Origin of the sequence: Rhodanobacter sp. Root561, from assembly GCF_001427365.1 — a bacterium.
GTDB lineage: Bacteria > Pseudomonadota > Gammaproteobacteria > Xanthomonadales > Rhodanobacteraceae > Rhodanobacter.
On record NZ_LMGH01000002.1, the window covers coordinates 1 to 44,316 of the forward strand.

The 44,316-nt window shown below is 67.5% G+C and carries 34 protein-coding genes; 15 read left to right on the top strand and 19 right to left on the bottom strand.

Annotation, left to right across the window (positions count from 1 at the left end; genetic code table 11):
- Positions 1-14 precede the first annotated feature (14 nt).
- From ASD55_RS06095 to ASD55_RS18315, 3 genes are all read right to left on the bottom strand, one after another.
- On the bottom strand, positions 15-434 hold the full coding sequence (locus tag ASD55_RS06095; RefSeq protein ID WP_157598843.1) for a hypothetical protein: 420 nt from the start codon (positions 432-434) through the stop codon (positions 15-17).
- Positions 435-490: 56 nt separating this feature from the next.
- The gene (locus tag ASD55_RS18310) at positions 491-871 is read right to left on the bottom strand and encodes a hypothetical protein (protein ID WP_157598845.1); all 381 of its coding nucleotides are present in this window, start codon (positions 869-871) and stop codon (positions 491-493) included.
- Between the two features lie 69 nt (positions 872-940).
- Positions 941-1,111, bottom strand: a complete 171-nt coding sequence (locus ASD55_RS18315) for a hypothetical protein (protein ID WP_157598847.1) — start codon at positions 1,109-1,111, stop codon at positions 941-943.
- 901 nt (positions 1,112-2,012) lie between these two features.
- Here ASD55_RS18315 and ASD55_RS18795 point away from each other — a divergent pair.
- Both ASD55_RS18795 and ASD55_RS06105 read left to right on the top strand, forming a co-directional pair.
- Positions 2,013-2,333, top strand: a complete 321-nt coding sequence (locus ASD55_RS18795; RefSeq protein ID WP_235577736.1) for a hypothetical protein — start codon at positions 2,013-2,015, stop codon at positions 2,331-2,333.
- A gap of 198 nt (positions 2,334-2,531) precedes the next feature.
- Positions 2,532-3,503 (top strand): integron integrase, encoded by a 972-nt coding sequence (locus ASD55_RS06105; RefSeq protein WP_056764521.1) that lies wholly within the window; start codon positions 2,532-2,534, stop codon positions 3,501-3,503.
- Between the two features lie 29 nt (positions 3,504-3,532).
- On the opposite strand, the gene ASD55_RS06110 is transcribed toward ASD55_RS06105, so the two are convergent.
- Entirely contained in the window at positions 3,533-12,169 is an 8,637-nt protein-coding gene (locus ASD55_RS06110; RefSeq protein ID WP_056764549.1) for a glucoamylase family protein, read from the bottom strand.
- A gap of 182 nt (positions 12,170-12,351) precedes the next feature.
- Between ASD55_RS06110 and ASD55_RS06115 the strand changes: the two genes are divergently transcribed.
- Positions 12,352-12,813, top strand: coding sequence for a GNAT family N-acetyltransferase (locus tag ASD55_RS06115; protein WP_056764522.1), 462 nt, complete (start codon positions 12,352-12,354; stop codon positions 12,811-12,813).
- A gap of 15 nt (positions 12,814-12,828) precedes the next feature.
- Here ASD55_RS06115 and ASD55_RS06120 read toward each other — a convergent pair whose 3' ends face one another.
- Both ASD55_RS06120 and ASD55_RS06125 read right to left on the bottom strand, forming a co-directional pair.
- Positions 12,829-15,312, bottom strand: coding sequence for a GGDEF and EAL domain-containing protein (locus tag ASD55_RS06120; RefSeq protein ID WP_056764524.1), 2,484 nt, complete (start codon positions 15,310-15,312; stop codon positions 12,829-12,831).
- A gap of 93 nt (positions 15,313-15,405) precedes the next feature.
- Entirely contained in the window at positions 15,406-16,539 is a 1,134-nt protein-coding gene (locus ASD55_RS06125; protein ID WP_056764526.1) for a hypothetical protein, read from the bottom strand.
- Between the two features lie 114 nt (positions 16,540-16,653).
- Here ASD55_RS06125 and ASD55_RS06130 point away from each other — a divergent pair, with 114 nt between their 5' ends.
- Both ASD55_RS06130 and ASD55_RS06135 read left to right on the top strand, forming a co-directional pair.
- Positions 16,654-17,937, top strand: a complete 1,284-nt coding sequence (locus ASD55_RS06130) for an acetyl-CoA C-acetyltransferase (protein WP_056764528.1) — start codon at positions 16,654-16,656, stop codon at positions 17,935-17,937.
- A gap of 52 nt (positions 17,938-17,989) precedes the next feature.
- A complete protein-coding gene (locus ASD55_RS06135) occupies positions 17,990-18,544 on the top strand; it encodes an energy transducer TonB (protein WP_056715838.1) in 555 nt (184 codons plus the stop codon).
- A 41-nt stretch (positions 18,545-18,585) separates the two neighbouring features.
- Here the strand turns inward: ASD55_RS06135 and ASD55_RS06140 are convergent, their stop codons facing one another.
- The 4 genes from ASD55_RS06140 to ASD55_RS06155 form a co-directional block, all read right to left on the bottom strand.
- Entirely contained in the window at positions 18,586-20,460 is a 1,875-nt protein-coding gene (locus ASD55_RS06140) for a phospholipase D family protein (protein ID WP_056715835.1), read from the bottom strand.
- A 107-nt stretch (positions 20,461-20,567) separates the two neighbouring features.
- Positions 20,568-21,041, bottom strand: a complete 474-nt coding sequence (locus ASD55_RS06145; RefSeq protein ID WP_056715867.1) for a histidine phosphatase family protein — start codon at positions 21,039-21,041, stop codon at positions 20,568-20,570.
- A 56-nt stretch (positions 21,042-21,097) separates the two neighbouring features.
- On the bottom strand, positions 21,098-21,730 hold the full coding sequence (locus tag ASD55_RS06150; RefSeq protein WP_056715832.1) for a ParA family protein: 633 nt from the start codon (positions 21,728-21,730) through the stop codon (positions 21,098-21,100).
- 134 nt (positions 21,731-21,864) lie between these two features.
- Entirely contained in the window at positions 21,865-22,905 is a 1,041-nt protein-coding gene (locus ASD55_RS06155) for a hypothetical protein (RefSeq protein ID WP_056715829.1), read from the bottom strand.
- A 160-nt stretch (positions 22,906-23,065) separates the two neighbouring features.
- Here ASD55_RS06155 and ASD55_RS06160 point away from each other — a divergent pair, with 160 nt between their 5' ends.
- A complete protein-coding gene (locus tag ASD55_RS06160; protein ID WP_056715824.1) occupies positions 23,066-23,260 on the top strand; it encodes a hypothetical protein in 195 nt (64 codons plus the stop codon).
- Positions 23,261-23,362: 102 nt separating this feature from the next.
- Here ASD55_RS06160 and speE read toward each other — a convergent pair whose 3' ends face one another.
- Positions 23,363-24,232 (bottom strand): polyamine aminopropyltransferase, encoded by an 870-nt coding sequence (gene speE / locus ASD55_RS06165; protein WP_056764530.1) that lies wholly within the window; start codon positions 24,230-24,232, stop codon positions 23,363-23,365.
- 286 nt (positions 24,233-24,518) lie between these two features.
- Between speE and speA the strand changes: the two genes are divergently transcribed.
- Together speA and ASD55_RS06175 are read left to right on the top strand one after the other, a co-directional pair.
- Positions 24,519-26,408, top strand: a complete 1,890-nt coding sequence (speA, locus tag ASD55_RS06170; RefSeq protein WP_056764532.1) for an arginine decarboxylase — start codon at positions 24,519-24,521, stop codon at positions 26,406-26,408.
- 103 nt (positions 26,409-26,511) lie between these two features.
- Positions 26,512-27,312 carry a 3-hydroxybutyrate dehydrogenase gene (locus tag ASD55_RS06175; protein WP_056764534.1) on the top strand — a complete coding sequence of 267 codons (801 nt, stop codon included), beginning with the start codon at positions 26,512-26,514 and terminating at the stop codon, positions 27,310-27,312.
- A gap of 110 nt (positions 27,313-27,422) precedes the next feature.
- On the opposite strand, the gene ASD55_RS06180 is transcribed toward ASD55_RS06175, so the two are convergent.
- The 4 genes from ASD55_RS06180 to radC form a co-directional block, all read right to left on the bottom strand.
- The gene (locus tag ASD55_RS06180; protein WP_056764537.1) at positions 27,423-28,178 is read right to left on the bottom strand and encodes an SDR family NAD(P)-dependent oxidoreductase; all 756 of its coding nucleotides are present in this window, start codon (positions 28,176-28,178) and stop codon (positions 27,423-27,425) included.
- A 22-nt stretch (positions 28,179-28,200) separates the two neighbouring features.
- A complete protein-coding gene (locus ASD55_RS06185; protein WP_056764539.1) occupies positions 28,201-28,899 on the bottom strand; it encodes an SPOR domain-containing protein in 699 nt (232 codons plus the stop codon).
- Entirely contained in the window at positions 28,899-30,587 is a 1,689-nt protein-coding gene (gene argS, locus ASD55_RS06190; protein ID WP_056764541.1) for an arginine--tRNA ligase, read from the bottom strand. Before argS ends, ASD55_RS06185 begins: the two co-directional genes overlap by 1 nt.
- A gap of 511 nt (positions 30,588-31,098) precedes the next feature.
- Positions 31,099-31,770, bottom strand: a complete 672-nt coding sequence (radC, locus tag ASD55_RS06195; protein ID WP_056764543.1) for a DNA repair protein RadC — start codon at positions 31,768-31,770, stop codon at positions 31,099-31,101.
- A 98-nt stretch (positions 31,771-31,868) separates the two neighbouring features.
- On the opposite strand from radC, the gene coaBC reads away from it, so the two are divergent.
- From coaBC to ASD55_RS18800, 3 genes are read left to right on the top strand one after another with little or no spacing between them, the layout of a single operon-like run.
- A complete protein-coding gene (gene coaBC, locus ASD55_RS06200; protein WP_056715800.1) occupies positions 31,869-33,074 on the top strand; it encodes a bifunctional phosphopantothenoylcysteine decarboxylase/phosphopantothenate--cysteine ligase CoaBC in 1,206 nt (401 codons plus the stop codon).
- Positions 33,071-33,529 (top strand): dUTP diphosphatase, encoded by a 459-nt coding sequence (dut, locus tag ASD55_RS06205; RefSeq protein WP_056715797.1) that lies wholly within the window; start codon positions 33,071-33,073, stop codon positions 33,527-33,529. The genes coaBC and dut overlap by 4 nt, the downstream gene beginning before the upstream one ends.
- A 60-nt stretch (positions 33,530-33,589) precedes the next feature.
- The gene (locus ASD55_RS18800; RefSeq protein ID WP_056764545.1) at positions 33,590-35,932 is read left to right on the top strand and encodes a phosphomannomutase/phosphoglucomutase; all 2,343 of its coding nucleotides are present in this window, start codon (positions 33,590-33,592) and stop codon (positions 35,930-35,932) included.
- A gap of 48 nt (positions 35,933-35,980) precedes the next feature.
- On the opposite strand, the gene ASD55_RS06215 is transcribed toward ASD55_RS18800, so the two are convergent.
- On the bottom strand, positions 35,981-36,625 hold the full coding sequence (locus ASD55_RS06215; RefSeq protein WP_056715790.1) for a DUF4124 domain-containing protein: 645 nt from the start codon (positions 36,623-36,625) through the stop codon (positions 35,981-35,983).
- Positions 36,626-36,751: 126 nt separating this feature from the next.
- Positions 36,752-37,399 carry an orotate phosphoribosyltransferase gene (pyrE, locus tag ASD55_RS06220; RefSeq protein ID WP_056715864.1) on the bottom strand — a complete coding sequence of 216 codons (648 nt, stop codon included), beginning with the start codon at positions 37,397-37,399 and terminating at the stop codon, positions 36,752-36,754.
- A 152-nt stretch (positions 37,400-37,551) separates the two neighbouring features.
- On the opposite strand from pyrE, the gene ASD55_RS06225 reads away from it, so the two are divergent.
- The 3 genes from ASD55_RS06225 to ASD55_RS06235 all read left to right on the top strand — a co-directional run bounded on the left by ASD55_RS06225 (position 37,552) and on the right by ASD55_RS06235 (position 40,088).
- Positions 37,552-38,322, top strand: coding sequence for an exodeoxyribonuclease III (locus ASD55_RS06225; RefSeq protein ID WP_056715787.1), 771 nt, complete (start codon positions 37,552-37,554; stop codon positions 38,320-38,322).
- A 67-nt stretch (positions 38,323-38,389) separates the two neighbouring features.
- Positions 38,390-39,628, top strand: a complete 1,239-nt coding sequence (locus ASD55_RS06230) for an MFS transporter (RefSeq protein WP_056764552.1) — start codon at positions 38,390-38,392, stop codon at positions 39,626-39,628.
- A gap of 157 nt (positions 39,629-39,785) precedes the next feature.
- A complete protein-coding gene (locus tag ASD55_RS06235) occupies positions 39,786-40,088 on the top strand; it encodes a hypothetical protein (protein WP_235577737.1) in 303 nt (100 codons plus the stop codon).
- Here ASD55_RS06235 and ASD55_RS06240 read toward each other — a convergent pair.
- Both ASD55_RS06240 and ASD55_RS06245 read right to left on the bottom strand, forming a co-directional pair.
- Positions 40,058-41,191 carry an anhydro-N-acetylmuramic acid kinase gene (locus ASD55_RS06240; RefSeq protein WP_056764547.1) on the bottom strand — a complete coding sequence of 378 codons (1,134 nt, stop codon included), beginning with the start codon at positions 41,189-41,191 and terminating at the stop codon, positions 40,058-40,060. The two genes, ASD55_RS06235 and ASD55_RS06240, sit on opposite strands and share 31 nt — an antisense overlap.
- Before the next feature lie 12 nt (positions 41,192-41,203).
- Positions 41,204-42,649, bottom strand: coding sequence for a peptidoglycan DD-metalloendopeptidase family protein (locus ASD55_RS06245; RefSeq protein ID WP_056715780.1), 1,446 nt, complete (start codon positions 42,647-42,649; stop codon positions 41,204-41,206).
- Positions 42,650-42,830: 181 nt separating this feature from the next.
- Here ASD55_RS06245 and tyrS point away from each other — a divergent pair, with 181 nt between their 5' ends.
- A complete protein-coding gene (gene tyrS / locus ASD55_RS06250; protein WP_056715777.1) occupies positions 42,831-44,042 on the top strand; it encodes a tyrosine--tRNA ligase in 1,212 nt (403 codons plus the stop codon).
- Positions 44,043-44,316: the final 274 nt, after the last annotated feature.

Here is a 44,316-nt window from a genome sequence, read left to right on the forward strand (position 1 = left end):
GCCTAACGCTGGAGTTAAGCGGCGCGCAGCTTTTCGCGCGTCCGCTTGGACGACGGGTTAGAGCCCGATGCGCAGATTGCATGAGTCGCCAGCGCCACAGCGATACCGCAAGCCAGCGCCCAAAGCCCCAGTGAAATTGCGAAGAAGAGGAAAACTACTCCTGGGACAGCACCGATGGCAAAGGCGGCTGACCAGGATGCTCGGCCCCGGTAGAGCAAACCCGCATATAGCGGAGCCCCAAAGACAACGACCGGGATGCAGCCGATGGCTAGCGTGTAGAGAAAGACAACTCTCACGGAGTCAATGATGTTGAAGAAGGGGCCGGGGTGCAGTGACGTTTGAATTGCAGCGAAGCTGGCCAAGGCTACGGCAGCCACGACCAGCGAGGCAAGGGCCACCAATTCAACTTTTGCTAGCTGCCGCGAAAATTTCATGAGGGCTCTAACGCTGGAGTTAAGCGGCGGCGGAGCCGTCCGCCTTGAACGAGTTGTTAGACCGCTGCCCCGGACGCTGGGGCCGAGCGTGCTTGAAGAAAGGCAAGCAGAAATGGCGTACCAAAAATTACTGCCGCTACAACCGTGAAGGTTAGCGCAAATACAAAAAGTCCTGAAACTAGCCAGACCGCGGCGGGAATTTGGATAAGAGTAAGACCAAGGACTTGCCGCCGGGTAATAGCATAGGCCCCTGCAGCGGTGGCAAGCCACATGATGCAAGTGCCAACGATGGAAAATGTGGTGATTGGTAGATGAGCCATGCGCGCGTGAACAGGTCCGATGACCGGCCAGGCAATGGCGCCGAACAGGAAGATCGCCACTAGCAGCCAAGCGCACAAGTCAGCGAAGACAAATGAAATCTTTACGAGCCTCTGCATGATCTTCCTGCGGTCTAACGCTGGAGTTAAGCGGCGCGCGGCTTTTCGCGCGTCCGCTTGGACGACTGGTTAGAGGGCGGCACCGGGATGCAATTGTTGGCCGTCGACTGAAAGAGTAGCTGAGTTGCCGGGTGTGTAGAGGTCAAGGATTTGAGGTTGCTGAGCTGCTGTTAGTTGAGAGAAAACATTGATGCCCTTGATGAACGCCTTGAACTCTTTAGCCTTCATATCAATGTGCACGGTTTCATTGCAGACAGTGCAGGTTAGAGATGCTTGACGATCGTTGTGCGATATTCGTGTGGCTGTCCATAGGCGACAGTGATGACAGTTGCAAGGAAATACACCCGCCGCTGGAATGGTCATAGGGCCCTCTAACGCCTGAATTAAGCCGCACCGCGGAGCGGTGTCGGCTTGAATGAATTGTTAGGGCGCCAAGCGATAGAGCACATGCCTTAGCTCCCACTGCTCGTAACCTGGTGATTCTATTGATCCGTCGGGTGCCAATGTAGACAGATTGAAACCCTCTTCGACGTCTTCGTAGTACACCACAACATCACCTTGTTGAGCGACCACAAAGATGCTCTCGACTTGACCGAAACGAGGGATAGGAACCGCACGAAGCGGAATCCTGATGCGAGAGAAAAACTCTCGTTGCTCAGGTGTGCACTTGGCCAACTCCCGAACAATGAGGGCCTCCAATTCTTTTGCGGATGTTGGCTCCCAAGTGTCCATCGCGGCCTAACGCTGGAGTTAAGCGGCGGCGAAGCCGTCCGCCTTGAACGAGATGTTAGACGCTACCTGCGACAGGCGGAGTCCCCGAATTACCAACCCAACCACTTTCGACGACCTCAGCAGCGGCAAGAATACGCTTTGCAAATGCGCGTGCTTGCGCGGTGTCGAACTCGACCGCACCCTCGAATGGCATTGCAACAACCTTGATGAAGATGACGCCCTCATCTTGCCGTGCCTCACACGACACCGTTTCCTCGTAGGGCTTCGCAGAGTTCTCGGACATGTTTGTTGTGGCGTCTAACGCTTGAGTTAAGCGGCGCGCGGCTCTTCGCGCGTCCGCTTGGACGAAGGGTTAGGTTGCGGGCTACTGACCACTGGGGGCGCCAGTACACTGGTAGGCAATGGTAACTTGGCGATCACCGCAATTGCCGAAGCCGCGACGCGAAAGGCAGTTACTCTCCTCGGAGCCAAGTGCCTCAGCCCCGCTGTAACCCCAAGCCATGCACTTTTGTGCAGCAAGTTCCTGAGCCTTCTCGGGGTCATAGGAAACTCGCTGAAATTCATTTCGCTCGTAGGAAAGCTTGACGATGCCATCAGCGCGGCTTGCGCCAGTGACCAGCAGCTCCTTCTGGGTTGCGCACCCGGCGACGGTAAGAACAATGGACGAAACAACGAGCAGTGTAATGAAGCGCATATTTCCCCCTTCGACAAAATTGAACGAGCCACCTAACGCTTATTAGACCCCATATCGGGGCATATGCAATGGATGTTCAGCTTTGATCCGGGGCGCGTCAAGTAGGCAAATCCTACGGCGTGGCGGGGGTTTGCCGCCTGCCGCCTGTGATCTGGCTGGGTCAGGATGGGCTTTGCATATCTCGCAAAGTGAAGTGCTATGTCTTATGACCCCGCAAACGCAGGAATAAACCGTATGGTCAGCGGCCCTTCGGCGCCGCGTTTGATGGATGAGGTGCGGCGCGTGTTGCGGCTGAAGCACTACAGCATTCGCACCGAGGAGGTGTATGTCGGATGGATTCGCCGCTTCATACTGGCCAATGGCAAGCGGCATCCGCGTGAAATGGGCGAAGCCGAGGTAGAAGCGTTTCTGTCGGCGTTGGCGGTGCAGGGCAAGGTCGCTGCGGCCACCCAGAATCAGGCACTGGCGGCGTTGCTGTTTTTGTACAAGCAGGTGCTGAATATCGAGCTGCCATGGATGGAGGGTGTCGTGCGTGCGAAGCGGCCACAGCGTGTGCCGGTCGTACTTTCTCGTGATGAGGTCACCCGCGTGCTGGCAAGGATGGATGGACGTCCCTGGCTGTTGGCCAGCCTGTTGTACGGTACGGGCATGCGCCTGATGGAAGTGTTGCGGCTGCGGATCAAGGACGTGGATTTTGCCCGTAATGAAATCGCCGTGCGTGATGGCAAGGGCGGCAAGGATCGGCACACCATGTTGCCGCGGTCACTGGCTGAGCCCTTGCTGCGTGAAATGGAACGCGCCCGCCTGTTGCATGAAGCCGATTTGGCGTCGGGGTTCGGCGCGGTGTGGTTGCCGCAGGCGCTGGCCCGGAAGTATCCGGGCGCACCGCGCGAAATCGGCTGGCAGTATGTATTCCCGGCGGCGGAGCGCTCGATTGATCCGATGGACGGCATCGAGCGCCGACATCATTTCGGTGATGCGGTGCTGTCGCGCGCATTGAAGGCAGCGTGTCGCGCTGTGGGCATTGCCAAACCGGTGAGTGCCCATACGCTGCGTCATTCGTTCGCCACGCATCTGCTGGAATCCGGCTACGACATTCGCACGGTGCAGGAACTGCTCGGCCACAAGGACGTGGCGACGACGCAGATCTATACGCATGTGCTCAATAGGGGCGGGCATGGCGTGCTGAGTCCGCTGGATCGTTGATCACCTGCAGGGAGCGCTTCGGCGCGCGATCAGCCTGCCCTGGGCCAGTTGAGTTCCACTTCGTGCTGCACGCCGTCGTCGACCAGCGTGATTTGTCCGTCGGGCTGCGGTTCGCCATCCAGCCACAGTGCGGGCATGGTGCCGGGTTCGCTTTGCCGCAGGTCGATCCGGTACAGCGTGTCGTGGTGGCGGTAGTCCAGGCGGAAGCCGTCCCACTGCGCCGGCAGCACGGGCGCGAAGCGCAGCCTGCCGGCTTCCAGGCGCAGGCCGAGCAGGGATTCGACGATCAGCCGGTACATCCAGCCGGCCGAACCGGTGTACCAGCTCCAGCCGCCGCGGCCGACGTGCGGGGCCACGGCGTAGACGTCGGCGCTGACCACGTAGGGTTCGACCTTGTAGACGTCCATTTGATTCGCGTCGCTGCCGTGGCTGACCGGGTTGATCATGCGCAGCAGTTCCCATGCGCGCTCGTGGTCGCCCAGCTCGGCGAAGGCCATCGTGGCCCAGATCGCCGCGTGCGTGTACTGGCCGCCGTTCTCGCGCACGCCGGGCACGTAGCCCTTGATGTAGCCGGGGTCCAGCGGCGACTGGTCGAATGGCGGATCGAGCAGCTGGATCAGGCCGGCGTCGCGTCGCACCAGGTGCCGGTTCAGCGACTCCATCGCCTGCTGCTGCCGCTGGGCGGGCGCCATGCCGGACAGCACCGACCAGCTTTGTGCGATCGAGTCGATGCGGCATTCGTCGTTCCCGGCCGAGCCCAGCGGCGTGCCGTCGTCGAAGTAGGCGCGGCGATACCAGGCGCCGTCCCAGCCGTGTTGTTCCAGCGCCAGGTGCAGGCGCGTGACCTCGCTTTCGCAGCGCTGCGCGAAGGCTTCGTCGCCATGCAGCCGCGCCACTTCGGCGAAGCGGGTCAGCACCTCGCCGGAGAAGAAGCCCAGCCACACGCTTTCGCCGCGGCCGGCTTCGCCGACGCGGTTCATGCCGTCGTTCCAGTCGCCGCCGCCGATCAGCGGCAGGCCGTGCACGCCGCGCTGGCCCAGGCCGTGCTCGATCGCGCGCACGCAGTGCCGGTACAGCGTTTCGCGCAGGCCGGCGGGTTGCGGCAGGTCGTAGTACGACTCCTCGCCCGGATGCAGCGGGCGGCCGTCGAGGTAGCCGGCGGTCTCGTCGAGGACGCCGCGATCGCCGCTGGCCAGCACGTAGCGCGCGGTGGCCAGCGGCAGCCACAGGTAGTCGTCCGAACAGGTGGTGCGCACGCCGCGGTCCAGCGGCGGATGCCACCAGTGCTGCACGTCACCCTCGACGAACTGATGCGCGGCGCACAGCAGCAGCTGCGCCCGCGCGATCGCGGGGGCCGCGTGCAGGGTGGCCATCGAATCCTGCAGCTGGTCGCGGAAGCCGAACGCGCCGCCGGACTGGTAGTAGCCGCTGCGCGCCCAGATCCGGCAGGCGATGGTCTGGTACAGCAGCCAGCCGTTGGCGAGCACGTCCAGTGCGGGCTCGGGCGTGCGCACCTGCACCGCGCCCAGCGTGCGCGCCCAGTGCGCCCGCACCTTGTCCAGCGCGTCGGCGGCGCTGCCGTTGCCGCGGAAGCGCTGCACCAGCGCGGCGGCGTCCGCGCCGTTGCGACCCAGGCCGAGCCGGAAGATCAGCTGGCGTTCGGCGCCGTCGTCGAGCGTGAGTTGCGACTGCAGCGCGGCGCAGGGGTCCAGCCCCGCGCCCACTCGTCCGGACAGGTGGGCGCGGGTCAGGGCGGCCGGCGCGTGCATGCTGCCGTTGCGGCCCAGGAATTCGCTGCGGTCGCCATCGATGCCGCGGGCCGGGTCGTCCACGTCGAGGAAGGCCACCCGATCGGGGAACTCGGTGTTGTACGCGTTGCGGGCGAACAGTGCGCCGCTGGCCGGGTCGGATTCGGTCACCACGTGCATCGCGGTCTTCGCGCGCAGGTCGCCGAGCAGCCACTCGACGTAGGCGGTGACGCTGATTCGGCGCGTGCGGCCCGAGCTGTTGCGCAGCTTCAGCACCGAGAACTTCACCGAGGCATCCAGTGCCACGTAGATCCACAGCTCGGAGCGGATGCCGTCCTCCACGTGCTCGAACACGCTGTAGCCGAAGCCGTGGCGGGTGGTGTAGCTGCCGCGGCCGCGACGCGGCAGCGGGGTCGGTGACCACACCTGGCCGGTGTCCTCGTCGCGCAGGTACAGCGCCTCGCCGCCGCCGTCGCTGACCGGGTCGTTGTGCCAGGGCGTGAGGCGGAATTCGTGGGCGTTCTCGGCCCAGGTGTAGGCGCTGCCGCAGTCGGAGATCACCGTGCCGAAGTGCGGATTGGCCAGCACGTTGCACCACGGCGCCGGCGTGCCCTGCCCGCCCTGCTGCACGATGACGTACTCGCGGCCATCGGCGCTGAAGCCGCCGTGCGGGTTGGCCAGTTGCAGCGATGCCGGTGCCGGGACTTCCGCCGCGCCCGGGTCGCCGTCGCTGCGCAGCGGACGGCTGGGCTCGAAGCGCGGTGCATGCACGGCCGGTTGCCGTCGTCCGATCTGTTCGGCCAGGCTGCCCCGCGCATCGCCGAGGATCAGTCGCGCGCTGGCCAGCATCACCACGCGATCCTCGCCGGACAACTGCTGCGACGGGCGCACGAAGATGCCGCCGGGCCGGTCGAGCAGGCTCGCCTCGCTGCCCGAGGCGATCAGGCCCATGATCTGGTCCTGCAGTTCCTGCCGGTAGCCGGCGCGGTCCTCGTTCCAGATCACCAGGTCCACCGCCAGGCCCTTCAGGCGCCAGTACGCGTGCGCCTGCACCAGCTGGCGCACCAGCTCGATCCGCGCGGGGCTGGTGATCGTCAGCAGCACGATCGGCAGGTCGCCGGAAATGGATTGTCCCCACAGGCCGGACTGGCCGCGCCGGTTGGCCCGCAGCACGGCGGGCTGGGCGCGCAGGCTGGCGTTGGGATACAGGATGCTGGTGGCCATGTGCTCGTACAGCTGGGCGTCGGCGAGGCTGGCGTTGAGCTGGCGCAGCAGCACCTGGCTGTGCGTCCAGGCCAGGTCGAACACGCGGTCGGCGAGGTGGCGGTCGCGGTACTTGCCGATCAGTTGAATGCAGCCATCGCGCTGCTCGGCGATGCCGCTGACGAAGTCGATGGTGGCGGTCTGGTCCGGTTCCAGCGTGATCCGGCAGCGGATCGCCATGATCGGATCGAGCACCGAGCCGTCGCTGTTGGACAACTGCGCCTGCCCGCGATCAAACACTTGCGGATCGGCCGTGCTGCGGCCGCGGCCGATGAAGCGCGCGCGATCGGTTTCGTAGGAGATCTCCACGATGTCGGCGTCGTGCACGGCCAGCAGGTGGAACATCCACGGCATGTGCTCGCCGGCCGCGCGGGGGCGGCGGGTGCAGACGATCGCCTGCAGCTCGGGCACCAGCTCGGTCTGCACGAACAGCTTGCTGAAGGCCGGGTGCAGCGCGTCGGCGATCGGCGGCGCCAGCACCACTTCGGCGTAGCTGGTCAGCTCGATCGTGCGCCGCGTGCGGCCGCGGTTGGTGAGGTGGGTGCGGCGCAGCTCGATGTCGTCTTCCGGCGACACCACGATCTCGGTATGCGCGTCGAACTCGCGTTCACGCACGCGGAACTCGGCGCGCGCCTCGGAGAAGATCGCCTCGAACTGCTCGGTCTTGCGGCAGGTGGGCTGGTAGGCGGTGGACCAGCAGGCGTTGCTGGCGACCTCGCGCACGTAGCAGAAGCTGCCCCAGTGATCGCGGGTGATGTCTTCGTGCCAGCGGGTCAGCGCCAGTTCGCCGCGCCGGCTGTAGCCGCCGCCGCCGCTGCTGAGCATGATGTGGTAGCGCCCGTTGGAAAGCAGCTGCACCGCCGGCAGCGCCCGGTCGGGATCGGCGAACACGCGCAGCCGCGCCTCCGGGCGCACGCCGCCGGCGCGCTCGGGGAAGCCGGTGGCGTGCAGGTATTCGGCGGCGGTCTTCGGCACGCGCTCCTGCAGCAGCAGGCTGCTGGCCTGGAACTGCGGGTGCGATTCGAAGCGGCGCTGCATCGGTCGCTCCAGCAGGGCGTAGTCCAGCGCCAGCAGGGTCATGCCCTGGTGATGCGCCATGAACTGCCGCACGATCGCCGCGTCCTGGCCCAGCGGCAGGCGCGCCGGCGTGTAGTCGATCGCTTCGTACAGGCCGTACAGGCCGCGCGCCCCGATGCCGGCCAGGCGCTGCAGGTTCTTCGTGGCCGCCGCGGGCGCCACCATCATCGCCAGCGCGCTGGCGTACGGCGCGATCACCACGTCGTCGCCCAGGCCGCGCTTCAGGCCCAGACCCGGCACGCCGAACGCGCGGTACTGGTAGGTGAAGTGCGCATCGAGCGTGTTGTAGCCCGATTCGGAAACGCCCCACGGGATGCCCAGCTGGTTGCCGTATTCGATCTGCCGGGCCACCGCGGCGCGACAGGTCTGCTCCAGCAGGGTGCCCTCGAAGCCGGGCATCACCAGGGTCGGCATCAGGTATTCGAACATCGAGCCGGTCCACGACAGCAACACCGGTTCGCCGCCCACCGTGGTCAGCAGCCGGCCCAGCGCGAACCAGTTGTCCTTGGGCAGCTGGCCCTGGGCGATCGCCACGAAGCTGGCCAGCCGCGCTTCGGACGCCAGCAGGTCGTAGTAGCTGGCGTCCAGCCGGTGCTGGTCGACGTTGTAGCCGATCGCCAGCAGGTCGCGCGTGCTGTCGTAGAGGAAGCGGTAGTCCATCTGCGCCAGTTGCTCGGCGAGATGGGCCAGCTGTTCGATCAGGGCGATCCGGGCGGACGCGCGCTCGCGCACGCCTTCGGCGTCGGCGGCGTCCGGCCAGCACAGCGGTTCGATGCGCGCCAGCTGATGCAGGGTGGGAATGCCGCTGAAGCCCACGGCTTCGTCCGGCGGCGCATCGAGTTCGAGCAGCACGGCGTCGGCATGCAGTTCGTCGATCTGCCCGCGCAGGGCATCCAGCCAGAAGCGCGCGTCGCCGACGGCCGGCGCGTCCGCCGCCGCGGCCAGCGCATGGGCGTGCCGGCGCAGTTCGGTGAGCAGCAGCACCGTGGCGCCGGTGGATGCCGGCGGCGTGGCAATGGCCTCGTGCAGCAGGCGTCGCAGCGGCACCAGCTGCGATGCGGCGTCGCGCTCGAGTGCGTCGTGCAGCAGTTCCAGCGTGTCGAGCAGGCCTTGCAGCAGGTGCGGGCCGAACACCGGCGCGTCGATCAGCTCGAGCAGGCCGGGGCACAGGGTCAGCAGGTGGCCGGCCAGATTGCCGCTGTCCACCGCCGACACGTACATCGGCGCCAGCGGCTGCAGGGTCTGGGTGTCGTACCAGTTGTAGAAGTGGCCGCGGTGGCGCGGCAGCCGTTGCATGGTGTCCAGGGTCAGCCGGGTGCGTTCGAGCAGGCGCGCCGTGCCGAGGAAGCCGAAGTCGTGCGCGGCCAGGCCCGCCAGCAAGGCCATGCCGATGTTGGTGGGCGAGGTGCGATGGGCGACCACCGGGCCGGGCTGCTCCTGCAGGTTGTCCGGCGGCAGCCAGTGCTCGGCGGCGTTGACGTGCACGTCGAAGAACGCCCAGGTCTGGCGCGCCAGCGTGCGCAGGAAGCGCTGCTGCCGCGCATCCGGCACGAAGCTGTCCTGCGTGCGCGGCTGGCTGATCCACCACGCCAGCAGCGGCGAGGCCAGCCACAACAGCAGCAGCGGTGCGGCCAGCCACAACGCCAGCGGCCGTTGCAGCGCCAGCAGCACGATCATCAGCAGCGCCAGCGCGGGGCCGATCCACATCAGCCGCCACATCGCCGAGGCCGCGTTGCTGCTGCGCCGCTCGACCTCGCTGGAGGTCTGCCATTGCAACAGGTGCCGGCGGCTGACCGCCATCCGCCACAGCGTGCGCACGATCGCGTCGAGATGGTAATGCGCCTCGTGCGGCAGCCAGGCCAGCCCCAACCCCATCCGCACGAAGTGCTGCACGCCGTCGTGCAGGCCGGCGCGCAGGTGCTGGTCGAGTTCCACGTCGCGCGGCTTCTGCACCAGGTCCAGCAGGGCCGACAGCAGAGGCGGCACCAGCACCATCGCCAGCACCGCCAGGGTCCATGACAGCACCGGCGAGATCACCAGCCAGCCGACCAGCAGCAGCGCCAGCAGCGCGGCCGGCACCAGCGAGCGGCGCAGGTTGTCGAGGATCTTCCAGCGCGACAACGCGGTCAGCGCATTGCGCCGCCAGCCGTCGTGCGCGGTCGGCGCCCACGGCAGCAGCCACGGCAGCAGCTGCCAGTCGCCGCGAATCCAGCGATGGCGGCGCCTGACGTCGGCGCCGTAGCGGGCGGGCCAGGCTTCGAACAGTTGCGTGTCGCTGAGCAGGCCCGAGCGCGCATGGCAGCCCTCGACCAGGTCATGGCTGAGGATGCGGTTTTCCGGGAAGCGGCCATCCAGGGTGCGTTCGAAGGCGTCGACGGCGTAGATGCCCTTGCCGATGAACGAGCCTTCGCCGAACACGTCCTGATAGACGTCCGAAACCATCTGCGTGTACGGATCGATGCCGGCGTCGCTGCCGTACAGCTGGGCGTAGCGCGAGCGCGCCGTGCTGGGCAGGCTGATCCCCACGCGCGGCTGCAGGATCGCGTAGCCGCTGACCACGCGGCGCCGTTCGGGGTCGTACACCGCGCGGTTCAGCGGATGATCGATGGCGCCGACGAACGCCTGCGCCGCATCGCGCGGCAGCTCGGTGTCGGTGTCGAGCGTGATCACGTACTGCACCGGCGGCAGCGAGGCGATGTCGCCCACCACGCGCATGAAGGCCGTGCCGCCGCCGCCGCGCAGCAGCGCGTTCAAGTCGGCCAGCTTGCCGCGCTTGCGCTCGTGGCCCATCCAGCACTGCTCGGCGGCATTCCAGCGGCGCGGGCGATGGAACAGGAAGAAGCGGTCGGCCGTGGCGCTGGCGTAGCGGTCGTTGAGCGCCTCGATGCGCCGCTGCGCCAGCCGCAGCAGGTGCTCTTCGCCGGGCAGGGTTTCGCGGTCGGCGTCGGCGAAGTCGGTGAGCAGGGCGAAGTGCAGGTGCTCGTCGCGATTGCCGAGGAAGCGCACCTCCAGCGCCTCGACCAGGTCCTCGACGTCCTGTTCGCTGGCGAACAGGCTGGGGATCGCCACCAGCGTGCGCGCGTGCGCGGGGATGCCGCGCGAATAGTCCATCCGCGGCAACTGCTGCGGCGCGATGGACAGCGTGGCCAGCCAGTTGAGCAGGCTCAGTCCGAGCTGGCTGGCCAGGATCACGGCCGGCACCGCGATCGCGATCAGCGCCCACGGCGGCAAGCCGTCATGGGCCGCGGCCGCGACCAGCGGTTGGGCGAAGGCGAACGTGAGCACGGCCAGCGTGCCCAGGTAGATTGGCAACGGCGCCCGGTCGAACGCCCGGCGCAGCACTACGGCCAGCCGCGGGTGGATGCCCAGGTGGCGCTCCAGCGCGACACGGCCCCGGTCGACCAGGTAATAGCCCACGTGTTGCGCCAGCGTGTCGCCGCCGGCGGCGACCGCGGCGGCGCTCAGCTCGATCGCGGCATCCGCCACCGCCAGTTCGGTCAGCTTGTGCTGGCGGGCGATCGATTCCACCACGTGGCGGTAGCGGTCGCGGGTGGCGAAATCCATCGCGGCGTAGATGCCGGCCGGATCGTCGCGCAGGCAGCGCTCGACCAGGCTGCAGTGCTCGGTGAAATCGCGCCAGTCGATCGCCGCCAGCGTGCGCAGGCTGCCGATGCTGTTGCTGATGGTGACCTGGTTGGTGGCCTGCTGCTGCGCCTCGACCTGCACCAGGTGTTCGACGCTCTGCCCCGATGCGGCCAGGCGTTGCTCGATCCAGCTCAACGGCAGCGCCAGCGCCGGGCTCTGGCCCTGCAGCCGGCGCGCCATCTCGGCCACGAACGGGCCGTTCATCGGCGGGTCCGATCGGGCCATGTCGGCCACCACCAGCACCACCGAGTTCGGATCGGTTTCGGTGGTGGCGATCAGGTTGTCGGCCCAGCGCGCGGCGCGGCCGCGGTAGCGCCAGTCGGCCATCACCCGCGCGGCCACCCGGCGCAGGTTCTCGATCAAGGCCAGCCGCAGCATGATCGGGATCGCCCACAACTCGCCCAGCTTCAGCGGCGACACCTCCTGATAGGCCTGGATGAAACGCTGCAGGCTGTTCGCATCGACGCGGCCGTCGCCGTGCGAAATGATCTCCAGCGCGATGTCGTAGACGCGCGGCAGGCCGGCGGACGGCCCCTGGGCCAGGCGCGACAGTTCGCGGCTGTAGCCCTTGGGCAGGTGCCGCCGGGCGATGCGGATCTGTTCCTCGACCAGGTAGAAATTGTCCAGCAGCCATTCGCCGGCCGGGGTGATGCGCAGGCGCTTGCGGGTGGCGTGGGTCAGCCGTTCGCAGGTGTGGGTCAGCACCGCCTCGTTGTCGGCCAGCCGCGCCAACAGCAGGTCGGCGTTGCGCCGCGCGCTGAGCCGGTGCTGGCTCGCCAGCGCCCGCCCGTGCCGCTCCATCTGTTCGGCGCTGAACAGTTCGGCGCGCAGCGCGGGCTCCTGCTCGGGCCGGGTGCGGGCGGCGGCGCGCCGGCGCCGGAACGCGTTCAACCGGCGCAGCTTCAGCAGGTCGAGGAGAGTGCCGATGTTCAAACGGGGCATCCTTGTGGCTTGCCGGTGGGGGATGACGGACAACGCGGGGGACCCGGCGGCCGTGGCGCGGCGTGCAGGCGAAGGGCCATTCGCCGGGCGCGGCCCCGGCGCAGAAACTACGCGGCGGCATGTGAAGGCCACGCAGGCTAGGATGTGGCCTCACCACCGATGGGAGTCATGCCGTGCCACTGCAGATTCGTGCCGCCGAACCCGCCGATCTCGCCAGCCTGGTCCAGTGGAACGCGGCGATGGCCTGGGAAACCGAGCAGAAGCAGCTCGACCCGGCGATCCTGGCGCGCGGCGTGGCCGGCGTGTTCGAGCAGCCGCAGCGCGGCTTCTACCTGGTCGCCGAACGCGACGGCACGGCGGTCGCCAGCCTGCTGGTGACGCGCGAATGGAGCGACTGGCGCAACGGCGATTTCTGGTGGATCCAGAGCGTCTACGTGATTCCCGCCGCGCGCCGCGGCGGGGTCTTCCGCGCCTTGTACGCGGAAGTGGAACGGCTCGCGGCGGCGGCCGGCGCGGTGGGCCTGCGGCTGTACGTGGAAACCGAAAACCGCCACGCCCAGGCCACCTACGCAGGCCTGGGCATGCAGCGCTGCCACTATTTCATGTACGAGATGCCGCTGACCGCTGATTCGTAGGCGGACGTTGTCCGCCTACGGCGCAGTCACCGGTTCGGCGAGCAGCTTCTGCAGTTCGCTTGCCGGCATCGGCATGCCGTACAGGAAACCCTGCAGCTGCGAGCAGCCGGCGTGGCGCAGGAAACTGCCCTGCTCGCGCGTTTCCACGCCTTCGGCGATCACGTCCTTGTTGAGGCTGCGCGCCATCGCGATGATCGCGCTGGTGATGGTGGCGGTATCGTGATCGCTGGTGATGTCGCGCACGAACACGCGGTCGATCTTCAGTGCGTCGATGGGGAAATGCTTCAGGTAGGACAGGCTGCAATAGCCGGTGCCGAAATCGTCCAGTGACAGCCGCACGCCGCGACGCTTGATCCGCTGCAGCAGGCCGGTGGTGGCTTCGCCGCCGGACATCACCATGCGTTCGGTCAGTTCCAGCTCCAGCAGGCGCGAATCCAGCCCGGCCTCCTCCAGCACGTCGTCCAGCCAGGTGTAGAAATCCGCGTGCTGGAACTGCAGCGGCGACACGTTCACCGAAATCGGGATCTCGTGCCCGGCCTGCTGCCACATCCGCGCCTGGCGGCAGGCCTGGCGCAGCACCCAGGCGCCGATCGGCAGGATCAGCCCGGAATCCTCGGCCACCGGGATGAACTGGTCCGGCTTGTACAGATCGCGCCCGTTGAGCTGCCAGCGCAGCAAGGCCTCGGCCCCGACGATGCGGCCGCTGTGCGCGTCGACCTTCGGCTGGTAGTGCAGCTTCAGCTGATTGCCCGGCAAGGCCTGGCGCAGGCCCGTCTCGATCCGTCGCTGCGCGCGCGCGCGCTCGTTCATCGACGCGGTGAAGAAGCGATAGCCGTGCTGGCCCTGGGCCTTCGCCGCCACCAGCGCGGTCTCGGCATGCTGCACCAGCTCGTCGGCGCTGGTGGCGTCGTCCGGATAGATGCTGATGCCGATGCTCAGGTGCAGCGACAGCTCCGGCTGGCCCGCGATGCGGGTCTGTTCGCCGTGAGTGATCAGGTCCCGGCACAGGCTCGCCGCCTCGCCCGCGCTGTCCACGTGCGGCAGCACCACCACGAATTCGTCGCCGCCGTAGCGGCTGAGCAATTCGTCGCCGGGCAGGCAGCGCTGCAGCTGGCTGATGAACGAGCGCAGCACCTGGTCGCCCGCGGTGTGGCCGACCAGCTCGTTGACCTGCTTGAAGTTGTCGATGTCGATGTACAGCACCGCGGCGCGTTGCCGGCGCCGGCTGGCGCTGTCGATCGCCCGGTTGATGTGGCCGGGCAGCTGGCTGCGGTTGGGCAGGCCGGTCAGCGTGTCGTGCTGGGTCAGGTGGATCATCTTCAGCGCCAGCGCCCGGTTCTCGCTGACGTCATGGAACACCAGCACGCCGCCGATCACGTTGCCGGCGTGGTCATGGATCGGCGCGGAGGAATCCTCCACCGGCGTGTCGAAGCCGTGGCGATGGCGCAGCAGGGTCTTGCCGGCCAGGTCGACGATGAGGTTCTGCTCGATCGCCGAGCGCAGCGGGTTGGCCACGGCGAGGCCGCCCTGGGCGTCGAACAGCTGGAAGATCTCCTCGATCGGCCGACCGTTCGCCTCGGCGCTGCTCCAGCCGGTCATCGCCTCGGCGATCGGGTTGAGCGAGGTGACGCGGACCTGCGGGTCGGTGGTGATCACCGCGTCGCCGATCGAGCGCAGGGTCACCTCGGCCAGCTCGCGCTCGCGGTGCAGCGCGTCCTCGAAGGCCTTGCGCTGGCTGATGTTCTGCACCTGGGAAACGAAATACAGCGGCGCCCCGGCCGCATCGCGCACCAGCGACACGCTGAGCAGGATGTGCACCACGTGGCCGAGCTTGTGGAAGTTGCGTTTCTCCAGCTGGTAGGAATCGCGCTCGCCGGCCAGCAACTGGGCCATCAGTGCCTGGTCGGCGGCGACGTCCTCGGGATGGCTCAGCCGGCCGATGTCCTGCTGCAGCAGCTCCTGCTCCGAATAGCCCAGCATCTGGCAGACCGCCGCGTTGACCCGCAGGAACTGGCCGTCCGGCTTGGTCAGCGCCATGCCGATCGCCGCGTGCTGGAACGCGCTGAAGAAGCGCTGCTCGCTTTCGTGCAGCTGCAGTTCCAGGGTGCGCCGTTCGGTGATGTCGATCAGCGCGGTGAAGATGCCGCAGACGTGGCCGTCCGGGTCGAAGTCGGGCTGGAAATTGCCGTGCGCGTAGCGGCGCTCGTTGCCGTTGAACAGCTCGCCCTCGTAGCTGGCCGCGGTGCCCGCGTAGGCCTGGGCCAGCGCCGTGCCGGCCAGCCGGTGGTTGCGCTCGCCGATCACCTCGATCAGGTGCCGGCCGATCAGCCGCTCGGGATCGAGACCCAGCCAGTGCCGATGGGTTTCGTTGGCATAGCGGAAACGCTGCTCGTGGTCGAGATAAGCCAGCAGCACCGGGGTGCCGCGCAGCATCTTTTCCGACCAGTCCGGCCGGCTTGCGAGCGAAGGCAATACCTCGGCAGACTTGTGCGGCCGCATGGTGCTTCCGTCAGCGTGGCGCCCCCTGTGGCGCCGGATCATCATGCGCCGAGTTCCGGCGTTTGCACAGACGGGGGGCGAACGATCCGCCCGCTAGTGGAGGATCGTGGCCGGCGCCGCCAGTTGGCCGTGCTCGTCCAGCATGATCCGGCCCAGCGCATGCAGCTCGCCGGCGCTGCCGTGGCGATCGGTCAGCAGGGCCAGCAGGCTGCCCAGTGCCTGCGGCTTCAGCGGCCAGGCGTGCGCCAGCACCCGCGACTCGCCACGCTGGCTGACGGTGATCGCCACCACGCCCAGGCCGGGAGCCTCGTGCGCAAACAGGGTGGGCGGGTCGTAACGGGCGTCCGCCGCGGCCAGGGTTTCCAGCAGGTAGCCGTCACCGGCCTCGACCACCAGCGTCGGCGCCGGCTGCAACTGCAACGGCAGCTGGTGGGCGTCGAGCAGGGCCGCGTACTGGCGCAGCTCGAACACGATGCCGGCCAGCGCGTGCGCCCGCTCGGCCGTGTCGCCGCCCTGCCCGGCCAGCCACTGCGACGGCGACTGCGCCAGCACCTTGCCGTCCGCGTAGCGCAGCGCCAGGCCGCGCGCGCTCATCGTGGATTCCTCGCGATACGGCGTCAGCAGCGCGGTTTCCAGCAGCGACCACAGCGGCGCCAGGTTGACGTGTTCGTACTGCACGCAGGTCAGCGCCAGCAGGTCGTTGCGGCTGAGGTAACGCACGTGTTCCAGCCGGATGCCCAGCGTGCGCATCAGCCAGTCGGCGGTCAGCGCGCCCGTCTCGCCGCGGCCGACCAGCTGGATCTCCAGCTGGTCGGAAAGTTCTTCGGCGAGTTCCGCCGGGGCCAGCAGGCTCATCGGCAGCAGCCGCATCGGGCCTTCGGCGTAGAGGGTCGAGGGTTCCAGCGGCTGCGCCGGCATGTGGCCCTCGTGGCTGCCGAAGGCCACCACGTTCTCCAGGTGCCCGCGCGGCACGCGCCGGGCCAGCTCGTCCAGCGTGCTCCACACCGGGAAGCCGGGACGCAGCAATTCGACCTGATCGAACAGCGCACCGGCCAGTGCGAGCCGGGCCGCGTCGACCTGCGGCACCAGCGCATGCAGGTCGGTGGCGACCAGGGCGGCCAGTTCGGCGGCTTCGTCGCGGCTCAGGGTCAGGCGCGCCGGCGGCTCGCCCGCGACCGGTTCCAGGGCCAGCACGATGGGCAGGGCGATCAGCGTTTGCGCTTCCACGGGGTTTGCATCCACGGACAAAGAGCACAATTCTACCATTCAGCGTTTTGGGCTTCCGCCGCACGGCATGGCGGGTTAGCCTTGACCCAACTTGAGTGGTGGACTGTTTTGAGCATGGAAAACACGCAGAGGCGCGTCGGCATCATCGGCGGGGTACGCATTCCGTTCTGCCGCAACAACACCGCCTATGCCGACGTCGGCAACTTCGGCATGTCGGTGAAGGTGCTGGGCGCACTGGTCGAACGCTTCGGCCTGCATGGCGTGGAACTGGGCGAAGTGGCGATGGGCGCGGTGATCAAGCACGCGTCGGACTGGAACCTGGCGCGCGAGTCGCTGCTCAGCTCCGGGCTGGCGCCGACCACGCCGGGCATCACCACCGCCCGTGCCTGCGGTACTTCGCTGGACAACACCATCATCATCGCCAACAAGATCGCCGCCGGGCAGATCGAGGCCGGCATCGCCGGCGGCTCGGACACCACCTCGGACGTGCCGATCGTCTACGGCACCCGCCTGCGCAAGCGCCTGCTGGCGATGAACCGCGCGAAGACGCCGATGGACAAGCTGAAGGTCGCGCTGCGCGGGTTCTCCTTCAGCGAATTGAAGCCCTCGTTCCCCGGCGTGGCCGAGCCGCGCACCGGCAAGTCGATGGGCGACCACTGCGAGCAGATGGCGCGCGAGTGGCATGTCGGCCGCGAGGCGCAGGACCAGCTGGCGCTGGACAGCCACCACAAGCTGGCGGCCGCCTATGCCGAGGGTTTCTTCGACGACCTGCTGGTGCCGTTCCGTGGCCTCAAGCGCGACGGTTTCCTGCGGCCCGATTCGAGCATGGAGAAACTGGCTTCGCTGAAGCCGGCGTTCGACAAGCGCTCCGGCCACGGCACGCTGACCGCCGGCAACTCCACCGGCCTGTCCGACGGCGCGGCCGCGGTGCTGCTGGGCAGCGACGCCTGGGCGGCGCAGCGCGGGCTGACCGTGCAGGCGTACCTGCGCGACGCGGAAGTGGCCGCGGTCGACTTCGTCCACGGCGAGGGCCTGCTGATGGCGCCGACCATCGCCGTGCCGCGGATGCTGGCCCGCAACGGCCTGAGCCTGCAGGATTTCGATTTCTACGAGATCCACGAAGCGTTCGCGGCGCAGGTGCTGTGCACGCTGCGCGCGTGGGAGTCGGCGGATTACTGCAAGCAGCGCCTGGGTCTGGATGCGCCGCTGGGTTCGATCGACCCGGCCAGGCTCAACGTGCACGGCTCCAGCCTGGCGGTGGGCCATCCGTTCGCCGCCACCGGCGCGCGCATCGTGGCCACCCTGGCGAAGATGCTCGAACAGAAAGGCTCGGGCCGCGGCCTGATCTCGATCTGCACCGCCGGCGGCATGGGCGTCACCGCCATCCTCGAACGGTGAGCGGGTCGCGGCTTCAGCCGCGATTCGCCCGGGCGGGTGCATAAAGGCCGCCATGTTTCGCCTGCGCACCACCTCCACACTCAGCCTGCTGGCCCTGCTCGTCGGCACGGCCGGCACCGGCTGGCTCAGCACGCAGACCGGCGTCTGGACCGGCCCGCCGGCGCGCTATGCCGCCACGGTCGACACGCCCACCGCCGTGCGTGCCCGCCCGGCGCCGCGTCGCCCGCACGTTCGGCCGCGCGCGGTGCCGACGCGTCGCGCCCAGCCGCCGCGGATCGTCGCTGACGAGGTGCAGGCCGCCTTCGTGCCCGCACCCGCGCCGGCCCTGGTGCCGCTGGCGACACCCGCCGACACCTCGCAGTCATGGGAGCAGCTGCGTGGCCACCTCGATGGCCGCGTCCTGCTCCACCTCGACATCGATGGCCAGGGCCAGGTCAGCGCCGCCAGCCTGATCCAGTCCAGCGGCGACCCGGTCCTCGACGAGCACGCCTTGCGCAGCGTGCGCGGCTGGCGCTTCGCCGTGCCGGCCGATCATCCGGACGGCCTCAGCGGCGAACTGCCGATGCGCTACTCCTCGCAGGGCGACCGCATCGCCCGCGTCCCGTAACGACGGCGGCTGCCGTTGCGCAAGACAGGCGAAGCCTGCCCCTACAGCACGCCCTTGGCGCCCACCCCGAACGCGGTGACCAGCCGGGTGATGATCAGCTTCGGCGACAGCGCCACGTCGGGGAAGTCGCCGACCGGCTGGTAGCAGGCGTAGAAGTCCGGATCGGTGGCGCGCATCGGCTGGCAGCCGGGCTTGAGGTCGTAGCTGGTGGCGTAGCGGAACGGCCACAGGTCGAACAGCGGGAGGCTTTCCGACACCGTGCCGATGGCCCGGTTGATGTCGGTCAGCACCGGCACCTTCGACTGTCGCGGGGCGACCACCCAGGCGTTCTCCGGCTGCACGCTGCGCATGATGCTGTGGCGCAGCTGGTCGGCGAACGCGTGGTCGTAGACGATCACCCCGGCCTCGGTGTTGTAGTGGTCCGAGCGCGGGTCGAAATTGTGCGAGCCGACCATGGCGAAGGCATCGTCGACCACGATCGACTTCGCGTGCAGGCCGTAGCGCCGGCCTTCGCTGTGCAGCGGCGCCGGCCGGTTGTTGCTGCCGCGGCTGCCCAGCAGGTGGAAGCGGGCGCGCGCCGGACCGTCCGGGCTGACGAGGTCCGGCGGCAGCGCGGCGGCGTCGGTGTCCAGGTTGGCCAGTTCGTTGTCAACCGCCGCGCTGGGTGCGTGCGGCTTGAACTCGTGGATCTCGAAGCCGAACTTGGTGAGGTAGCGCTTGCGGTGCTTGTACGACATCGCGTACACCGCGAACGCATCGGTGGAGGCCAGCGAGTTGGTCGACACGATCACCCGTGGCGGGTCGGGAAGGCGATGCAGCACGCGGAAGATGTGCTGCGCGCGCTTGCTCATCACCAGGTACGGCGTCTGCAGCAGGACCTCGCGCTTCGCGCCGCTGACCATGCGCATGATGTGGCCGGTGTACTGCCGCGCGCGCCGCTTGTCGGGCTCGTCGGTCTTGGCCGGCAGGTCGCTGAAGTAGTCGACCTTGCCCACCTGCAGGCTGGGATCGACCAGCCAGGCCTGCAACCACGCCGGGTCCTCGGCGGCCTGCAGCAACTGCGCCACCCGCTGCGGGCGTCGGTACTTCGGCGCCGGCCAGTCCGGTGGCGTGGTGTCGCCCAGCAGGCGCGCGTTGACGTCGCGCAGGTGGGTCAGCGGCGCCGCACGGGGATGGTCCCAGAACAGGTCGAAACTGTCCGCCATGGCGCGGGCGGCCGGGCCGCCCACCATCACGTCGCGGTCGACGTAGTCGAAGGCATCGTCCCAGTTGAAGTAGCGGTCCTGGTAGTTGCGCCCGCCGGTGATGCCGATCAGGCCGTCGACCAGCAGCAGCTTGTTGTGCATGCGCTGGTTGAACTGCATGAAGCAGCACAGCACGCCGGCGGCGAACTCCAGTGGCTGGGTGCGCGCCTTGTGGAAGGTGGGGTTGTACAGCCGCACCTCGAGGTTCGGGCTGATCCGGGCCAGCCGGTCGAGCAGGTCGACGTTGCCGAACGAGAACAGCTGGTCGGCCAGGATGCGCACCTGCACGCCGCGTCTGGCCGCGCGCACCAGTTCGTCCAGCATCAGCTGGCCGGCGTCGTCCTGGTCCCAGATGAAGGTCTGCACGTCGACGGACTGCTGCGCCGCCCGCACCAGGTTGATGCGCGCGGCCAGCGCCGGCTCGCTGTCGTCGAGCAGGGTGACCACGTGCACCGGCTGCGCCGGCGTGGATGCGGCCACGGCCGCCACGGCGGCGGCCCGCAGCGGCGACGGCGTGGCGCAATGGTCGGGCTGGTCACAGCTGCTGCTGCGGTTGGTGGTGGCGGCCACCACCGCGTCGGCGCGGCGGATCTGCGCCCGCGACACGGTGCAGCCCTGCAGCAGCGTCAGCGCCAGCAGCAGTGGTAGCAGGAATCGGCAGGTAACGGACATGGGCAGATGATACGTGCTGCGCCCGGTGCGGCCGTGATTGCACGGCCGCCAGCACGGTACGGGAAGCGTCGATGCCGGCGCAGCGCCGGGCGGGTCGGAGCGGCGGGTCAGGGCGACCAGAAGGCATCCAGTCGCGCGTTGCCAGGCTCCAGCGAGCCGTTCAGATGCAGCACGGCCAGCGCCCCGGGAGGCATGCCGCGGAATTCGTCGGAGCGGCCTTCGACCAGCAGCGCGACCAGGCGCTCGATGCCGGGATTGTGGCCGACCAGCAGCACGGTGCCGGCGTCGTCGTGCTGGTCGAGCAGGGCCAGCAGCTCGCCGGGCGAGGCGTCGTAGATCTCGGCGGCCTGTTGCGGCACCGGGGCGTTGTCGATCGCCGCCAGCGCCAGTCGGGTGGTTTCGTCGGTGCGCAAGGTGGGCGAGCAAAGCACCCGGTCCGGACGCAGCTTGTGCGAGGCCAGCCACAGGCCGGCGGCCTGGGCTTCCTGCTCGCCGCGGCTGCTCAGCGGGCGTTGTCGATCCTCGCCGGCGGCTTCTATCGGCACCGCTTCGGCGTGGCGCAACAAGATCAGTTCGTGCATGGGGAACTCCGGCAGTGGTTGCGCGAGGCGCGCGGGATGCATCAGGGATGCGTGCTTCAGTGCTGGCGCTTGATCCAGCGCAGCAAGGCCTTCCAGTCCTGCTGGTGACTGCGGACCTGTTCGGACTGGTAGTCGAAGATGCCCTTGCCGAGGCCGGCCAGCAGCACATAGGCCTGGCTGTCGCGCAGTTGCGCCGCGATCGGGAAGGGCGATTGCTCGGCGAGCCGGACCACCGCGTCCTGGCTGGCGTGGGTCCACGGCTTGAGCCGGTTGGCCACCAGCGCCACCGGCAGCTTGCCCCGGTGGATGCGGTTGATCGAACGCAGCTCGTCGAGGAAATGCAGGGTGGCGTCGAGGTCGAACGAGGACGGCAGCACCGGCACCAGCAGCACGTTGGCCGATTCGAGGTAGGGCTCGAGGTCACGCTCGGTGGAACCGGCCGGGGTGTCGATCAACAGCTGCTGCGTGTCCGGCGGCACCCGCTGCAGGCCGCGTCGACCGCCTTCGAGCGCCAGCACGCCGGGGACGTTGTCCGGCCGCAGTTCGGCCCAGTGGAAGCTGGAATGTTGCCGGTCGCCGTCGACGATGGCCGTGTGCTGCCCCGCCTGTGCCCAGTGCGACGCCAGTTGCGTCACCAGTGTGCTCTTGCCGCAACCACCCTTGCTGCTTGCCACCAGCGTCGTAAGCATCGGATCACCCCTGCCACGTAAGGTGATCCCAGCCTAACGGGCGAGGCGCGAAAGGGGAATGGGGCCTGGGCAGGGAATCGGGCAGAGACAATCGCGAAGCGGAAAAGCGCGCCGCTCCGCCCTTCCCCCGTGCCCTATTCCTGATTCGCTGCGGTTCGCGGCTGCCAGTCGGCGGGCGGGTCGGTGGGGATGCTGTTCTCGCGCAACGCAGCCAGTTGCAGGCTCATCTGGGTGCCGCCCTTGCGGGCCAGCGCCAGCAGGCGCTGCGACAGTGCGGCATCGTCCGGGGCACGGGCCAGCAGCTGGGTGAAGTTCTGCACCTGCCAGATCAGCGTGCGGCGGGCGTCCTTTGCTTCCTGTTGCGCGGCCGGATCGTCGGAAAGCACCTCGCGCAGGTGCAGGCCCAGCGATCGGGCCAGCGGGCTGGAGCCCCATTCCAGCGTCTTGCCCAGCGCCAGGCAGTCGGACTTGATCGAGGCATCCTTGCCGGCGTTTTCGCAAAGCTTGGCGATCAGCGGGAGGCTCGGCTGCGGCTGGCTGCTGGCCAGGCCGAACACCAGGATGGTCTGCATGCCTACCGCGCCACCCGCATGGGCGGGGTCCAGCGTGTCGGCCGGTGGCGGCAGCACGCCGACCGAGCCAGCCAGCGCCTGCAAGCTGACGCCGCTGTAGTCGTCGTAGAGTTTCGCCGCCGCGGCCTTGGCCAGGTCGTCGCGCGCGTCATCCTGCTTCATGCCCCGCGCGTCGGCGCCCAGCTTGACCAGCCAGACGGCGGCATTGTCGGGAGCTTGGGTCAGCAGCTTGTCCAGCGCGGCGCTGTTCGGGCACGCATCGGCCTCGGCGTCGCAATCGGCCAGCTGGGCCCAGCTGATGGCGGCGCCGGCGCCTTCGGCCATCGCCGCCCGTTCGATCAGTCGATGGAAGCTGTTGGCGGGCGGCTGGTTGAACAGCGGACGTGCCAGCAGCGCAGCCCCGAGCAGGCGGTTCGGATCGCCACCGGGTGCCAGCACGCTCACCAGGTCGCGCTGAAAGGCCAGCTGCGCCTTGTCGCGGGCCTGGGCACTGGCGCTGGGGCCGTGCGCCTTGGCGTCGGGTTTGGTCTTGGCGGCGAATGCCGGTGCGGCCAGCAGCGACAGCGAGCAAACCAGGGCGAGGTGACGCAGTCCGTGCAGCATGGGCGTGCTTCCGCAGTCAAAGCGTGCAGCATACCGCCCGCAGATTAAGCGTGGCTGATTCGGCGGTCAGCCAAAATGCGCGGTTTTCACCGAGCTTGCTAGGATGGGCGTTCCCCGGCGCAAGGCCGCGCCCCCATGATTATCGTTCGGGAGACGCGTAGTGGATCATCTGTCGACATTCGCCGACGGCGCACCCTGGTTTGTCGGCTGGGGCACGCTGGCCCTGATCAATGCCGCGCTGGCACAGGGCAAGAACCGCAGCGGCCTGTTGTGGTTTCTGCTGTCGCTGCTGCTGGGGCCGATCGCCACCTTGCTGATCGTGCTGCTGCCGAAGGTGCGCTCGAAGATGTTTTGAGGGCGGGGCTGCTGGCCCGAGGTGGGCCTGGGCACCACCAGAGCGCGCTTGTTCCAAGCCGCGCTTCGGAGATCCGTACCATGTCCATTTGAAGCTTTTGGCTTATTCGCCAAAAGCTTCGCGCATGAATTCCGGCTGGGCCAGTGCGCCCTTGTGGATTTCGGCGTTGTAGTAGCGGGTGGGGAAGTTCTTGCTCAGCGCCCCGCGCTCGCGGAAGCCGGACAGGTCGCCGCCCTTGCGCGCCATCGTGCAGCTCCACCAGCCGGTGGGATAGCACGGCTGTGGGAACGGCAGGGTCTTCACCGCGCTGAAGCCGGTGGTGCGCATCGCCGAGCGCATCGACTTGATCAGCTCCAGGTGGGCCAGCGGCGATTCGCTCTGCTGCACCAGCAGGCCGCCATGGCGCAGTGCCTTGAAGCAGCTGGCGTAGAACGCGGCGTTGAACAGGCCTTCGGCCGGGCCCACCGGGTCGGTCGAGTCGACGATCACCAGGTCCAGCGAATCGGGTTCGGCGTCGGCCATGTACTTGATGCCGTCGATGAACAGCAGCTCGGCGCGCGGGTCGTCGTTCGACTCGCACAGCTCGGGGAAATACTGCTCGGCCAGGCGGGTGACGCGCTCGTCGATCTCCACCTGCACGGCCGACTCGACTTCCTCGTGCTTGAGCACCTCGCGCAGCGTGCCGCAGTCGCCGCCACCGATGATCACCACGCGCTTGGCCCGCGCATGGGTGAACAGCGCCGGGTGGGTCATCATCTCGTGGTAGAAGAAGTTGTCGCGGGTGGTCAGCATCACGCAGCCATCGATCACCATCAGGTTGCCCCAGTCGGTGGTCTTGTGGATCTCGATGGTCTGGAACGGGGTCTTCTCCGCGTGCAGCAGTTGCTCGGTGCGGAAACCGATGGAGGAACCGGAAGCCTGGTGGGCTTCGGTGAACCAGCTGGCTTCATTCGGCGTGGTCTGCTGCGACATGGCGGGTGTTCCTGACGAACCGTGGTGGGATAGCAAGACTGCCCATTGTAGCGACAACCGCCGTGAACGTCCCGCCAGCGGCGGCCGGGTCTTGCGCATATCGCCACACCCGCCCGTTACAATGGCGGCTGGCCTGCCGGCGTCCTGCCGGTGGCCGACCAGCCCGATCGGCCCCGCGGCGTGCGAGGCTTCCGGTCGCTCGGGCTCGTGCTCCTACCGTTGAGCAAGACGTCAAGGCTCGCCGCTGCGACGACATCATCCTTTTCCATCGAGGAGATCTCTCACCATGGCGAACCCCTGGAACACCGACGCTGCCCGCCACACCTACGCCGTACCCCACTGGGGCGACGGTTATGTCGACGTGGACAGTGCCGGCGACATCGTGATGCGCCCGCGTGGCGTCAACGGTCCGGCGCTGTCACTGCCGCAGATCGTCGAGCGCGCCCGCGCCGAGGGCCTGCGGCTGCCGCTGCTGGTGCGTTTTCCCGACATCCTGGCCGACCGCCTGGCGCGGCTGCAGGGCGCGTTCGCCCAGGCGATCGCCGAACACGGCTACGCCGGCGGCTATACCGCGATCTATCCGATCAAGGTCAACCAGCAGCGCGGCGTGGCCGGCGAGCTGGTGGCGGCGGGCACCCACGGCTTCGGCCTGGAAGCGGGTTCGAAACCCGAGCTGATGGCGGTGCTGGCGATGGCGCGGCCCGGCTCCATCGTGATCTGCAACGGCTACAAGGATCGCGAATACATCCGCCTGGCGCTGATCGGCAAGAAGCTCGGCCTGCGCGTGCACATCGTGATCGAGAAGCTGTCCGAGCTGGAGCACGTGTTCAGCGAGGCGAAGGCACTGGACGTGGAGCCGCTGCTCGGCGTGCGCGTGCGGCTCGCCTCGATCGGCGCGGGCAAGTGGCAGAACACCGGTGGCGACAAGGGCAAGTTCGGACTGTCGCCGAACCAGGTGCTGAGCCTGATCGAGCGGCTCGACGCGGCCGGCCTCAAGCACACGCTGAAGCTGCAGCACTTCCACATGGGCTCGCAGATCTCCAACGTGCGCGACATTGCCAACGGCATGCGCGAAGCCACGCGCTATTTCGTCGAGCTGCGCCGGATGGGCGTGCCGCTGGAGATTGTCGACGTCGGCGGCGGCCTCGGCGTGGACTACGAGGGCTCGCGCTCGCGCAGCCACAACTCGATCAACTATTCCATCGAGCAATACGCCTCGACCATCGTGCAGTCGCTGGCCGAGGCGGTAGCCGCCGAAGGCCTGGCCGCGCCGCACATCCTCACCGAGGCGGGCCGCGCGATGACCGCGCACCACGCGGTGATGGTGGTCAACGTGACCGAGGTCGAGGAAGTGCCGGCCGGCGCGATCCCGCCGCCGTGCGTGGACGAGCCGCCGGTGCTGCGCCGCCTGCGTGAAACGTACGGAGAGCTGGATCGGCGCCCCGCGCTGGAGCTGTTCCACGAAGCCCAGCACCACCTCAGCGAAGGGCAGACGCTGTACGCACTGGGCCAGCTCGCGCTGGCCGACCGCGCCCGGCTGGACGAGATGTTCTATGCCGTCGCCAACGCGGTGCGCACGCGCCTGTTGCCGGCCGAGCGCTCGCATCGCGCCGCGCTGGACGAGCTGGACGAGAAACTGGTCGACAAGTATTTCGTCAACTTCTCGGTATTCGAGTCGATCCCCGACGTGTGGGCGATCGGCCAGATCTTCCCGATCGCACCGATCGCAAGGCTCGACGAGCAGCCGACCCGCCGGGGCGTGATCGTCGACCTCACCTGCGATTCGGACGGCCGCATCGACCACTACGTCGACGCCGAGGGCGTCGACGTGAGCCTGCCGCTGCATGCGTTGAAGGACGGCGAAAGCTACCGGCTCGGCATCTTCATGGTCGGCGCCTACCAGGAGACCCTGGGCGACATCCACAACCTGTTCGGCGACACCGACGCGGTCAACGTGCGAGTGGACGGCGACGGCTACGTGTTCGCGCACAGGCGCAGCGGCGACACCACCGACCTGATGCTCGACTACGTCGGCTACGACCTCGAAGCGCTGCGACAGAGCTACCGCGAACGCATCGCCAGTGCCGGCGTGAGCGGCGCCGAAGCGGCGCAGCTATACGAAGCGCTCGATGGCGGCCTCACCGCGTATACCTATCTGGCCGAGGACCTCGGCTGAGGTCCTGTCCCAAGGTCCGATGGCGCCGTGCGCAGCGGCGCCTACAATTTGCGGCATGCGCGCGGCCGGCGGCCGCGCCTTCCCCATCCGAAGGAGCAATGGCATGAGCAGTCTTGAAGGCAAGGTCGCCCTGATCACCGGCGCGGCCAGTGGCCTCGGCAAGGCGATCGCCGAGCTGTACGCGAAGCACGGCGCCAGCGTGGCGATCGCCGACATCAACCAGCAGGCCGCCGATGCAGTGGCGGCGGAAATCAACGCGGCCGGCGGCAAGGCGATCGGCATCGCGATGGATGTCAGCAACGAGGAGGCGGTCAACGCCGGCACCGACCGGGTGGTCGCCGCGTTTGGCCGTCTGGACATCCTGATCTCCAACGCCGGCGTGCAGATCATCAACCCGATCGACCAGCTGGCCTTTGCCGACTGGAAGAAGATGCTGGCGATCCATCTGGACGGCGGCTTCCTCACCACCAAGGCCGCGCTGAAGCACATGTACCAGGACGACGGCGCCGGTCAAAGCCGCGGCGGCATCGTGATCTACATGGGCTCGGTGCATTCGCACGAGGCCTCGATGCTGAAGGCGCCCTACGTCACCGCCAAGCACGGCCTGCTCGGCTTGGCCCGCACGCTGGCGAAGGAAGGCGCGCCGCACAACGTGCGCTCGCACGTGATCTGCCCGGGTTTTGTGCGCACGCCGCTGGTCGAGCGGCAGATTCCCGAGCAGGCGCAGGAGCTGGGCATCAGCGAGGACGAGGTGATCAGGAACGTGATGTTGAAGAACACCGTCGATGCCACCTTCACCACGCTCGAAGACATCGCCCAGACCGCGCTGTACCTGGCCACCTTCCCGTCCGCCGCACTGACCGGCCAGTCGATCGTGGTCAGCCACGGCTGGTTCATGCAGTAACGGCCGGAGAACAGACGCTCGTCTATTGGGGCCGCGATGACCAGACGTTCGTCTGTTGATTCGCAAGAGCGCAAGGCGGGCACCGCTCGCCAGACTCGGCGGCGCGGTTTCTACGGGGCGCGCGCGACCTGCAAGCCCGCGGCCGACTGGCTGACCGGCATCACCTCGACGCGGTTGATGTTGAGGTGCGGCGGCAGGTTGGCGATCCACCAGATGGTGTCGGCGATGTCGCAGGCGCTGATCGGATGGGCGCCGGCGTAGAGCTGGTCGGAGGCGGCCTGGTCGCCGCCGGTGCGGACCACGGTGAATTCGGTTTCGGCCATGCCCGGCTCGATCGAGCTGACCCGCACGCCGGTGCCGTGCAGGTCGCAGCGCAGGTTCTGCGAGAACTGGGTGACGAAGGCCTTGCTGGCGCCGTACACGTTGCCGCCGCGGTAGGCGTAGCTGCCCGCGATCGAGCTGATGTTGACGATCGCGCCGCGGCGTTCGATCAGCTGCGGCAGCAGCAGGTGGGTCATCGTCACCAGCGCGGTGACGTTGGTGTCGATCATCTGCTTCCACTGCGCCAGGTCCGCCTGCTGCGCCGGGGACGTACCCAGCGCCAGTCCCGCGTTGTTGAGCAGCAGATCGATGGCCGCGAAGGCCGGCGGCAGCGCCGCATGTGCCGCGCGCATGGCGTTCTCGTCGCGCATGTCGAAGGCGGCCGCGTGCACCTTGTCGGCGCCGTGCCGATCCACCAGCTGCTGCAGGCGCTCGGCGCGGCGGCCGCTGGCGATCACCCGCCAGCCGCCGGCCACGAAGCGTTCCACGGCGGCGGCGCCAAAGCCGGAGCTGGCGCCGGTGATCCATGCGGTCTTGCCTGTCATGCGCAGTGTTTCCAGGGAGTGCTTAGCGACCTTCTTTCAGCGCGATCGCGTTGATGCCGGCGCCGGCCAGGCGCTGCTTGGTCGATTCCAGGTCGGTGGCCGAACGGAACGGCCCCAGCCTGACCCGGTGATAGGTCTGCCCGCCGATGCTGACCGACTGCACGTTGGCCACGAAGCCCTGCAAGGCCAGCTTCGCCTTCAGCGTTTCCGCGTCGGAGGCGTTCGGGAAGGCGCCCACCTGCAGCAGGTAACCGCTGCCGGCACCGGGCTGCGCCACGGCACTGGCCGGCGCCGCGGTGACGTTCTGGGTGACCGCCTGGGGTGCATTCGCCTGCGCCGCGGCCTGCGCCGCCTGTTGCGCCTGCAGCTGGGCCGCCTGCTTCTGCTGCTGCTCGACGCGCGCCTGCGCGCTGATCTCGGCGTCGGGGATGCGCACTTCCTTTTCTGACAGCACCGAGTAGAAGTCGAACTGCGGCTTCTTCGGCGCCGCGTCGCTGGCGCCGGATTCGAGCAAGCCCGGCGCGCTGCCGCGCTCGGCGGTGGCCTGCGGGTTCGCCTGCGGACCGTCGGCCTTGCGCAGGCTGGTCAGCAGGCTGCCGCGCATCATCACCGCCATCAGGATCACCCCGACCAGCAGGCCGATGACGGCGTAGCCCCATCCCGGGAAGCCACTGCTGCCATTGCGCACGGCCTGTCGGCCCTTGCCCTTGCGTGCTGCCATTACATCTTCTCCGGGGCACCGAGGCCCAGCAAATCCAGACCATTCTTCAACACTTGCCGCGTCGCCACCACCAGCGCCAGGCGCGCGTTGCGCAGGTCCGCGTCCTCGACCAGGAACTGATAGGAGTTGTAGTAGGTGTGGAACGCGTTGGCCAGTTCACGCAACCACGCGGCGACCAGATGCGGCTCCAGGCTCGCCGCAGCGGCCTCGACCACTTCCGGATACTTCGACAGCTCGGTCAGCAGGATCTGTTCGTGTTCGTTGTCCAGTCGGTCGAGGTGTGCCAGGCCGTCGGCGACGTCCACCGTGAAGCCCTTTTCCGGTGCCTGGCGCAGCACGCTGCAGACGCGGGCGTGCGCGTACTGGATGTAGTACACCGGATTGTCGTTGGACTGCGAGCGGGCCAGGTCGATGTCGAATACCAGCTGCGAGTCGCTCTTGCGCGAGATCAGGAAGTAGCGCGTGGCATCCCGACCGACCTCGTCGATCAGGTCGCGCAGGGTGACGTAACTGCCGGCGCGCTTGGAGATCTTAACCTCTTCGCCACCCTTCATCACCGTCACCATCTGGTACAGCATGTAGTCGGGGTAGCCTTTCGGGATGCCGCAATCGAGGGCCTGCAGGCCGGCCTTCACCCGCGCCAGCGAACCGTGGTGGTCCGAGCCCAGCACGGTGATGGCCTTGCCGTAGCCGCGCTGCCATTTCGACAGGTGGTAGGCCACGTCGGGCAGGAAATAGGTATAGGTGCCGTCGGACTTGCGCATCACGCGGTCCTTGTCGTCACCGAACTCGGTGGTGCGCAGCCACAATGCGCCGCCTTCCTCGTAGGTATGGCCGTGGGCGACCAGTTCGCGCACGGTCTCCTCGACCTTGCCGTCGCTGTACAGCGACGACTCCAGGTAGTACGTATCGAAGCCCACGGCGAACGCCTGCAGGTCCAGGTCCTGCTCGTGACGCAGGCTGGCCACCGCGAAGCGGCGGATCGCGTCGAGGTCGTCCACGTCGCCCGCGCCGACCACGGTTTCGCCGTCGGCCACCACCGATTCGCGATCGAGATAGGCGCGCGCCACTTCGGCGATGTAGTCGCCGCGATAGCCGTTCTCGGGCCAGTTGCTGTCTTCCGGCGTGATGCCGCGCGCGCGCGCCTGCACCGAGATCGCCAGGTTGGCGATCTGCACGCCCGCGTCGTTGTAGTAGAACTCGCGCTTCACGTCCCAGCCGCTGGCGTCGAGCAGGCGGCTCAGGCAATCGCCGATCGCGGCATTGCGGCCGTGGCCCACGTGCAGCGGGCCGGTCGGGTTGGCCGAGACGAACTCCACGCCCACGGTCTTGCCGGCACCGCTGGTATTGCGGCCGTAGGCGTCGCCTTCGGTCATGATCCGACGCACTTCGGCGTGGTAGGCGCCGGCAGCCACGAAGAAATTGATGAAGCCCGGGCCGGCGATCTCGACTTTCGCCACCAGCGTGTTGGCCGGCAGTGCGGCCACGAGTTTCTCGGCCAGTTCGCGCGGCTTGGCGCGCGCGGCCCTGGCCAGCAGCATCGCCACATTGCAGGCGAAATCGCCATGTTCGCGACTGCGTGCACGTTCGATCACGAAGCCCGGCAATTCGAGATCGGTGGGCAGGATGGCATCGGCTTGCAGGGACGTGATCGCCTGCAGCACCAGTTCGCGCAGCTGTTCTTTCACGGGTGGGGTCGGTTTCGTGATGGAACCGCCAATCCTAACAGACCGCCACGGCGGCGAAACGCGCCCGTATGGACACCGATGACAGCCGGTGGCTGCTGATCCCGTCTTGCTGCGGCGCCGCGAACCGGCTTGTGGATAAGTCTGTGGGGAAAGCTGCGTCCCGCAAACGGCGGCCGGCCCCTGACGCCATCCGGTTCCGCTGTCGCAAGAAATTATTCAATTATTTCATTGGCTTGATGAATAAAACTCAGGTGAATCGGCGAGCTTGCCCGGCAAGGGTTGGTATCACCGTTTTGTGCATAAGTTTCGGCAACTTGGCCGCATCTTTGCGGCGGGGAATCGTCATCGACCTGTCATGCGGCGCTGCGACACTGGCCAGGCCATGAGATGACTTCCCCTCCAGATCCTGGCAAACGGAGATGCCGCTCTCTCCTCACTCCCCAATCGGCCTCACGGCGTGGCTCTTGCCACGCCGTCTTTTTGTGGACCGATGCCCGGCAAACGCGCCCGTTCAGATCAGGCCGCGGGCGGCCATCGATACCGGTTCGCCGCTGCCGATGACCAGGTGATCGAGCACCCGCACGCCGACGAGTTGCAGCGCGTTGCGCAATTCATGGGTGATGGCCCGATCGGCGGCGCTGGGTTCGGTCACTCCGGAAGGATGGTTGTGCGCAAAGATCACGGCGCAGGCATTGTGCTGCAGGCAGGCGCGCACGACCTCGCGCGGGTGCACGCTGGCGCCGTCGACCGTGCCCCGGAACAACTCCTCGAAAGCGAGTACGCGGTGGCGGTTGTCCAGATAGAGGCAGCCGAACACCTCATAAGGCAGGTGGCGCAGGCGCGCGCGCAGGAAGTCGCCGCTGTCGCGCGGGTTGCCCAGGCTGGGCTTGTCCTGCAGTTGTTCGGCCAGGCTGCGCCGGGCCAGTTCCAGCGCCGCGGCGATGCGCGAACGCTTGGCCGGGCCCAGTCCGCCGACCCGGATCTGCTGTTCCGGGCGTGCCAGCAGCGCGCCCAGGCTGCCCGCGTTGGCAAGCAGCTCGCGGCCCAGCGCCAGCGCATCCTTGCCGCGACTGCCGCTGCCCAGCAGCACCGCCAGCAGCTCGGCATCGGACAGCGCGGAGCTGCCGCGCGCCAGCAGTTTTTCACGGGGACGTTCGCCCTCGGGCCAGTCGCGAATGCTCATGCACAAACGTTGCCGGAGCCGGCCTGCAGCAGGCAGCGGTGGGCGGGGATGAATCCGGTAAGCTAGGCCACTGCCCGACTGTCAGGCCCGCCTTACATATGAGTCTTGCCCAACGCCGCATCCTGCTGGGAGTGTCCGGCGGCATCGCCGCCTACAAGTCCTGCGAGCTGGTTCGCCGGCTGCGCGACCTCGACGCCGAGGTGCGCGTGGTGATGACCGAGGGCGCCACGCATTTCGTCAGTCCGACCACCTTCCAGGCGCTGTCCGGACAGCCGGTGCGGGTGAGCCTGTGGGACGCCCAGGCCGAGGCCGCGATGGGCCACATCGAGCTGGCGCGCTGGGCCGAACGCATCCTGGTGGCGCCGGCCAGCGCCGATCTGCTGGCCCGTCTGGCCCACGGCATGGCCGACGACCTGCTGACCACGCTGTGCCTGGCCAGCGCCGCGCCGCTGTACCTGGCGCCGGCGATGAACCAGCAGATGTGGGCGCACCCGGCGGTGCAGGCGAACATGGCGACCTTGCGCCAGCACGGCGCCCACGTGCTGGGGCCGGCGGTGGGCGACCAGGCCTGCGGCGACGTCGGCAGCGGGCGCATGCTGGAACCGCACGAGCTGCGCGATGCCCTGCTGGCCTCGTTCGGCGATCGCTGTCTGGCCGGCCTCAAGGTGGTGGTGAGCGCCGGGCCGACCTATGAAGACATCGATCCGGTGCGTTTCATCGGCAATCGCAGTTCGGGCCAGATGGGCTTCGCCGTGGCTGCCGCCGCGGTCGCGGCCGGCGCCGAGGTGACCCTGGTGGCCGGGCCGGTCAGCCTGGCCACGCCGGCGGGCGTGCATCGGCGAGTGGATGTGCGCAGCGCGACGCAGATGCATGCGGCGGTGCTCGAGGCGGCGACCCGTGCGGATATCTATATCGGTGCGGCCGCGGTGGGCGATTACCGCCCGCAGGAAGTGTCGGCGCAGAAGCTCAAGAAGCGCGACGGCGGCGAGCTGGTCCTGCATCTCGATGAGAATCCGGACATCCTGGCCAGCCTTTCGGCGCAAACCGCGCACCCGTTCCTGGTCGGATTTGCCGCGGAGACGCATGATGTGGCCACGTATGCGCAGGGCAAGCTGCGCCACAAGGGGCTGGACATGATTGCGGCGAATCAGGTGGGCGGTGGCCTCGGTTTCGAGGCGGCCGACAATGCGTTGACGCTCTACTGGGCCGACGGCTCGATCGAGCTGCCGCGAGCGGCGAAGACGGAGCTGGCGCGCCAGTTGGTCGCCCGGGTGGCGGAGCGTTACCGGGCCACCCGTGCATGAACATCGATGTGGCGATGAAGATCCTCGATCCGCGCCTGGGCGACAGCATTCCGCTGCCGCAGGCGGCGACCGCGGGCAGCGCGGGCATGGACCTGCGCGCCGCGCTGGAACAGCCTCTGACCCTGGCGCCGGGCGAAAGCGCGTTGGTGCCCAGCGGCATCGCGATCCATATCGATGACCCCGGCTGGTGCGCGCTGATCGTGCCGCGCTCGGGGCTGGGTCACAAGCATGGCCTGGTGATGGGCAACCTGGTCGGGGTGATCGACGCCGACTACCAGGGGCCGTTGATGATTTCCTGCTGGAATCGCGGGCGCGAGTCCTACACCATCGCCGTGGGCGATCGCATCGCGCAATTGCTGCTGGTGCCGGTGGCGCAGGCGCGACTGCATGTGGTCACCGAGTTCGCAGCCAGCCAGCGTGGCGAGGGCGGTTTCGGTTCGACCGGTATCCGATAGATCGACGAGTCGGTTCGGGATGGACCGAACCGACTTGCAGCTTCAGCCGCGGGGGCGGAAATGGCGTTGAACATCGCAAAAGAGCGCTTGAGCAACCTCAGGGTCGACTGGTCGACACTGTTGCCGCTCGTCGGCGCCACCGTGCTGCTGCTGGTGGGCCTGTTCTGCGCCTGGCAGACCTGGCTGATCGCCGACGAGGGTGGTGCGATCAATCGGGTTCACCAGGCCCAGGACCAGGCGGTCAGGGCGATGTCCGAGGAGATCGTCAACCAGCGCCGTTCGATCGAGAAGGTACTGGCCGGGGTGGATCCGGCCACGCTGATGAGCGATCCGGCGCAATCCGCCGCCGCGCTGCGCCAGCAGTTGCCCCAAGCCAGGAAGCTCGAGTTGTACAGCGGTGACCTGGCCGAGGTGTTGCGCGCGAACTACCGCGAATTCGGTTATGCCAAGGCCGCCCAGTTGATGGCGGCGCAGAGTGCCGACGGGGTGCCGCCGGCACAGAGTGTTTCCTACGGCAGCGGGGATCGCCGGCTGAGCCTGGTGATTCCGCTGGGTCTGCCGCAACAGACCCAGGCGTGGGCCTGGGTCGAACTGCCGTTCGCGCCGATGAAGCAGCGCTTCGACGCCATCTCGCCGGAGGGTGGCCGGCTGGAGCTACGCCAGGGCGACGACAGTGGCTACATCCAGCTGTTTTCCAACGGTTCGAACTCGGCCGAAATCGAGGCCACCGGCAAGCCGGTCGCCGGCAGTGCCTTCAGCGTGGGCGTCGGTCTTCCCCGGGCGTTCATCGTATTGCCACGCTCGGTGATCCTGAGCGCGCTGCTGGCCATGCTCGGGCTTGGCGGTGGCGGCTACCTGAGCTGGCTGCGTCTGCGTCGCCAGCAGGTGCTGGCAGAGCCGGAGGAGGACGAGCTGCCGCTGGCGACACCCGTGCCTGCCGTCCCGGAAACGGCGAGGCGGCCCCGCACTTCGCCGGCAGCTCCGTCGCCGCCAGCGGCCGCCCCGGTGCCTGCGGCGACCAGCGTGGACCCCGCCATCTTCCGTGCCTATGACATCCGTGGCGTGGTCGGCAAGACCTTGAACGCGGACGTGGCGCGCCTGCTCGGCCAGTCGATCGGCACGCTGATGGGCGAGAAGGGCTTGCGCGAAATCGTGGTTGGCCGCGATGGCCGGCTGTCCGGTCCGCAGCTCGCCGCTGCGCTGGCTGACGGCCTGCGCGACGCCGGCATCGACGTGATCGACATCGGCGCGGTGCCCACGCCGGTGGTGTATTACGCGGCCTATCGCTTCAATACCGGCTGCGGCGTAGCCGTCACCGGCAGCCACAACCCGCCGGACTACAACGGTTTCAAGATCGTGGTCGGTGGCGAGACCCTGTCCGAGGGTGCGATCCAGGACCTGTACCAGCGCATCGCCAGCGGCGCGCTGGCCAGTGGCGGCTCCGGCGGGCTGCGCCAGGTCGACGTGGCGCCGGATTACATCGAGAAGATCGTCTCCGACGTGCTGGCCGAGCGCCGTCTGAAGATCGTCGTCGATTGCGGCAACGGCATTCCGGGGGCGATCGCGCCGCAGGTGCTGGAAGGTATCGGCTGCGAGGTGGTGCCGCTGTACTGCGATGTCGACGGCAGCTTCCCGAACCATCATCCGGACCCGTCCGACCCGGCCAACCTGGAAGATCTCATACTCGCCGTCAGGCAGACCGGCGCCGATCTTGGCGTGGCGTTCGACGGTGACGGCGACCGCCTCGGCGTGGTCTCCCAGTCCGGCGAGATCATCTATCCGGATCGCCTGTTGATGCTGTTCGCGCGCGATGTGCTGTCGCGTCAGCCCGGCGCCACCGTCATCTACGACGTGAAATGCACCAGCCACCTGAAGGGCCAGGTGCTCGACGCCGGCGGCAGTCCGCTGATGTGGCGCACCGGTCATTCGCTGATCAAGGCAAAGATGCGCGAGACCGGGGCGGAGCTGGCCGGCGAGATGAGCGGGCACTTCTTCTTCAAGGAGCGCTGGTACGGCTTCGACGACGGCATCTACGCCGCCGCGCGACTGCTGGAGATCCTTGCCGGCGACCTGCAGGGGCGCAGCCCCGCAGAGGTCTTCGCGACCTTGCCCAAGAGCGTCTCCACGCCGGAGCTGAAGGTCGAGCTGGCCGAAGGCGAGCACTACCGGTTCATGGACAAGCTGCGCCAGCAGGCGACGTTCGAGGACGCCACCTTGATCACGATCGACGGCGTGCGCGCCGATTGGCCCGACGGCTGGGGTCTGGTGCGTGCATCGAACACCACGCCGGCGCTGGTGTTGCGCTTCGAGGCGGACAACGCAGCCGCGTTGACTCGCATCGAGCAGGTGTTCCGCAAGCAATTGCTCGCGGTGGACCCCGGGTTGAAGCTGCCCTTCCCGTAGGGCGGGTCACTGCAATGCCGTGAAGTGGAACGTGTGGCCCGGAGCTTCCTATTCGCCCGAGCGCTCCTTGTCCTGGGCGGCCTTGACCTCGCGGTAATGCGCCATCAGCTGGGTCTGCTGCCGTACGGACTGCGCACGCGCCGTCTGCTGGCGCTGCAGGGTATCGCGCAGCGAGGCCACCACGTTGCGCTGCCTGGCGATGTTGTCGACCAGGGCTTTTGGCACGGTTTCCTTGCCGTTCTCGATGTCGGCGGCGCGGCCGAGCAGGTCGGTCAGCGCCTTCTCCTGGCTGCGCAGGTTGATCCGCGACGTATTGATCTGCTGGTCGTAGGTGTCCAGCGCCTGCTGCAGCGAGATCTGATAGGACTCTTCATCGGGATAAGCCGACAGCATCTGCGCGTCGGCGTTCGCGCGCTCCTGGATGGCGCGGTCCTTCGCTGCCTGTTCGGCGGCCAGCTTGTTGGCGGCCGCCCGCTCCTGCGCGTTCAGCTGGCGCGACACCCGTTGCACCACCAGGCCACGATCGTTGACCAGTTCGTAGCCGTACTTCATCGCCTCGGTGGTGAGGCTGTCGCTGAAATGCACCAGGCCCTGGCCATCGTGCCATTTGTAGCGAAGGCCGGTGTTCTGCGCGTGCGCCGAAGCGCTCGCGCACAGCACGATGGCAGCAATGATGAGCAATGGTCTACGCATGGATTTCCCTCTTGCCGGCCAGTATAGCCGCGCCGGTCACACTGGCTAGCTGCTGCCCGGCGGGATGCACGGGCAATCGCGACTACTGTGACCGGTGTCGTTGCAGTCTATGGGCCAGGGCTGAACTCAAGGCTGAACCCCGTACTGCTGCCGATAGGCCAGCAGTCGGGCGTGTTCGGCGGTCAGTTGCGGGTGCTCGCCGGCGTAGGCCAGCACGTCGTCGAGGCTGGTGATCGCGATGACCGGAATGCCGTGATCGGCAGCCACTTCCTGGGCGGCCGAGCGCTGGCCCAGGCCGCGTTCCTGCCGGTCCAGCGCGATCAGCACGCCGGCGGGCGTGGCGCCGTGGGCGCGGATCAGCGCCAGCGATTCGCGCACCGCGGTGCCGGCGGTCATCACGTCATCGACGATCAGCACACGACCCTGGAGCGGGGCGCCAACCAGCACGCCGCCCTCGCCGTGCTCCTTGACCTCCTTGCGGTTGTACGCCCAGGGCAGGTCGCGCCGATGCTGCTCGGCCAGCGCGATGGCGGTGGCGGCGGCCAGCGCGATGCCCTTGTAGGCCGGGCCGAACAGCATGTCCACCGGCAGGTCGGCATTCACCAGCGTGGCAGCGTAGGCGCGGCCGAGCTGGGCCAGCGCGGCCCCGGAATCGATCCGGCCCATGTTGAAGAAGTACGGGCTCTGGCGTCCGGACTTCAGGGTGAACTCGCCAAAGCGCAGCACTTCGCGCTGCAAGGCCAGTTCGATGAAGTCGCGTTGGTAATCGTGCATGGTCGTCTCGCGCAGGTCGGTTTCGATGCGGCGCGTTCCACAGGCCGCGGAACGCGTGGCGGGCGCCATGGTACAGCCGGTGTCCCGGTGATGCCGATGGCGAGCCCGGAAGACAGGCTTGTTATGATGGCCCATCCGCTTCGGGAGCATCCATGCGCATCATCAGCCTCAATGCCAACGGCATCCGCTCGGCCGCCACCAAGGGCGTGTTCGACTGGCTGCGCACGCAGGACGCGGACGTGGTCTGCCTGCAGGAAACCAAGGCGCAGGAAAACCAGCTGAGCGACCCGATGTTCCGTCCCGACGGCCATCACTGCTTCTACCGCGACGCCAGCAGCAAGAAGGGTTACAGCGGCGTGGCGATCTACGCCAGGCGCGAGCCCGACCAGGTGCTGACCGAACTGGGCTGGGACGAATTCGACAACGAGGGTCGCTACATCGAGGCGCGCTTCGGCAACCTCAGCGTGGTCTCGCTGTATTTCCCGTCCGGTTCCTCCGGTGACGAGCGCCAGCAGTTCAAGTTCAAGGCGATGGAGTGGATCACGCCGATCTTCGACCAGTGGCTGAAGAGTGGCCGCGACTACGTGATCTGCGGCGACTGGAACATCGTGCACACGAAGAACGACATCAAGAACTGGGCATCGAACCAGAAGAACTCCGGCTGCCTGCCGCAAGAGCGCGCGTGGCTGGACCTGCTGTTCCAGCAGCGCGGCTGGGTCGACAGTTTCCGCGCGCTCAAGCCCGAGGCGGTCGAATACACCTGGTGGTCGAACCGTGGCCAGGCGCGCGCCAACAACGTGGGCTGGCGGATCGACTACCAGGTCTGCACGCCGTCGCTGCGCGAGCGCATGCAGGCGTGCTCGATCTACCGCGACCAGCGCTTCTCCGATCACGCGCCTTACATCGTCGACTATGCCGACTGAGTCGGGCGCGCCCAAGCCGGCGAAGCCGTCGGTCTGGCGGGCGTTCGCCCAGCCGGCGGCGTGGACGATGTTCCTGCTCGGCTTCTCCTCGGGACTGCCCTTCCTGCTGGTGGCCGGCACGCTGGCGTACTGGCTGAAGGAAAACGGGATCAAGCTGGCGGACATCACGATGATCGCCAGCGCCGGCATGACCTATGCGTTCAAGTTTGTCTGGGCACCCCTGCTCGACCATGGCCGGATTCCCGGTTTCGCCCGGCTCGGGCAGCGCCGCGGCTGGTTGCTGTTTGCGCAGTTGGGCGTGGTGATCGGGCTGCTCGCCATGGCGCTGTTGACGCCGGCGCAACTGCCCCTGTTCGTGGTGGCCACGCTGGTGGTGGCCTTCTTCGGCGCCACCCAGGACATCGCGGTGGATGCCTACCGGATCGAGATCGCTCCGATCGAGGCGCAGGGCGCGCTGGTGGCGACTTACTCGCTGGGTTACCGGATCGGTCTGCTGCTGGCCGGTGCGGTGGCGCTGATCCTGGCCGACCACCTGCCATGGCGGACGGTCTATGCGCTGATGGCGCTGGCGATGGCGGTGCCCGTGGCGACAACCTTGATGGCGCGCGAACCCGAGGTGCTGCGGGTGCGTGCCGCGCGCTGGCGCGATGCCATGCGCGAAAGCGTGATCGATCCGTTCGCCGATTTCTTCCGCCGCTACGGCTGGGTGCTTGCCCTGGTGACGCTGCTGTTCCTGCTGCTGTTCAAGATGCCGGAGCAGGCGACCATCGGCGGCATCATGAGCCCGTTCTACCGCGACATGGGTTTCTCCAAGACCGAGATCGGCACGATCACCAAGATCTACGGCATCTGGATCGGCATTGTCGGCGTGTTCCTCGGCGGCGCGGCGGTAGCCCGCTGGGGCGCCTGGCGTCCCTTGGGCGTCACCATCGTGCTGTGCGGCTGCAGCAACCTGTTGTACCTGCTGTTGATCGCCCATCCCGGCAACCTGCTGGTGCTGACCCTGGTGATTTCCGGCGAGAACCTCACCCTGGGCATGCTGGGGCCGCCGACCGTGGCGTTCCTCTCCTCCCTGGTCAACCGGCAACACACGGCGACCCAGTACGCGCTGCTCAGTTCGTTGGTGAACCTGCCCGGCAAACTGCTCGGATTCTTCGCCGGCGGCATCGCCACCGCCACCGGATACGGCGGCTACTTCGTGATCACCGTGCTGGCCGTGCTGCCGTCGATGATGCTGTTCGCGTGGCTGTGGCGGTATTTCCGCGGCGCCGAGCGCGAACGGCTGGCGAACGAATCGGGCAACTGAAGACAAGGCCTGTTCCACGGGCCCGGACGCGACAACGCGCACAAGCGGACTGCGAAGCAGTCCACGGATTCCTGCTTCCGGCGCCCTGCCCGCTGATGGCTATGCAAACATCGGTGGTACAGGGCATGTGTAACATGGAGTGACGCTTGTGCCGGACATGATCTTGCAGCACGTCGACAGCCTGCTCACCGAGCGCATCAGAGCGTTGGCCAAACATCGCCACTGCTCCATCAACGACGTGATGCTGCAGGCATTGCGCAGCGGACTGGGCATCTCGGTGGCCCACCACTTCAGCGAAAGCCAGCGCGACCCCGACGCCTTCGGCAGCCTCGACGGGCACTGGGAAGATGCCGAGCAGGGCGTGTTCCAGGAAGCCCTGCGCGCGCTGGCGCATACCCGGCCGACCCAACTGGCTCCGGAGCGGATTCGTTACGACGAACCGGCCGCCGGCGCAGAATAGATGGCGCCCAGCACGCGGGGGCCGCGAGCGCCGGTGACCGACGGAAGGTTGCCCGGCAATCCCAGCAGCCGCTGTCGCGCCAGCCAGGCGAAGGCGGTTGCTTCCAGGAAGTCGGGGTCGACGCCGTAACGCGAGGTGCTGAGAAGCGCCCGGGGCGCCAGCAGCTCCGTCAGCCGCCGCATCAGCGCGCCGTTGTGGACGCCGCCGCCGCAGGCCAGGACTTCGCGGGCATCCGGCGCGTGTTGCGTGATCGCCGCGGCGACACTGCGCGCGGTCAGCTCCAGCAAGGTGGCCTGCACGTCGGCCGGTTGCAGCGCCGCCAGCCGCAAATGGGTTGCGAGCCAGTTCAGGTGGAAGTATTCGCGGCCGGTGCTCTTGGGTGGCGCCAGCGCAAAGTAGGGGTCGTCCAGCAGCTGCGCGAGCAGGGCCTCGTCGGCTTGGCCGCTGGCCGCATACCTGCCATTCCGATCGAATGACTCGCCGCGCTGGCGCAGGCACCACGCGTCGAGCAGGCCATTGGCCGGGCCGGTGTCAAAACCGAGCACGCTGCCATCGGCGCCGAGCACGGTGATGTTGGCGATGCCGCCCAGATTCAGCACGACCCGCGTGTGCCCCGGTCGGGCCAGCAGCATCGCGTGCACGGCAGGCAGCAGCGGGGCGCCCTGCCCGCCGGCGGCGATGTCGGCGCGACGAAAATCCGCCACCACATCGATCCCGCAGCGCTCGGCGATGACGCTGGGGTCGCCCAGCTGCAGGGTGAACGGATAATCGCCGCCGGGCCGATGACGCAAGGTCTGGCCGTGGGAGCCGATCGCGCGGACAGCCGACGCCGGCGTGCCGCTGCGCTTGAGCAGCTCCAGCGACGCTTCGGCGAAGCCGTGGGCGATCTCCACGTCCAGTCGTCCCAGCGCGTCCAGATCCGGCGCGCTCTCGCCTTGCGCCAGGGCGAGCATCCGCTCGCGCAACGCGCCGGGCCAGGGGTGCGAGTGACTGGCCAGCAACTGCGGCATGCCGCGATGGAAGCTGACCAGCACGCTGTCGATGCTGTCTGCGCTGGTGCCGGAAATCAGCCCGAGATAAGTCGCCGACGCATCGTCATCCACGGATGGGGATGCTCAGTTGTCGTGGTTGGCAGGGGTGCTGGCGCGAGCCAGCTTGATGCGCGAGTCCAGTTCGGTGAGGCGTGCCAGCTGCGGCTTGACCACGTCAGCCTTGAAACGCGCCATTTGCGCGGCGGGCAACGGTTCGGGCTTCGGCAGGGTGACCGTCTGCGGATTGCGCTGCTGGCCGTTGACGCGGAACTCGTAGTGCAGGTGCGGGCCGGTGGCCAACCCTGTCATGCCCACATAGCCGATCACTTCGCCCTGACGCACGCGTTCACCCACATGTTGGCCCTTCACGAAACGCGACATGTGGCCGTACGCAGTGCTGATGGTCTTGTCGTGCTGGATCACCACGAAGTTGCCGTAGCCGCGTTCCCAGCCGTGATACTTGATGACGCCATCGCCGGCTGCGTGGATCGGCGTGCCGCTTGGAGCGGCGTAATCGACGCCCTTGTGCGCGCGCATGCGACCGAGGATCGGATGCAGTCGCGCCGTGGTGAATTTCGAGGAGATCCGGGTGAAGTCGACCGGTATGCGCAGGAACGATTTCTGGATCGGCCGGCCGTCCTCGCTGTACCAGCCGTAGCTGCCGTCGGCCTTCTTGAAGCGGTACGCGGTATAGCGCTTGTCCTGGTTGATGAACTCCGCGGCGATGATGTTGCCCTGGCCGTAACGCACGCCATCGCGGTAGATGTCGTCGTAGATCACCGTGAAGCTGTCGCCGACGCGGATGTCCTGCACGAAGTCGATGTCGTACTTGAACAGGTCGGCAAGCTTGCCCACCATCGCCGCGTCCATGCCCGCCTGGTCGCCGGCGGCATAGAGGCTGCTGCGGATGACGCCATGGGCGACCTGTTCGCGCAGGTCCATGTCACGCTGCTGGATAGCCAGCGTCGGCTGTGCGCCATCGAGTCGAACGATCGCGCGGCTGGCTTGGTCCTGGTCGAAACGAAAACCCTTCAGGCTGCCGTCGCTGCCGAGCAGGAAGTCGAACTCCTGCCCCGGACGGATGCTGTGCAATGCGGACTTCGCCGAACCGGCAGCGTCCATGACGCGTTGCAGGTCCGTCATGCCAAGGCCGCGTGCGTTGAAAATGTCGGAGAGCGTCTGGCCGGGCTGCACCCGCACTACCTGCCAGTCGTCCACGGTCGGGCTGGTGATGCTGGACGGCACCGCCTTGGGCAGCGCAAGCGGAAGCAAGGCGTGGACTTCCGGTGTCGGTGCCGGCCGCATGGCGCTGGCCCATGCGGGCATGATGAAGCCGGACAGGGCGGTAATCAGCAGGGCGGTACCAGCCAACACCAGACGTTCGCGATGCCAGCGGATCGGTTCGATTTCGCCGGAGCGATTGAACGACCAATGTGCACAGCGTTCGTAAAAGTTGGAGTGTCGGCGCTGTGCCTTGCGGCAGATCGCCTGCTTGCGGTTTTGCCGCGCCCCCTGCTTTTCTTCTGCCATGCTGTATCGCCCGCGTTACAAAGTACAAACTGCGCGTACCATAACGGTCATGTGTAAAGGGCGTCAATGCCTTTCCCATCAAGGGTTTGCAACACATTCCTTGTTAACACACAATTAACGTTGACGGCACGGTCACATTGTCTGCCGCGGCCCACTTTTCACCAGAAGAGAAAGAAAACACATGAGCGAGCTTGAGCAGGCGCTGGCCACCATTGCCCGTGGCGCCGACGAAATCATCAAGCGGGAAGACCTGGCCGAGCGCCTGAAGATCGGCCGTCCACTGCGGATCAAGGCGGGTTTCGATCCGACGGCGCCCGATCTGCATCTCGGGCACACCGTATTGCTGAACAAGATGCGCCAGTTCCAGGACCTGGGGCACCAGGTGATTTTCCTGATCGGTGACTTCACCGGCATGATTGGCGATCCGACCGGCAAGAACGTCACCCGCAAGCCGTTGACCCGGGAAGACGTGCTGGCAAACGCCGAGACCTACGCGGAACAGGTCTACAAGGTACTGGACCGCGAGAAGACCGAGTTGCGTTTCAACTCCGAGTGGTTCGGCAAGATGAGCGCGGCCGACATGATCAGGCTCGCGGCGCAGCACACTGTGGCGCGCATGCTCGAGCGCGACGACTTCACCAAGCGCTACGCGGCGCAGCAGCCGATCGCGATCCACGAGTTCCTGTATCCGCTGGTGCAGGGCTACGACTCGGTGGCCCTGAAGTGCGACGTCGAGCTCGGCGGCACCGACCAGAAGTTCAATCTGCTGATGGGCCGTGCGCTGCAGGAGCACCACGGCCAGCCGCCGCAGGTCGTGCTGACCATGCCCTTGCTGGAAGGGCTGGACGGCGTCAACAAGATGTCCAAGTCGCTGGGCAACTACATCGGCATCAACGAGCCGGCCATCGACATCGTCACCAAGACGATGAAGATCGGCGACGAGTTGATGTGGCGCTGGTTCGAGTTGCTCAGCTTCGAGGTGTCGCTGGACGAGCTTTCCCAGATGAAGCGGGACATCGCCAGCGGTGCACTGAATCCACGCGACGCCAAGCTGCGTCTGGCCCGCGAGCTGGCCACGCGCTTCCACGATGCGGCGACCGCCGAACTCGCGATCGCCGGGTGGCATGCGGTGGTGCGTGGCGAGGGCGACACCTCGCTGTTGCCGCAGACAGATCTCGCGGTGTCCGGCGAGGGCCTGCGCCTCGGGGCTTTGCTCACTGCGGCCGGATTGACGGCGAGCAACTCCGAAGCGAACCGGAAACTGAAAGAGCGTGCGGTGCGCATCGATGCCGAGGTGGTCGAGGATGCGCAGCGGGTCTTCCATGCAGGCTTCGAAGGCGTACTGCAGGTTGGCAAGCGCAATTTCGCCCGCGTGAGGTTGGTCCAGGGCTGACCGGGACGCCGTTCCAGCGCTGCGTTCGGTGGGCGCGAAAATAAAATTTCGCGTCAGCTCAGCGGTTTGCGCAACATCCGCAAGGTTTCTCTGAAGAAGCGCTTGCCAAACCGAAAACACATCGTATTATTCGCAGCCCGCAGTCGCCCAACGTCGCAAGACGGACCGCCGGGACCTCGAAAAAAGCTTTCACGAGGGTGTTGACGGAGAGGAAAAGCGATGTAGAATGGGCGGCTCACCTAGGACGAAACGTCTTGGGGCGCAAACCGGAAAC

Coding starts and splice junctions, on each gene's coding strand:
- ASD55_RS06245 (WP_056715780.1), bottom strand. CDS start 42,649: ATGGCAGAAGAAAAGCAGGGGGCGCGGCAAAACCGCAAGCAGGCGATC.
- speA (WP_056764532.1), top strand. CDS start 24,519: ATGGCGAACCCCTGGAACACCGACGCTGCCCGCCACACCTACGCCGTA.
- ASD55_RS06120 (WP_056764524.1), bottom strand. CDS start 15,312: ATGCGGCCGCACAAGTCTGCCGAGGTATTGCCTTCGCTCGCAAGCCGG.
- ASD55_RS06175 (WP_056764534.1), top strand. CDS start 26,512: ATGAGCAGTCTTGAAGGCAAGGTCGCCCTGATCACCGGCGCGGCCAGT.
- ASD55_RS18800 (WP_056764545.1), top strand. CDS start 33,590: ATGGCGTTGAACATCGCAAAAGAGCGCTTGAGCAACCTCAGGGTCGAC.
- ASD55_RS06095 (WP_157598843.1), bottom strand. CDS start 434: ATGAAATTTTCGCGGCAGCTAGCAAAAGTTGAATTGGTGGCCCTTGCC.
- coaBC (WP_056715800.1), top strand. CDS start 31,869: ATGAGTCTTGCCCAACGCCGCATCCTGCTGGGAGTGTCCGGCGGCATC.
- ASD55_RS06145 (WP_056715867.1), bottom strand. CDS start 21,041: ATGCACGAACTGATCTTGTTGCGCCACGCCGAAGCGGTGCCGATAGAA.
- dut (WP_056715797.1), top strand. CDS start 33,071: ATGAACATCGATGTGGCGATGAAGATCCTCGATCCGCGCCTGGGCGAC.
- ASD55_RS06135 (WP_056715838.1), top strand. CDS start 17,990: ATGTTTCGCCTGCGCACCACCTCCACACTCAGCCTGCTGGCCCTGCTC.
- tyrS (WP_056715777.1), top strand. CDS start 42,831: ATGAGCGAGCTTGAGCAGGCGCTGGCCACCATTGCCCGTGGCGCCGAC.
- ASD55_RS06225 (WP_056715787.1), top strand. CDS start 37,552: ATGCGCATCATCAGCCTCAATGCCAACGGCATCCGCTCGGCCGCCACC.
- ASD55_RS18310 (WP_157598845.1), bottom strand. CDS start 871: ATGCAGAGGCTCGTAAAGATTTCATTTGTCTTCGCTGACTTGTGCGCT.
- ASD55_RS06235 (WP_235577737.1), top strand. CDS start 39,786: ATGATCTTGCAGCACGTCGACAGCCTGCTCACCGAGCGCATCAGAGCG.
- ASD55_RS06105 (WP_056764521.1), top strand. CDS start 2,532: ATGGTCAGCGGCCCTTCGGCGCCGCGTTTGATGGATGAGGTGCGGCGC.
- ASD55_RS06140 (WP_056715835.1), bottom strand. CDS start 20,460: ATGTCCGTTACCTGCCGATTCCTGCTACCACTGCTGCTGGCGCTGACG.
- pyrE (WP_056715864.1), bottom strand. CDS start 37,399: ATGCACGATTACCAACGCGACTTCATCGAACTGGCCTTGCAGCGCGAA.
- ASD55_RS06130 (WP_056764528.1), top strand. CDS start 16,654: ATGGAAAACACGCAGAGGCGCGTCGGCATCATCGGCGGGGTACGCATT.
- speE (WP_056764530.1), bottom strand. CDS start 24,232: ATGTCGCAGCAGACCACGCCGAATGAAGCCAGCTGGTTCACCGAAGCC.
- ASD55_RS06215 (WP_056715790.1), bottom strand. CDS start 36,625: ATGCGTAGACCATTGCTCATCATTGCTGCCATCGTGCTGTGCGCGAGC.
- ASD55_RS06150 (WP_056715832.1), bottom strand. CDS start 21,730: ATGCTTACGACGCTGGTGGCAAGCAGCAAGGGTGGTTGCGGCAAGAGC.
- ASD55_RS06155 (WP_056715829.1), bottom strand. CDS start 22,905: ATGCTGCACGGACTGCGTCACCTCGCCCTGGTTTGCTCGCTGTCGCTG.
- ASD55_RS06180 (WP_056764537.1), bottom strand. CDS start 28,178: ATGACAGGCAAGACCGCATGGATCACCGGCGCCAGCTCCGGCTTTGGC.
- radC (WP_056764543.1), bottom strand. CDS start 31,770: ATGAGCATTCGCGACTGGCCCGAGGGCGAACGTCCCCGTGAAAAACTG.
- ASD55_RS06185 (WP_056764539.1), bottom strand. CDS start 28,899: ATGGCAGCACGCAAGGGCAAGGGCCGACAGGCCGTGCGCAATGGCAGC.
- ASD55_RS06230 (WP_056764552.1), top strand. CDS start 38,390: ATGTTCCTGCTCGGCTTCTCCTCGGGACTGCCCTTCCTGCTGGTGGCC.